This is a genomic window from Mesorhizobium sp. B3-1-9 (assembly GCF_006439595.1).
GTDB lineage: Bacteria > Pseudomonadota > Alphaproteobacteria > Rhizobiales > Rhizobiaceae > Mesorhizobium.
Genome location: NZ_VFTJ01000024.1, coordinates 1 through 54,886 on the forward strand (window position 1 = coordinate 1; position 54,886 = coordinate 54,886).

The window sequence follows — 54,886 nt, forward strand, 5'->3', positions numbered from 1 at the left end:
GGGTGGGGACTCGACCGGGCTTTCTCCTTGGGCACGCCGCCGCATCATGGGCGGCGTGCCCGATCGCTTTGGCGCCCTAGCGGACGCTGGCGACCGCGTCCTCGCGGCCGTCGTTGATCGTTACCCAAGCGCCCGAATTCTCCGTCGATTGACGTTTGAGATAGGTGTAGACCGTGTCGTTCCAGGCGAGCACTTTCGGCTCGAGATTGTCGAGGATGAATTCGCCGAGGCTGGTGCGCACCGTGAGCACCGCATGGCCGTCGCCATTCGGCTGGCGCACCACCGTCATCAGCAGATTGCCTGCCGGCACGCCGACGGCCATCAACTCGCGGCGCTTCTCCAGCGCGTAGTCCTCGCAGTCGCCATAGCCTTTATCGGGATAGGCCCAGTATTCCTCGACGCCGTAGATCTCCATGTCGGTGCGCGGCTTGACCCGGACGTTGACCGAATTGTTGACGTTGACGATCGTCGCCCACAGCTTGCGCGTCAGTTCGACCGGCGGACCCTTCGGCGTCCGTTGGTTGCATTCGACCGGAATGCGCTGGCAGAAATCGTAGTGGCCGACCGGCTGGGTGGTGCGGCCACCCGTATGCATGAAAGCCGGTCCTGCGCTTGCCGTGCCCCACGCGGAAAGCTGCATCGCCATTGCCAAGAGCAACAGCTTGCCCCTCGTCATTTTCATTGTTGTAGTCTCCCCGTTTGAGGAGACTGTGCCACGTTGGGATTTATTTGACGCAAAAACGCGAAGTAGACATTGAGTAAAACGCCGATAGAATAAACATAAAATTTGAACTATCGGAATTTCGGATTGTTCGGATTTTCATCCGGCCCGCGCAAGTCCTGATGCCACTGGCGGCCCGCGTCCGACCTCCCAAGACCGGACAACAAAAAACCGGCCGCTAAGGGCCGGTTTGCTTTGCTTGTGTCAGCTCGTCTCAGGAGCGGGCTTCAGCTCGTCTCAGGAGCGCGCGTCGCGCGTCTCAGGAGCGCGGTGCGTTGAATTCCTGATCGAGTGTTTCCGGCCGCTGGATGACCGCGAACTCGATGGCGACGCCGTCCTCGAAATGGCGCACCACCTGGCCGCGCATCGTGCCTAACGTGACCTGGACGCCGATCGCCGGCTTGACGTCGATCTCGACGGCAGCGCCCGAGAGCGACAGGTCGATGATGCGGCACTGATACTGGCGCCCGTCGGTAAGCTGCAGGACGCTCATCGGATTGCGCGGCGCCACGCGCTCGTGGCGGCGGTCCTCGGGCAGGTCGAGCTCATGCTTGTTGGCAAGCCAGGTGAGCTGCGCGGCAAGCTTGTCCTTCTTGCGGTCCGAGGCGATGACGGTCATGGCGAAACCGTCCTGCGACATGCGCGTCACGATGCCTTCGACACGGCCGATATGGTCGATATAGGCGATGACCTTCTCGCCCGGCATGCCGATCCGGTCCGTACGCAACGCAACATTGCCGGGCGACATATCGATCACCTGGCAAGGATGCTCGGTGCGGTCTTCCAGCATGAAGCGCCCGTAAATCTTGACGCGGACACGCTGAAAGTTGCGCCTCTCAGCTCGTGACGGCGCATATTCTACCGCCGCTGACCTCATGACTGCCTACACCCCGTTGGCATTCCGCGCGACGATGCGAGGAATTTCACCCGAAAAACTACAGCAAAGCAGGTTAACAAACGGGAAAGTCGGCCGCAAAAGCCTGGGCCTGGGGGCTCGCGCGACGCGGAAAAACTTACCGGGAGCGACGGGAAACCTTACACGGCCGGGCTCACTCGTGACGCCCGCCGTCGAGGACGACGAGATGGCGGATGCGGCGCACGCGGCCGAGCGCCGAAATGGTCTCCGGAGGATCGAATTCGGCCGGAACGAGCGAGGGGACGTCGATCGCCGGACGGTTCTTCAGGAACATCGGCTCCTTGTCGGGATCTATCACCCGGATCGTATCGATGAGCGCGTCGGCGAGCGGATCGGCGCCAAGCCAGAACGGCCTGTCGGCGGCGCTGACGATGCCGAGGCAGCGCGGGTTCTGGGCGCCCCCGTCCAGCGGCAGCGCCATGAGCTCGAATTTGTTGGAACGGCCGTTGCGGCTGAACCCCTCATAGGTCATGAGCAGAACCGATTTCTGGTCGAAAACGCCCTGCATGAGCCGCGACACAAGCCGCTGATCCTTCTCGCGCCAGAGCGAAGGGAAGGAGAATCCCTTGAGCTCCCGGCCATAATAGGCGCAGAGCCGCGTGCCGGCGAGCCGGAACACCGCCTCGCCGCGCGTGTCGCGCTCCAGGATGAAGGTGTCGGCCAGAAGCGACTTGATGTCGGCCGGCTCCACCTCCGATCGTTTCGGGGCGAGGCGACCATCACGCAGCTGGTTCCAATATTGGAACAGCGCGATTGATCCTTTTTCATTCATGTCCATTCCGCTCCGCACAATCTGTCTTTTGATGTCCCATCGGCGAACAGACAGGGCGCCCTCCGATGACCTTCATGCGGTGCGGAGCAGGATGCGTGCCAGTATCGTTAACGTTTGTTCACGCCTCGGGGTCGTTAAGGTTAACAAGTGGTTTACATTGCGTGCCGCCGAAGCCTGTGGCACATCAAAACCACTCCAAAACGGTCGTTCCTGCAGCGATCGGCAGCACTTCAGTCACGAGTTTATGGGGAGCAGGGGACTCGACCGGCCGTTCAGGGAAATCCTGGACGGCCTTCTTTTTGATTCGCTCCGTTCTGATTCGCTCCTTTTCTGATCTGGGCTGTGGCGATTAGCCGTTTGTGATTCGAAAGGGCGTGATCTACATGCTCGCCGAAAACCCCTAAGCCCCAGACCTGCAAAGGCGCATGAGCGAGCCTGTAAGCCCCACCGAAACCGAACCGACGCCGGACGAGGCTTCCGAGCCGCGCCGCCGCGAACCCGTGTTCAACCTGCCGCCGGTAGTGGTCGCCGTGATCGGCATATGCGTGGTCGTCTATCTGCTGCAGCAATATGTGCTGAACGAAGCGCAGCAAATGACGCTGCTCTACGACGGTGCCTTCATTCCGGTGCTGTACACCGGCCAGTACGGCTTCGACTGGTTCCTGTTCACGCGTCCGTTCACCTATGCGTTCATGCATGGGGGCATTGCCCATATCGCCATCAACATGATCTGGCTTGCAGCCTTCGGTTCGCCGCTCGCCAATCGTCTCGGCGCGCTGCGTTTCGCGATATTCTACGCCGTGACAGGGCTGGCTTCGGTTGTTCTGTTCTGGGCGCTGCATCCCTATGGCGAGGCGCCGCTCGTCGGTGCCTCGGGTGCGATCTCCGGCATGATGGGCGCGGCTGCGCGCTACGGGTTCCGCGTCGACCGCTCTTCAGGCAGCGCGGCCTTCGCCGGCGAGCCACTGCCGATCTCATCCGTGTTGCGCTCGCGCGGCGTCATGACCTTTCTTGGCGTTTGGATGGTGATCAATCTGGCCACGGGCCTGCTTGGCTTCGCGCCGGGCATCGACGGTCAGATCGCCTGGGAAGCCCATATCGGCGGCTTCGTCGCCGGCTTTTTCGGGCTGCGTTTTTTCGACCGTCCGATGGCTGCCGCCTAGAGCATGATCCCGAAAAGTGGGAACCGGTTTTCGGAGAAGATCATGCTCCAAAAAGAGATAGATCAGGATGGCGATTCAACGAAACGCCATCCTGATCTAGTCCTTAGGCGCACTTGAAATGCAATCAATCACGGCGCACGATGTTGCCCAAGCACCCAGTGTCTTTCTAAGGGCGCCGGGGCTCAAAAGCCGGTTAGGGCGGGAGCCGGCGTCAAAGGCAGTGGAGGACGCCATGACGGTTAAGGCAATTCTTGAAAGCAAGGGCCATGACGTGTTCACGCTCGGGCCCAATGAAAAACTCAGCGAGGCCATTCGCATGCTGGCCGAGCACAGGATCGGCGCGCTCGTCATCACCAATGGCGATCGCAAGATCGTCGGCATTCTCTCGGAACGCGATATCGTCAGGGTGGTGGCCAAGGAGGGCGCCGCCGCGCTCGACATCGCCGTGCGCTCGGCGATGACGCCGAAGGTCAAGATCTGCAACGAAAACCACACGGTCAACGAGGTCATGGAGATCATGACGCGTGGCCGCTTCCGTCATCTGCCGGTGGAAAAGGGCGGCCAGCTTGATGGCATCGTCTCCATCGGCGACGTGGTCAAGCGCCGCATCGAGGATGTCGAGCGCGAAGCCGAAGAGATGAAAGCCTACATCGCCACGGCCTGAAGCAAACGGAAAGGTGCCGCCGGCGTTTCGGCCGGCGGCATTGGGCGCTAGAGCAATTCCAGGAAAAGTGTGCGCGGTTTTCCGTCCGGAATTGCGTAAAACAAAGGCACTAATGGTTGTCGAGTTGGGCGCGCACGAGCTCAAGCCCGCGTCGGGTGATGCGGTAAAGACCGCCGATCGTTGAGGAAACCGCCTTCTTCCGCCCCAGCTTTCGGAAGAGCTCCAGGTCGAAGCCTGGATAGCGCCAGGCGTCGCGGGTCAGGCACAGGACCAGGCGATCCTCCTGCTCTCGTTCTTCTCTATTTCGATGCGCCCGCCCTGCGCGAGCAGGTGCAGGAGCACTGTTCCCCACAGCGCCGCGCGTCCTCTTGGACGCGCAAAGGACGCTGTGGCACCCTTATTTGGCGCATGATCCTTTCCGAAAATCGATTTCGATTTTCGGGGTCATGCGCTGCGCGAAATGTCCATTGGAGAATTCCCGGGAAAACAACAAAAACCAGCGCCGCGGGACGTCGCGGCACGGGGTTCCAGGTTTTTCCGCCCCGCCTCGCTTAGGAGGTCAGGGCTTCACCGGGACCGAGCGTAAGTGGACATCCACTCTCCATTGGGATGGACGTTTCTTAGGCGAAGGTGGCGGAAAAGGCCAGCGTACGGGCTTTGCGCTTGTCTCGCCGAGCTGTTTGCACTAGCGAGTGTTGCGATTTTCGCAACATGATATGCAAATCGAACCACCCCAAGCAAGCCATCCGACAGGCCTCCATGAGCATCATCGACACCCGCACCCCCGACGCAAAACGTCTGATCCCCGGCGCCACCGGCGACTGGGAGATCATCATCGGGCTCGAAGTGCATGCGCAAGTGATCTCGGAGGCAAAACTCTTTTCCGGCGCCTCGACGTCGTTCGGCGCAGCGCCCAACGCCAATGTCAGCCTTGTCGACGCGGCGATGCCCGGCATGCTGCCGGTCATCAACGAGGAATGCGTCAAGCAGGCGATCCGCACGGGGCTCGGCCTGAAGGCCGCGATCAATCACAAGTCGGTCTTCGATCGGAAGAACTATTTCTATCCGGACCTGCCGCAGGGCTACCAGATCTCGCAGTTCAAGCAGCCGATCGTCGGCGAGGGCAAGGTGATCGTCTCCGTCGGGCCCGACCGCCAGGGCGAGTTCGAGGACATCGAGGTCGGCATCGAGCGCCTGCATCTGGAACAGGATGCCGGCAAGTCGATGCATGATCAGCATGCGACCATGTCCTATGTCGATCTCAACCGCTCCGGCGTGGCGCTGATGGAGATCGTCTCGAAGCCCGATATCCGCTCCGCCGACGAGGCCAAGGCCTATGTCACCAAGCTGCGCTCGATCATGCGCTATCTCGGCACCTGCGACGGCAACATGGACGAAGGCTCGCTGCGCGCCGACGTCAACGTCTCGGTGCGCCGTCCGGGCGGCGAGTTCGGCACGCGCTGCGAGATCAAGAACATGAACTCGATCCGCTTCATCGGCCAGGCCATCGAATATGAGGCGCGTCGCCAGATCGCCATCCTGGAGGACGGCGGCAAGATCGACCAGGAGACGCGCCTGTTCGACGCCGTCAAGGGCGAGACGCGTTCGATGCGCTCCAAGGAAGAAGCGCATGACTACCGCTATTTCCCGGATCCCGACCTTTTGCCGCTGGAGTTCGACCAGGCCTATGTCGATGCGCTCGCCAGGAACCTGCCGGAGCTGCCCGACGACAAGAAGGCGCGGTTGGTCGATGCGCTCGGCCTCTCGGCCTATGACGCCTCGGTCCTGGTATCGGAAAAGCCGATCGCCGATTATTTCGAGAAGGTGGCGGCAGGGCGCGACGGCAAGCTCGCCGCCAACTGGGTCATCAACGATCTCCTTGGCCAGCTGAACAAAGCTGGCAAGGGCATTGAAAATGCTCCAGTTTCGCCCGAGCAGCTCGGCGCTGTTCTCGACCTGATCAAGGAAGGCACGATCTCCGGCAAGATCGCCAAGGACCTATTCGAGATCGTCTGGAACGAGGGCGGCGATCCGCGCCAGCATGTCGAGAGCCGCGGCATGAAGCAGGTCACCGACACCGGCGCCATCGAGAAGGCGGTCGATGAGGTCATCGCCGCCAATCCGGAAAAGGCCGAGCAGGCGCGCGCCAAGCCCACCATGGCCGGCTGGTTCGTCGGCCAGGTCATGAAGGCGACCGGCGGCAAGGCCAACCCGCAGACGGTCAACGATCTCGTCAAGGCCAAGCTCGGCATCGAATAACGGTGTTTGTCCGCACCGCCAGCGACCGTGACATTGCGGCTATCCGGGCACTGCTGGCCGAGACCTGGCACGCGGCCTGCGACGCCATCTATGGCGCCGAGCGGATCGATCGAACCATCGCGCTTTGGTGTTCGCCGGAAAAGTTGAAAGCGCGCATCGAGCGGCCGGATGCGGAGTTCCTGGTCGCCGACGATGGCAAGCGCATCGGCGGCGTCGCCTATGCGGAGAGCGCTGACCAGGGCGCTTCGATCGATCTGGAGCAGCTTCATGTTGCACCGGACCTGCAGGGCCGGGGGATTGGCGGCATGCTGCTGGACGAAGTGATGGAGAGCTTCCCCGAAGCGCGCGCGGTACGCGTCGAGGTGGCGGAAGCGAACAAGCGCGCCGTCGCCTTCTATATGGCGAACGGTTTCGTCCAGGTCGGCCGCGCCGACAATCGCGGGCCTGCGGAGTCCGGCATCGCGTCGCTGCTCCTTGAGCGGCCGCTGATCGCCTGATCGCTCGACGTCGCAATTGCTTCACGTTGTTGCGAGCGGCGCGCCCAGTGCCAGCTTTCATTTGACGGCCGAAGGCCCGGCGGCAATGCTGCGGCAGCCGACGCGCCGGCGACAGTCCGGTCGACCGGCAGCACGGTGACGAGGGGGATTGCCATGCCGAGCTTGCCTGAACTGATGCCGACCGAGGTGTCGGACGAAACCTTTGGCGGCGTGACCTATCACGTCGCCGGCGAACTGGTGCCCGTGCTGTCGGTCGATGTGACCAACATGCCGGTCTATTTCGAACACCACATCCTTTTGTGGAAGAACACCACGATCACCATCGGCCTGAAATCGCTGAAGGGCGCGCTGAAGCGCATGATCGCGGGCATGCAGATCTTCGTCACCGAGGCGTCCGGGCCGGGCGTCATCGCCTTCAGCCGCGACGGGCCGGGCCATATCGTGCCGATCCATCTTCGGCGCGGCGAGGAGATACAGGTGCGCGAGCATCAGTTCCTGGCCGCGACCGCCAGCGTCGACTACACGTTCGAGCGCGTCCGCGGCCTTGGAACGATGCTATTCGGCCAGAGTGGCTTCTTCATCGACCGTTTCCGCGGCGAGACAGGCGACGGCATCGTCTGGCTGCACGGCTACGGCAACGTCTTCGAGAAGGTGCTGGCGCCCGGCGAGACCATCGACATCGAGCCAGGCGGTTGGCTGTTCAAGGACGCTTCGGTCAAGATGGATACAAGGATCGACCGCCTTTCCAGCGGCTTCTTCGGCGCCGCCATGAATTTCGTCGTCAATCGCTTCACCGGTCCTGGGCGCGTCGGCATCCAGTCGATGTATCTGCACATGCCGTCGGAAGAGTAGGCGCCGAGCCTGATCGAACGAACGTCCGATCAGGCGGAGGGAATTTCCACATTGTCGATCAGCCGCGTCGTGCCGAGCCAGGCCGCCGCCAGCAGGCGGCCGTCACGATCCCGCTGCCAGGGCTCGAGCGTGACACTCGCGCGGGCGGCGACGTAGTCGACCTTTTGGAAACCCGCGGAGGCCAGGGCCTTCGCGGCGGCATCAATAGCGCCGGCTTCATCCGCGCCGGTTGAAAGTGCTGCCGCCGTGCGGCGCAGGATCAAATTGAGCTTGCGCGCGATGTTGAGCTCGGCTTCGCCCAGATAGGCGTTGCGCGACGACATGGCGAGGCCATGAGCATCGCGCACGGTCGGTGCGCCGACGATCTCGACGGGCAGGTCGAGATCGCGGCAGAGCTGCCTGACGACGCAGAGCTGCTGGTAATCCTTCTCGCCGAACACGGCGCAATCGGGCGCCGCCTGCAGGAAGAGCTTGGCCACCACGGTCGCGACGCCGTCGAAGAAACTCGGCCTGAAGTCGGTCTCCAGGCCGCGGGAGGGGCCGCCGACCGAGATTTTCGTAGCGAAGCCGGAGGGGTACATCTCGCTCACGTTTGGCGTGAAGGCGAGATGCGCGCCCGCATCCCGCAACCGGTCGAGATCCCGCGCCAGCTGGCGTGGGTATTTGTCGAGATCCTCCGTCGGCGCGAACTGGGCCGGGTTGACAAAGATCGAGACGACGCAGCGATCGGCCCGTTCGAGCGCGATCCTGACCAGTGAGATATGGCCGTCATGCAGCGCACCCATGGTCGGCACCATGGCGACCTTCAGGCCGGCCTGTCGCCAGTTCCTGACCTGTGTCCGAAGCGCGGCGACGCTGTCGACGACGATTGGCGCGTTCATGTGTCGTCCTTGCCGGATGCCGTCGTGAAGACGTGGTCGGGGCCGGGGAAGGCGCGGCTCCGCACCTCGGCTGCGTAGCGCGCCGCCGCATCCGCTATCGCGCTGCGCAAATCGGCGTATTCCTTGACGAATTTCGGTACGCGGTCGACGGTCAGGCCGACCATGTCGTCGATCACCAGGATCTGGCCGTCGCAGTCGGCGCTGGCGCCGATGCCGATGGTCGGTATCGAAATGTGATGGGTAAGCTTCGCGGCCACGGCCTCCATCGTGCCTTCGATGACGACCGAGAAGGCGCCGGCTTGTTCCACCGCCTCGGCATCGCTGAGCAGCGCGGCGATATTGTCCTCCGTCCGGCCCTTGATCTTGTAGCCGCCGTCCTTCTCCACCGATTGCGGTTGCAGCCCGATGTGGCCCATGACCGGTATTCCCTCGGCGGCGATCGCGGCGATCCGGGAGGCCATGTCGACGCCGCCTTCGAGCTTCACGGCCTGGCAGCCTGTTTCTCCGACGATCCGCCTTGCCGACGCCGCGGCCTGCGCCGGCGAGGCCTCATAGCTGCCCGCCGGCATGTCGACCACGACGCAGGCCTTGGCCGAGCCGCGCATCACGGCCTGGCCGTGCGCGATCATCATCTCCAGCGTGGCGCCGAGCGTTGTGGTGTGGCCATGCAGGACCATGGCGACGCTGTCGCCGACCAGCAGCAGATCGACATGGGGATCGAGCAGGCGGGCGACGGGATAGGTGTAGGCGGTAAGGCAGACGATCGGCACGCCGCCCTTGCGGCGGCGAATGTCTTCGGCGCTGATCCGGCTGTCGACGGACGGATCCCGGGTCAATCGTCACCTCCCTCAAGGCGCGCCCGAAACGGGCGGGCCGAGCTTTAGAAAGACAGGCGGCGCTTGGCAAGCCGCGTTGCCGCCGGCGGCACAACTGGATCGATTTAATGCCTGTTGCCCAGACGTGTGGAGCGGTTCTGGGACGACCGCATGCTTCAAGACAAGGACGCACGAAGCATTTACGTCGGGACATGGCAAAACCCTTGCCTTCGCGGTGGCGTGACGCCATAAGCAGGGGAAAGGCGCAGCCGCTGCCGCCGCGAGGATGTGGATGAAAACTTTCCTGCTGCAGTTTTTCACCTGGTGGAACAGCCAGACGCTCGGCACGCGCTTCCACACCTGGCGCTTCGGCAAGAGGGTCGGCGAGGACGAAGTCGGCAATGTCTACTATGAGGGCGGCATCGATTCGGAAGGCCGCACCCGCCGCTGGGTCATTTATCGCGATTATTCGGAAGCCTCGAAGATCCCGCCGGGCTGGCATGGCTGGATCCATCATCGCGTCGATACACCTCCATCGAGCGAGAGCTACAAGGCTCGCGACTGGCAGAAGGAGCATCGGCCGAATCTGACCGGAACGCCCGGCGCCTATCGTCCGCAGGGTTCCATCCTGACCAACCAGCATCGCCCGCAGGTGACTGGCGACTACGACGCCTGGACGCCGGGGTCGTAATCCCTCGGATCGTAATCCAAGACGCCGCTTCGGTCCTTTATCGCCACAATTGGCATTTAGCTGCTTGCTGACTGCGCAGCCATGACTAGCCTTGGGCGTTGAGAGAATCACCCGGGCGCAACCACCGGTATTTTGCATGAGCTCTTTCGGCCATACCTCAAAGGCGCTGATCGCGGCGGCGTCCATTCTGGTTGCCTCGACGGCGGCCTTCGCCGCCGCGCAGGCGCCGGCCGCGGCACCCGCGGCCTCCGACCGCGTCACCAATGCGGTGGCCGAGTTCGCCGGCATCGACAAGATCACCGGCCGCATCATCACCTTCGACGTCTATATCGACGAAACCGTGCAGTTCGGCGCTTTGCAGGTGACGCCGCGCGTCTGCTATTCGCGGCCGGACACGGAGCAGCCGAAGACCGATTCCTTCGTCGAGGTCGACGAGATCACGCTTGACCGCAAGATCCGCCGCATCTTCACCGGCTGGATGTTTGCCGAAAGCCCGGGCCTCAACGCCGTCGAGCACGCCGTCTATGACGTCTGGCTCAAGGGTTGCAAGCAGAAGTCGGACGTGCCGCCGCCGACCGCGGCCAAGGCCGACACGGCCAAGCCGAAGACCGAAGCCGCCAAGCCCAAGGCTCCGGCGCAACCGGCCGACGCCGCATCCGAGCCGGCTGACGCGGCGCCGGCTCCGGACGATACCACCGACACGAACTGATCTCGGAACCTGCCTGCCCTTTGGCCGTTCAAATCGGCAAGGCGAGGAGGATTCCGCGATGACTGTCACGAAAACAATCACCGCCAACAAGCAGGAGCTTCTCGATATCGAGAAGGGCTTTTGGTCAGGCGATTCCGCCTACTATGAAGCCAATGCCGATGTGGAGTGCCTGGTGGCGTTCCCGCAGATGGCGCAGGCAATGACCAATGCCGATCTCGCAAAGACCGCCACCAAGCCCAACAAATGGCGCGACCTGGACATCAAGTTGAAGGGCATGGTCGAGCCCGGCAGCGACATCGTCATGCTGACCTACGAGGCGCGCGCGACGCGCGAGAACGGCGAATCCTATGCCGCTTTGGTCAGCACCGGCTATGTCCATCGCGCCGACGGCTGGAAGATGATGTTCCATGCGCAGACGCCGATCGAGGCGGCAGAGCGAACTCAAGGATAAAAGACGGCCTCGCCCTTCAGCGCTTCGGCGAGCAGCTTCTCATACTGGCCGCGCGGCACGTCGACGGCGCCGAAGCGCTTCAAATGCTCGGTGGTGAACTGCGTGTCGAGCAGCGCGAAGCCGCGCGCCTTCAGCCGCTCGACGAGATGGTAGAGGCAGGTCTTTGAAGCGTCGGTCTCCCTGGCGAACATGCTTTCGCCGAAGAACACGCGTCCGAGCGAGACACCGTAGAGGCCGCCGACCAGGCGGTCCTCGCGCCACGCCTCGACCGAATGGCAGTGGCCCAATCGATAGAGATCGACATAGGCTTCGCGGATCGGCGCATTGATCCAGGTCGAGCGGCGCTCCTCGCGCCTTTCGGCGCAGCCGTCGATCGTCGCCTCGAAATCGAAGTCGTAGCGGATCTCGAACGGATGCTTGCGGATCGTCTTCTTCAGGCTGCGCGGCGTGTGGAACCGGTCCAGCGGAATGATGCCGCGCGTTTCCGGCCGCACCCAGAACACTTCGGGGTCGTTGGCGCTCTCGGCCATCGGGAAGACACCAGAGGCATAGGCCCTGAGCAGCAGGTCGGTCGGAATGCGATAGCCTGGCGCGTAGGGGCGGGTCATCGCATCCCCGTGCTATTCACCCTTGGCCAGGTATTTTTCCAGCCAGTGGATGTCGTAGTCGCCATTGGCGATGTCGGGATTGCCGACAAGGTCGCGGAACAGCGGCAGCGTCGTCTTGATGCCGTCGACGACGAATTCGTCGAGCGCTCGGCGCAGCCGCATCATGCATTCGACGCGGTTGCGGCCATGCACGATCAGCTTGCCGATCAGACTATCGTAATAGGGCGGGATTTTGTAGCCGGAATAAACGCCGGAATCGACGCGGATGCCGAGGCCGCCGGGCGTATGGAAATGCGTGATCGTGCCGGGCGAGGGCGTGAAGGTGCGCGGATCCTCGGCGTTGATGCGGCACTCGATGGCATGGCCGTTGAACTTGATGTCTTCCTGCCTGACCGACAGCCCGCCACCCGAGGCGACGCGGATCTGCTCGTGCACGAGGTCGATGCCGGTGATCGCTTCGGTGACCGGATGCTCGACCTGAAGACGCGTGTTCATCTCGATGAAATAGAACTCGCCATTTTCGTAGAGGAACTCGATCGTGCCGGCGCCCGAATAGCCGAGATCGGCAATCGCCTTGGCGCAGATGCCGCCGATGCGCGAACGCTCCTCGGCATTGAGCGCCGGTGAATTGGCTTCCTCCCAGACTTTCTGGTGGCGCCGCTGCAGCGAGCAGTCGCGCTCGCCGAAATGCACGCCGCGGCCAGCGCCGTCGCCGAACACCTGCACCTCGATATGGCGCGGCTTCTCCAGGTATTTCTCGATATAGACGGCGTCGTCGCCGAAGGCGGCACCCGCTTCAGACTTGGCCGTCTGCAGCGCGACTTCGAGGTCCGCTTCGCTATGCGCCACCTTCATGCCGCGGCCGCCGCCGCCGGCGGAGGCCTTGATGATCACCGGATAGCCGATCTCGGCGGCGACGCGCTTGGCTTCCTTCTCGTCGCTGATCGCGCCGTCGGATCCAGGCACGACCGGGATGCCGAGACGCTTTGCCGTGCGCTTGGCCTCGATCTTGTCGCCCATGATGCGGATATGGTCGCCCGACGGGCCGATGAAGGTGATGTTGTGGGCCGCCAGGATGTCGGCGAACTTGGCATTCTCCGACAGGAAGCCGTAGCCCGGATGCACGGCGTCGGCGCCGGTGATCTCGCAGGCGGCGACGATCTGGTGGATGTTGAGATAGCTTTCGCGCGAGGGCGGCGGGCCGATGCAGACGCTCTCGTCGGCAAGCCGAACATGCATGGCGTCGGAATCCGCGGTCGAGTGGACCACCACCGTCTGGATGCCGAGCTCCTTGCAGGCGCGCAGCACCCGGAGCGCGATTTCGCCGCGATTGGCGATGAGGATCTTCTGGAACATCTCTTGGTTGTTCCCGGCTCTACTCAAGGACCACCAGCGGCATGCCGTATTCGACCGGCTGGGCATCCTCGATGAGGATCGCCGTCACCGTGCCGGCCCGCGGCGAGGGGATCTGGTTCATCGTCTTCATCGCTTCGATGATGAGCAGCGTCTGGCCTTCCTTGACCTTCTGGCCGACCTCGATGAACGCCTTGGCGTCGGGCGAGGGTGCCAGGTAGGCGGTGCCGACCATCGGCGAGGGCACTGCGTTCTTGGACACATCGGCGGCTGCGGCTGCCGTTGCGGGCTGAGCCGCTGCCGCGGCAACAGGAGCAACCGCGGCAAGCGGCGCGGCGACGGCGTGGACGGCCTGCGTTTGGCGCGAGACGCGCACCTTGAGGTCGCCGAGTTCGACCTCGATCTCGGTCAGATTGGTGTCGTTCAGAATGCCCGCCAGATCGCGGATCAGCTGCTGGTCAACACCGGTCTTTTTAATCGACATTTTCGAGCCTTCTGTTTGGGGGCCGGTCACAGGCGTGCCGCCAGTGCCTGCAGCGCGAGGGTGTAGCCAAGCGGCCCGAACCCACAGATCATGCCGACAGCGACCGGCGCGACCATGGAGACGTGGCGGAAGGGCTCCCGCGCGTGGATGTTGGAAAGATGGACTTCCGCGACGGGCAGCGGTGCTGCGGCGCGGATGGCGTCGTGGATGGCGATCGATGTGTGGCCGTAGGCGCCGGGATTGATGACGATGCCTGCCGCCTTCTCGCTGGCTTCCTGGATCCAGTCGACCAGATCGCCCTCATGGTTGGATTGGCGAAAATCGATCTCGAGCCCGAGCGCGGCGCCGGCCGCCTTGCAGTCCTCGGCGATGGCCGCAAGCGTCTTGCCGCCATAGATCCCCGGTTCGCGCTTGCCGAGCGCATTGAGATTGGGACCGTTGAGGACGAAAATCGTTTTCAATATGCCGACCTTGTTCTACGCCGACCCCAAGCCGGCGCACTGCGCCTCTATAATGGGCATAGCCGCCCGCGAAAAGAGCGCAAGTGCGTTCTTTCGCTGTCCACAGCGGCCGGCTTTTGCACCGCGGGCGTCTAGAGCGCGCTCTTTGCCTCTTCGATCTTTTCCGCCAGAACCTGCTGGCCGAGCGCTCCGAAGATCACCTCGTTGCCAACCACATAGGACGGCGTGCCGGTGATCGACAGTTTCGTCGCAAGGTCATAGGTGCGCGAAAGCGTTTCGGCGATGCGCGGATCCTTCATCTTCTCGCGCAGCGCTGCCTCGTCGGCGCCGAGCGAAAGCGCAACCTTGATGGCGGTCGCTTCGGTGGCGCGACCCTGGCCGCCAAGCAGCGCGGTGTGGAATTCGCCGTATTTTTCCGGATGCATCAGGTGGAACGCCATGGAGACGACGCTGGCCTTCTGCGAATCCGGGCTGAGGATCGGGAATTCCTTGAGCACGAAGCGCAGGTCCGGGTCGGACTTGGTCAGCACCTGCATGTCCTCGATGGCGCGTTTGCAAAAGCCGCAATTGTAATCGTAGAACTCGACGATCGTGACCTTGCCCTTCGGATTGCCGACGACGCCGTCGAAGGTGGAGTTGAAGATCTCGTCCTTGGAGTCCTTGATCACGCCAAGTGCTGCGAGCCGCTGCTCTTCCTTCTGCTTGGCCTCGAGCGCGTCCTGCACCTCGAGCAGAACCTCCGGGTTCTTCAAGAGGTAGTCGCGGATGATGCCTTCGACCTCCTTGCGATCGACCTTGGTGTCGGCGGAGGCTTTGGTATCGGTGGAGGACGTGACCTGCGCGATTTGCACGGTGTCGGCCCTCGCGGCCTGCGGGTTTCCCGCCACGAAGCCGAAGGCCAACATCCCGAGCGCCACAGCCAGACCGCCAGCGCTGCCAAGCAGGATTGCCTTGTTCATGATTGTCGATCCTTTTGCCTTTTCCGGTCCGCCTTGGTCGCCGCCAATGTCCGGGAGGTTCATTTGAGTTTGTTCGATGGCGTGTAGTTTATAATATCCTGCGCGCGGACCCAGCGGGGTTCGCCGCGCTTCAATTTCTGTTGAGCGCGCATGGCGAAGATCTTAGCGTTTTTGTAGTCGCCCGCATAATAGTGGCCCTCGGCGGTGGCGAGATCGGCAGCCGGAATCTCGCCGAGTTCGCCATATGCCTGCGCCAGAAAGCGATAAGCGTCGGCATTTTCCTTGTCCCGCCCAACGCCATTGTTGAGCTGGACCACTGCCTTCTGAGTCGAATCGGGCGTTCCCACTGCCATCAGCGCCTGGCCGAGCGAGACCAGCAGCAGGCCGGAGCGCGCTGGATCGAGGCTGACCGCCTTGGCATAGGCGTCCGCCGCATCCTTCGACTTGTTGGCCTTCATCAGGATATCGCCGCGCAATTCATGGAAATAGGGGTTCTTCGGTTGTTCCTTGATCAGCGCCGCCGTCTTGGTGAGCGCCGCGCCCGGACTGCCGAAGAGATAGGTCTGCTGCGCATCGCCATAGCGCGAGGCAAGGCTGGCCGGGTTCCTGCGCATCAGCCGCGCGACGGCTGCCTGGCCCTGCATATAGGCGGCGATCTTGATGCGCATCATGTCGTGCCGCTGCTGCAGCGACGGCGGGTCGGCAACGTTGACGAACGGGCTCTGCTTGACGAGCACTTCCAGGTTGGCGATGCGCTCCTGCGGCATCGGATGGCTGATCCGATAGGGGTCGACATGGGTGCCGGCGAGCGAGAGCGCGCTCTGGAAGCGGCCGAAGGTCTTCAGCATGCCCATGCCGGATTGGCCGGTGGCGTTGAGATAGGTGATCGCCGAACGGTCGGCGGTGATTTCTTCGGTACGCCGATAGGCGAGGATCGACCGTTGCGCCATCTCGCCGCCGCCGGCGGCGACCCCCATGCCGGCGCCGGCAAGGCCGCGGCTGTTGGTGGTGGCGCCGGCCACCATGGCGCCGGCGCCGAGCAGCGTGGCCATGATGGCCATGGTCTTGGCTCGGTCGAGCTGGTCGCGCAATTTCTGCTGGTGGCCGCCGGCGATATGGCCGGCCTCGTGGGCGATGACGCCAATGATCTCGTTCGGCGTTTCGGCGGTCACCAGCGCGCCGGTGTTGATGAACAGTCGCCGCCCGGTGACGAAGGCGTTGAAACTCTGGTCGTTGACCAGAACGATATCGATGCCGTCATTGGCAAACCCCGCAGCCTCGAAGATCGGCCGGGCATAGTCGCGCACCAAGGCCTCGATCTCGGCGTCGCGCACCACCGGCACGCCTTGCGCGAAGGCGCTGACCGAGCTCGACACGGCGACCGCGGCGGCAAGCAGAAGCGTCGCGAAGTCGCGCGCAGTTCGGCTGAGGGAGGTCGATTCGCCAAGCGATGGTCGGGGTCGGCTCAACATAAGGTCCACTGGTAGACGAGCGGGCGAAAGATGAAAAGTCGGCGCCGGTAACTTCCTGCGCGCTTGTGATCCCCACATCAATCGGGCATTTGTGCGGCGCTGCCCTCGAACCGGGGCGGTTCAAGGGCGATCCAGGACGGCTTCCGCCCAGGAATTTCGCCGGATAATGGCAGTTGGAAGAGGTCAAATGGTCGTTTCGCTTTCACGCCGAGGGGAAGTCGAGCCCTTCCACGCCATGGACATCCTGGCCGAAGCCAACCGGCTGAAGGCCGCCGGAGTGCCCGTGGTGTCGATGGCCGTCGGCCAGCCATCGGATCCCGCGCCGGTCGGCGTCCGCGAGGCAGCGGCCGCGGCCCTGCGGCATGGCCGCATCGGCTACACCGACGCCTTGGGTCTCGCCGATCTGCGCAAGGCGATCGTGGCGCATTATGGCGAGCACTATGGGATCGACGTCGCGCCGTCGCGCATTGCCGTCACGACCGGCTCGTCCGCCGCCTTCAACCTCGCTTTCCTGGCCATGTTCGATCCGGGCGACCGCGTCGCCATCGCCGCGCCCGGCTATCCGGCCTACCGCAACATCATGGCCGCGCTCGGCATCGAGATCGTCGAAATCGAGCTCGGCGCGGATGCCTATCTGCATGCCGAGCACCTCAAGGCCGCGCATCGCGACAAGCCGCTGAAGGGCGTGCTGTTCGCCAGCCCCGCCAATCCGACCGGCGCGGTCATTCCGGCGGATGAACTTGCGGCGCTGGTGAAGACGGCCGAGGAACTCGGCATCGCCGTGATCTCGGACGAAATCTATCACCGGCTGGCCTACGCGGCGCCCGATGTCACCGCGCTGGCGCACGGCGCCGGCGTCACCGTGATCAATTCCTTCTCGAAATATTATTGCATGACCGGCTGGCGCATCGGCTGGATGGTGCTGCCGGAAGAGCTGGTGCGGCCGATCGAGCGTGTCGCCCAGAGCCTCTACATCTCGCCGCCTGAACTGTCGCAGGTCGCGGCGATCGAAGCCTTCAAGGCGACCGAAGAGCTGGAAATGGTGAAGGCGCGCTATGCCTGGAACCGCGACCTTCTGATGAAGCGCCTGCCGGAACTCGGCTTCGCGCTCGCCGCGCCGATGGACGGCGCCTTCTATGCGTTCTGCGATGTCACCTGCCACACCAACGACAGCATGGCTTTTGCGTGCAAGATGCTGGCCGAGGCGCATGTCGCGGCAACGCCCGGCCGTGATTTCGACCCGCAGCAGGGCCACCGCACCATGCGCTTTTCCTATGCCGGCAGCCATGACGAGATGGTCGAGGCGCTGGCGCGCATCGAACGCTGGCTGAAATAGAAGCCATGCCGGAACTCGAGCAGGCACTGGCCGAAGTGGCCGCCGAAATGGCGCAGCGTACCGATCGCGGCGAGGTGGCGACCTACATCCCGCAGCTCGGCAAGGTCGATCCGAAGAAATTCGGCATCGCCGCCGTGACCAATGACGGCCGCGTCATGCTTGCCGGCGATGCCGATCAGCCCTTTTCGATCCAGAGCGTCTCGAAAGTCTTCACGCTCACGCTGGCGCTTGGCAAGGTCGGCGATGCGCTGTGGCATCGCGTCGGCCGCGAGCCGTCCGGTAATCCGTTCAACTCGATCGTCCAGCTCGAACACGAGAACGGCATCCCGCGCAATCCGTTCATCAATGCCGGCGCCATCGTCGTCTCCGACGTCCTGCTCGCCGGCCATCAGCCGCGCGAGGCGATAGGCGAAATCCTGCGCTTCATCCAGTTCCTCGCCGATGACGAGACGATCATCATCGACCGCGAGGTCGCGGCATCCGAGCGCGCCACCGGCTACCGCAATTTCGCCCTGGCCAACTACATGAAATCCTTCGGCAATCTCCATCACGAACCGGAGCTGGCGCTGGGTGTCTATTTCCACCATTGCGCGATTGCGGTGAGTTGCCGCCAGCTTGCCATGGCCGGCCGGTTTCTGGCCAATAGCGGCAGGAACCCGGCGACCGGGCATTCGGTCGTCTCGGCCGAACGGGCACGCCGCATCGGCGCGCTGATGCTGACCTGCGGCCACTATGACGGTTCCGGCGACTTTGCCTTCCGCGTCGGTATCCCCGGCAAAAGCGGGGTCGGCGGCGGCATTCTCGGCATCGTGCCAGGGGTTGCTTCGCTGGCGGTGTGGTCGCCCGGACTCAACGAGAACGGCAACTCCAAACTCGGCTCAATCGCCATGGAGAAGCTCGCCCGGATGATGAACTGGTCGATCTTCGCGCCGTAAAGCAGCAAAGTGCTGGCGGTTTTCCACCCGGAACTGCGCTAAAAGGGCTGTGGCGAAATGAAAAATCCCGCGCCGGGTGCGGCGCGGGATTCTTTCGAAAGATCAGCCTAACAACCTGAAAGGCTTAGAAAAAGCCTTTGCGCTGCCACCAGCCGCCGCGCTTCGGCTTGTCCTCGGCCTTGGCTTCGTCGCTTACATTCGACGACACGACGGGAACAACCGGTGCGTCGACTGACTGTGGCTTGCGCCGCGTCGGGTGGGCGCCGGCGGCAGGCTCCGCCTCGGATGCCGCAGCTGCCACGGGCTCCGGCTCGGCAGCCACGGGCGCGACCTGGGCCTCGGCCACAGGTTCGGACACCGTCTCGGCCGCGGCTTCCTCGGCCACCTTCTTAGCCCTCGAACGGCGGGGCTTCTTCGGCTTTTCGATCGCCTCGGCATCGTCATTAGCCGCCGCCGGAGCGGCAGGTTCTTCCGCAGGAGCGGCTATTGCCGGCTCGCTTACGGCGTCCTGGCCTTCAACCGACTCACCCTCGATATCGCCAACAGTTTCGCCGGCAACGGCGTCTGAAGCTTCGTCCTCACGGCGGTTGCGCTTGCCGCCGCGCTTCCCGCGCCGGCGCTTCTTTCCGGAACCGTCGTCGGCAGCGGCCGCCACGGCCTCGTCGCCGGCGGTCACCTCCTCGGTGGTCTCTTCCGTTGCATCATCATCGGCTTCGCCGGCTTCCATCGGCGCCGCCGCGGCGTCCCCGTTGTGCTCGCGGTCGCGATCCCTGCCGCCGCGCCGCCGCCGACGCTTGCGACGCTTGCGATCACGGCCTTCGCCATCCTCGGATCGCTGCTGATGCTGGCCCTGCTGCGCGTGGCGCGGCTGTTCAGCCTGGACCGAGACTTCCTCTTCATCTTCCTCGACGACGATCTCGTCCTCGGGCTCTTCCGGCTCGACATAGGCCGGCAGGCTACGCACCTCGACAAAGCCTTCCGGCTTCTCGGCAACAGCGCCGCGGAAGATCGCGTAGTGTTGGGTGCCGAGCGTCTCGTCAGCCTCGATCGTGATCGTCAGGCCGAAGCGGGCTTCGAGCTCCAGCAGGTTGGCGCGCTTGTGGTTGAGCACATAGAGCGCGGTCGCCGCCGGTGTGCGCACGATGATGTGGCTGCGCGAATCCTTGAGCAGGAATTCCTCGATCGCCCGCACGACCATCAGCGCCACGGAGGAATCGGAGCGCACATGGCCCGTGCCGCCGCAATGCGGGCAAGGCTTCATGGTCGATTCCAGCACGCTGGCGCGAATGCGCTGGCGCGACATTTCCATCAGGCCGAAGTGTGAGATGCGGCCGACCTGTATACGGGCGCGGTCATTCTTGAGGTGATCCTTCAGCCGCTTCTCGACGGAGCGGTTGTTGCGGTTCTCCTCCATGTCGATGAAGTCGATGACGATCAGGCCGGCAAGGTCGCGCAATCGCAACTGCCGCGCGACTTCCTCTGCCGCTTCCAGATTGGTGTGGAGCGCGGTCTCCTCGATCGAATGCTCCTTGGTGGAGCGGCCGGAGTTGACGTCGATCGAAACCAGCGCCTCGGTCTGGTTGATGATGATGTAGCCACCGCTCTTCAGCGTCACCTGCGGCTGCAGCATGCGATCGAGCTGCGCCTCGATGCCGTTGCGCACGAAGATCGGCGTGGTGTCGCGGAATGGCTGAACCACCTTGGCGTGGCTCGGCATCAGCATGCGCATGAAATCCTTGGCCTCGCGGTAGCCGTCTTCGCCGGAGACAAGGATCTCGTCGATGTCCTTGTTGTAGAGGTCGCGCACCGAACGCTTGATCAGGCTGCCTTCCTCATAGACCAGGGCAGGGGCCGAGGACTGCAGCGTCAGGTTGCGGACGTTTTCCCAAAGCCGCATCAGATATTCGTAGTCGCGCTTGATCTCCGCCTTGGTGCGGCTTTCGCCGGCGGTGCGCAGGATGACGCCCATGCCCTGCGGCACGTCGAGATCGGTCACGACCTCCTTCAGCCGCTTGCGGTCCTGGGCGTTGGTGATCTTGCGCGAGATGCCGCCGCCGCGCGCCGTGTTCGGCATCAGCACCGAATAGCGGCCGGCAAGCGACAGATAGGTGGTGAGCGCCGCGCCCTTGTTGCCGCGCTCTTCCTTGACCACCTGCACCAAAAGGATCTGGCGGCGCTTGATGACTTCCTGGATCTTGTACTGGCGACGCACCGGCTTGCGGCGGTTGCGGATTTCCTCGAGCGCGTCCTCGGCGCCGACCGATTCGACCTCGTGCTCGTCCGAGTGCGAGGCCGAGACGTCCTCCAGCATGCCGCGATCATTGTCGCTGGCGGCGGCTTCGCCGCTCTGCTCGGGCTGATCCGCCTGCGGCACCGCCTCGGAAATCACATCTGCTTCGATGCTGGCGGCAATCGAGGTCGGGCCACCTTCGGATGGCTTGCCATCCTCATCGTCCGTGGCCTCATCTCCGCCAGCTTCGCCGGCGGGTTCTTCAGCCGCTTCCGATACGGCCTCGACGGCCTCGGAGACTGCTCCGGCACTTTCTGCCGGGGTATCGGCGGTCTCGCCGCCGGCTTCCTCGCCCCCGGCAACCTCGGCGGCGGTTTCGTCAGCTATAGCCTCGACCGTGCTTTCCTCGTTCTCCGAGGAAGCGTGCTTGTGCTCGCCGCGGTCGCGGTTCTTGCCGCCGCGCCGACGGTTGCGCCGGCCGCCGCGATCGCGCGCCTGCTGTTCTTCGCCGTTCTCGGCCTCCTCGTCGTCTTCGTCCGCGGCCTCCTGCGCCTCGGCGCGCAGCAGGGCCTGACGGTCGGCGACCGGGATTTGGTAATAATCGGGATGAATTTCACTGAAGGCGAGAAAACCGTGACGGTTGCCGCCATATTCGACAAAGGCTGCCTGGAGGGAAGGTTCGACGCGGGTTACGCGGGCGAGGTAGATGTTTCCTTTGAGCTGCTTTTTGTCCTGGGATTCAAAGTCGAATTCTTCGATGCGGTTACCGCGAACGACAACAACGCGTGTTTCCTCCGGGTGGGAGGCGTCTATCAGCATCTTGTTGGGCATTATTTTGTTTCCTGCCGGCAGCCGACAGCCGCAGCTGGCGTGGCAATGCCCGCCGCTGTGCGCCTGTATCTGTGTGCATGCCGGATAATTGAACGTCCGCCGGCCGCCGCTTGAGCGCAATGGCGGTGCCGCCCGCAGCCATTATGGCGCGGTTCGATGCGGACCTTTCCATGATTGCGCTTGAAGCCATCGGCACCCAGCAGAACCTTTTGAACCAAAGCCCGGGCTGAGCCGGACCAGCTTGTTTGCTCATAAAGAGCCGGCGCGGGACCAACCCGGCCGTTTTCCTCACGCAAGCGATTCCCCGCCACGAGGGCACGCCTGCGAAAATCGTCGCGACCACCCGAGCCTGGAAGGGTAAAGGAGCCGCCTTTGCATCCAACCTTTGGCAGGAAACTGCTGAGGCGAGCGGTTCCAGGATTGCAGTGATCCAACGTCGCTTTTATGATTTGGCGGGATGGAAGGCAACCCCGATTTCGGATGCCGGCAAAAAGCGCTTCCCCCCGGGAAGGTGCCTTCTTCCGCTCCATGAAAGGCTTGGTTAACCTTCTCTGAATACCAATCGTTAATCGAGTTGGCGGCCTGACAGGCACTCTGCGAGAAAACCGGGCGCAATGCGTCAAACCGGGAGCGACGGATAAGAGATGGGACCGGCGGGCGCCGCAGACAAGAGGGTTGGGGCCGCTGGGCATTTCCTGCGCGTGGCCTGGACTGCCTTGCTGCTGGCACTGTTGTTCTGCCTTACAGCCGCCGCGCGTGCCGACACCCTGCTTGGCGCGACCGGCTACAAGATGGCCGGCGACGCCACAAAGATGCGCATCGTCGTGAATTTCGACCGCGAGCCGGACGTCAAATGGTTCCTGCTGCGCGGCCCCAATCGCCTCGTCGTCGATCTGCCGCGCACGCGATTCGCGCTCGACGCCAAGGATGTGAAGCCGCGCGGCCTTGTACGGGCCGTTCGCTACGGCGATCAGGGACATGGCTCGCGCCTGATCCTCACCGGCAAGGGCCCTTTCGCTGTCGACAAGCTCGACGTGCTCAAGAACGACGACGGTAGCGGCTATCGCATCGCCATCGATATGTCGGCTGCCTCCGAGCGGGAGTTCGACGAAGCTCTCGCCAACCAGTCGCTGACGACCGGTTCGACGGTTTCGACCGAAAAGGGCGAGCGGGTCGGCACCGGACCGGTCTCGGCGCCCGGCCATCGCTTCACGGTGGTTATCGATCCCGGTCATGGCGGCGTCGATGGCGGCGCCGAAAGCTCCGCCGGCACGGTCGAGAAGGATGTCACGCTCGCTTTTGCCAAGGAACTGCGCGACAAGCTGGCCGCGGTCGGCAAATACGATGTCTACATGACACGCGACAACGACGTGTACCTGGCGCTGGACGAGCGCGTGCGCATCGCGCGCCAGCACGAGGCCGACCTCCTGATCTCCATCCATGCCGATACGATCGCCGTCAAAGGCCTTCGCGGCGCCACGGTCTACACGCTCTCGGACAAGGCTTCCGATCCGGAGGCCCAGGCGCTCGCGGATCGAGAGAACCTGTCCGACCAGTTCGCCGGAATGAAGATCGAGGACGACAACAAGGAAGTCACCGACATCCTGATTGACCTGATCCGCCGTGAAACGCATGGTTTCTCGATGAGCTTCGCCCATACGCTGGTCGGTCAGCTGTCGACCAGCGTCGGCCTGATCAACAATCCGCAGCGCTCGGCCGGCTTCAGGGTGCTCAGGGCCCCAGACGTGCCGTCCGTCCTGGTCGAGCTCGGCTACCTCTCCAACGTCAAGGACGAGGCGCAGCTGCTCAACGCCGACTGGCGCGGCAAGGCGGCGCAAAGCATAACCAACGCGGTTGCCCTGTTTGCCGCCGCCAAGACCGGAACCGCGACGGGTGGCTGACCCCGCCGCCCACGACCGCCGGACGTCTACAACCACAAGCAGCGTTGCATGACGACAACACCCGGCGTTATTATTCGCCAACCGAGTCCTCAAATTTCGCGCTGCCGTATTTTGTCCACATGGTCGCGACATGGGTTTTTCGATTGCGGATTGGGACCGCCCCTGGAAGCTTGCGCGACTGTCGGCTTCGTCTAGGAAATTCCCGAACCTCGGACTGGAGCGGGCATGATTCGTCTCATCGGCTATTTCTTTGGCATCGGCACGACGCTGGCGCTGCTGGTGGCGGCCGGTCTTGCCATCTACATCAGCCATCTGACGAAGGACCTGCCCGACTACGAGGTTCTGGCTAAATACGAACCGCCGGTGACGACGCGCATCCACGCCTCCGACGGCGCGCTGATGGCTGAATATGCGCGCGAGCGCCGTCTCTATCTGCCGATCCAGGCCATCCCGGATCGCGTCAAGGCCGCCTTCATGTCGGCCGAGGACAAGAACTTCTACAGCCATCCGGGCATCGACATCACCGGTCTTGGCCGCGCCATCATCGTCAATCTGCAGAATTTCGGTTCCGGCCGGCGGCAGGTCGGCGCCTCGACGATCACCCAGCAGGTGGCCAAGAACTTCCTGCTCTCTTCCGATCAGACCTATGAGCGCAAGATCAAGGAGATGATCCTGGCCTTCCGCATCGAGCAGGCCTATTCGAAGGACCGCATCCTCGAGCTCTATCTCAACGAAATCTTCTTCGGCTTCGGCGCCTATGGCGTCGCGGGCGCCGCGCTCACCTACTTCGACAAATCGGTCAACGAGCTGACGGTCGCCGAGGCGGCTTATCTCGCCTCGTTGCCGAAGGGCCCGAACAACTATCACCCCTTCAAGCACGCCGACCGTGCCCTGGAGCGCCGCAACTGGGTCATCGACCAGATGGTCGAGAACGGCTACGTCACCCGCGAGGAGGGCGACAAGGCCAAGGCCGAACCGCTCGGCGTGACGCCGCGCCGCAACGGCTCCTATCTGTTTGCCGGCGAGTACTTCACCGAGGAAGTCCGCCGCCAGATCATCGCGCGCTACGGCGAGAATGCGCTTTACGAGGGCGGCCTGTCGGTGCGCACCACGCTCGATCCCAAAATCCAGCTTATCGCCCGCAAGGCGATGCAGAACGGCCTGCTCAAATACGACATGCTGCGCGGCTATCGCGGTCCGGTGACGCATATCGACGTTTCCGGCGACTGGGGCGTGCCGCTCGGCAATGTGAAGGGCCTCGAGGACGTGCCGGAATGGACGCTGGCCGTCGTGCTCGACAGCTCGGCAACCGGCCTGACCATCGGCATCCAGCCGACGCGGCAGATTTCCGGCGATCTGGTCAAGGAACGCGTCCAGGGCACCGTCAGCAAGGAGGACATGGGCTTCGCCATGCGCCACTTCGTCAACGGCAAGTCCGTCAGGGCAAAGTCTCCGGCGGAAGTGCTGGAGCCCGGTGATGTGGTTTTCGTGCAGAAGAATGACGGCTCCGACAACACCTACATGCTGCGCCAGGTGCCGGAGGTCGAGGGCGGCCTCGTCGCCATGGATCCGCACACCGGCCGCGTGCTCGCCATGGTCGGCGGCTTCTCCTACGCGCAGTCGGAATTCAACCGCGCCACCCAGGCGATGCGCCAGCCCGGTTCCTCGTTCAAGCCGATCGTTTATTCGGCGGCGCTCGACAATGGCTACACGCCGGCCTCGGTGATCATGGACGGCCCGATCACCATCCAGAGCGGCAACACCACCTGGACGCCGAAGAACTATGACGGCACGGTCGCCGGCCCGGCCACCTTGCGCTCCGGCATTGAGAAGTCGCGCAATCTGATGACCGTGCGGCTCGCCAACGACATGGGCATGAAACTGGTCGTGGAATATGCCGAGCGCTTTGGCGTCTACGATCATCTGGCGCCCTATCTGCCGATGGCGCTGGGCTCCGGCGAGACGACCGTCATGCGCATGGTCTCGGCCTATTCGATCATGGCCAATGGCGGCAAATCGATCAAACCGTCGCTGATCGACCGCATCCAGGACCGCTACGGCAAGACGGTGTTCAAGCAGGACGAGCGCGGCTGCGAAGGCTGCAACGCCACCGAATGGAAGAACCAGCCGGAGCCGGAGCTGGTCGACAATTCCGAGCAGGTGCTCGACCCGATGACCGCCTATCAGATCACCTCGATGATGGAGGGCGTCGTGCAGCGCGGCACCGGCGCCACCGTCGGTGAGCTCGGCCGCCACATCGCCGGCAAGACCGGCACGACCAATGACGAGAAGGACGCCTGGTTCATCGGCTTCACCCCGAACCTCGTCGTCGGCCTCTATATGGGCTACGACACGCCGCGCGGCCTTGGCCATGGCGCCACTGGCGGCGGCTTGGCAGCCCCGATCTTCAAGGACTTCATGCGCGTTGCGCTCGACGGCAAGCCGAACACCGACTTCCAGGTTCCCGATGGCATGAAGCTGATCGCAATCAACCGCAAGACCGGCATGCGTGCTGCCGAAGGCGATCCGAACACCATCATCGAGGCTTTCAAGCCCGGCACCGGTCCGGCCGACAGCTACTGGGTGATCGGCATGGGCGCCGATGGCTCCAACGGTTCCGGCGCGGGGCTGTCGCCGCAGGCCAACCAGGCCATCCAGGACGGCGGCGGCGGCCTCTACTGACGTTGCCGGATTTCGCAATGGGCCGGCAGGTTGGTGCCGGCCCATTTCGCTTTACAGGCGGCGATGCCGTGCCTATGTATCGCGCCTATTCCGAAAAGACCGAAAAGAACAGGACCGAACGAAGAGCCATGCGCGCGGAAACGCTCAACATTGTCGACGAGATCAGGCAGGCGATAACCCTGCTGAGGAGGCATCTTTGACTGGGAGCAGGCTGTAAAGCGGCTTGAATACCTGAATTCGCGCGCCGAGGATTCCAGCCTCTGGAATGATCCGATCGAAGCGCAGAAGCTGATGCGGGAGCGCCAGGAGCTCGAGGACGGCATCGCCGCCGTCAAGGGGATGACGCAGGCGCTGGAAGACAATATCGGCCTGATCGAACTCGGCGAGGAAGAGGGCGACGACGGCATTATCGCGGAAGCGGAGGCGGCGCTGCGTTCGATGCAGGGCGAGGCGAAGGCCCGCCAGGTCGAGACGCTGCTCTCGGGCGAGGCCGACGCCAACGACAGCTATCTCGAAATCCATGCCGGCGCTGGCGGCACCGAGAGCCAGGACTGGGCCTCGATGCTCCTGCGCATGTACACGCGCTGGGCCGAGCGCCGCCGCTTCAAGGTCGAGGTGCTGGAAATCCATGACGGCGAAGAGGCGGGCATCAAGTCCGCCACCGTGCTGATCAAGGGCCACAACGCCTATGGCTGGCTGAAGACAGAGTCCGGCGTCCATCGCCTGGTGCGCATTTCGCCTTACGACAGCAACGCGCGGCGCCACACCTCCTTCGCCAGCGTCTGGGTCTATCCGGTCATCGATGACTCGATCGAGATCAATGTTTCCGAATCCGATGTGCGCATCGACACCTATCGTTCCTCGGGTTCGGGCGGCCAGCACGTCAACACCACCGACTCGGCGGTGCGCATCACCCATCTCGCGACCGGCATCGCGGTCGCCTGCCAGGCCGAGCGCTCGCAGCACAAGAACCGCGCCAAGGCCTGGGAAATGCTGCGCTCGCGGCTTTACGAGGAAGAGCTGAAGAAGCGCGAGGCGGTCGCCAATGCCACCGAGGCGTCCAAGAGCGACATCGGCTGGGGCCACCAGATCCGCTCCTACGTGCTGCAGCCCTATCAGCTCGTGAAGGATCTGCGCACCGGCGTCGAAAGCACTTCGCCGTCGAGCGTGCTCGACGGCGATCTCGACGAGTTCATGGAAGCCTCGCTCTCGCATCGCATCGAGGGCGGCGCGGGCGAAGCAGTGGCGGACCTCGACTAGGCGTCCCCGCGTCGCACGAGGGAGGAGCCGGTGACGCGCAAACTTACCGGAAAATGCTTCTGCGGCGCAGTCCACTATGAGGTTGCGGACGAATTCGTTTATGCCGCCAACTGCCATTGCTCGAATTGCCGGCGCACCACGGGGTCGGCGTTCAAACCCTTCGCCGGCATCGAGCGCGAAAAGTTTCGCCTGACCGCCGGCGACGACCCGCTGCTGATCTACGGTGACGAAACTGGCCACGACGCGCATTGCGGGCGATGCGGCTCGCTCATCTATTCGTTGGTCCGCGACGGCGCCTATGTGCATATCGCCATGGGGACGCTGGTCGACGATCCGACCATACGGCCGACCGCGCACATCTTTGTCGGGTCCAAGGCGAAGTGGTTCACAATCGCCGACGACCTGCCGCAGTATGATGGGCATGTTCCTGGCTGAACGCTTGGAACCAGCTTGAGCCGAATCCCGTTGTCCGGCACCAGTTCCGTGCGGCTAACCGGTCGTTAACCAAGCCGGCACACGATTCTGGATAGCAGGGGTTGGCGTGAAGCGCGGCTTTGCCGATGCAAGCGGATGCTTGCGCCAACCGAGGAATCAGCCCAGCCTTTGCGCTGGGAGTAAAAGCATTTATGGCCGGGTGCGGCATATCTGCGACCGACGATCCGGCCACTGGGAAGATACGTTCCGGGAACGGGCAAGCGAAAACGCTTGATGCTCGAAAGGAACGTTTCGATGTCTGCTGCCATATCAAGATCGGCCCAAGCCGTTCGACCGGCTGGCCGACTTTTGTTCTCCCTGTTCGCTGTTGGAGCCATCTCGGTGCTGGCGCCGCCGGCCATCGCGCACGACGCCCAGCCTACGGCCGTTATGCCGCAAGGCTGGAAATACCCCTTTGCCTGTTGTGCCAACTTCGATTGCAAGGAGGTGCCGCAGTCATCGATCAGCGAGCGGCCCGAAGGCTATGTCATAAAAGGCACGGGCGAGGTGGTGGCCTATAGCGACAAGCGGGTCAAGAATTCGCCCGACGGCGAATATCACTGGTGCGCGCATCAGGCCGGGCTCGACGCCGGCAAGACGATCTGCCTGTTCGTGCCGCCACCCTCTTACTAGGGCTTTGGACCTGCCGCGGGAGGCAAGACGCGGGCCTCGATCCACGGCAGCAGAAGGCTGCATACCCTGCTGACAGACGGTTGTCAGGACGGCTTCTTTATGTTGCCTTGCCACGGAGCAATTCCAGGTTTTCCGTTCGGAATTGCGTGAAAGAAGCGCGTGGCGGACAATGGGAGAGGTGAGTTCATGACCATCAAGGGAAGCTGCCATTGCAAGGCGACAACCTTCGAGGTTGCCGAGGCGCCGCGGACGGTGACGCAATGCACATGCTCGTTCTGCTCGAAGCGCGGGTCGCTATGGGCGTATTATGTGCCGTCGCAATTCAAGCTCACGAGCCCGCCGCAGAACGTCTCCTTCTACCGCTGGGGCTCGAAGACCGTAAAGCACGGGTTCTGCGCCACCTGCGGTTGCGGCACCTTCACCGAAACCCCTGATTGGTCGACCGGAAAGCCGGACTTCGACAACTCGAAGATCAGCGTCAATTCGCGCCTGTTCGACGATTTCGACCTGGATAAGGTCGAGGTGGTGGTCATCGACGGCAAGAATTTGTGGTAGACGCGAAGCGGGAACGACCGCCGGACTTTGCCGGCCGCATTCCCGTTCCGTTTTTCGCCGCATTTCATGCTACAAGGCTGCGGAAGGGCTGATTTGGCGCGGCCGCAAAGGCCGCGAATTGGAGAGGGACCAATCTCATGAAGAAGACTGTGCTCGTCGCCGTGGCGACGGCTCTATTGGTGAGCGCCTGCACCACCACCGATCCGTATACCGGCGACCAGAAGATCTCCAATACGGCAGCCGGCGCCGGCCTCGGCGCGCTGGCTGGTGCCAGCCTCGGTCTGCTGGCCGGCGGCAATGACCGCCGCAACGCGTTGATCGGTGCCGGCATCGGCGCGCTCGCCGGCGGTGCGATCGGCGCGACGATGGACCAGAACGAGGCGGAACTTCGCCGTCAGCTGCAGGGCACCGGCGTCAGCGTCACCCGCAGCGGCGACCAGATCATCCTCAACATGCCGTCCGACATCACCTTCAATGTCGACCAGGATGCGGTGAAGCCGGGCTTCTATCCGGTGCTGAATTCGGTCGCGCTGGTGCTGAAGAAATTCCGCCAGACCACGGTGGACGTTTTCGGCCACACCGATTCGACCGGCGGCGACCAGCACAATTTCGATCTTTCGCAGCGTCGCGCGCTTGCCGTCGCAAATTACCTGTCCGGCCAGGGCGTCGATCAGCGCCGCTTCGCCGTCACCGGCTTCGGCAAGACCCGCCCGATCGCATCCAATGCGACCGCCGCCGGCCGCGAGCAGAACCGCCGCGTCGAAATCCAGCTGTCGCCGCTCACCTGAGAGAAAACGGAGCGTAGAGGCGCAAAACTCCATCAAGGCAAACGGCCTTGTACGGGGCCGTTTTTGTTTGAAATGGTCCAAAGATGGGATCGGAGGTCTTATGGCATTAGCTTTTTCTAATTGATGCTTTTCCGGAACCCGTGAAAGGATTACCATCCTGCTGTTCCAGAGGGGATGGGGCGGTCAATCGGCCGCGCAATCAACACCTGCCGCCCCGGTCTTGCACGGCCAGATCAAGGAATCTGGGAGGAATGCATGACAAGAACAGCTCGCTTGGGGCGCTGCGGCGTCCTCGCTTTGGCGTATCTTTTCGGCACATCGTTCGGGGTCGCGACGGCCCGCGCCGAGGACGCCAACAAGGCCGACATCGAAGCCTTGAAGAAATCGCTGGCCAAGTATGAAGATTACACGGCCGCTGTCCGCGACCTCTATTTGTCGACCGTCGGCTGCGTCCACTATAGCGGCGAGAAGATAGATGGCGCGATGTACTATCCGAAGGGCGCGATGGGCATCCATTTCGTCAACGTCCCGAGCGTCGGCAAGCCGCTCGACCCGATGAAGCCCAACGTCCTGATCTACGAGCCGACGAAGAAGGGCTTGAAGCTGGTCGGCGTGGAATGGCTGGTGCCGCTGACACCGGACACCAAGGCGGCCCCGACATTATTCGGCCAAAAATTCATGGGGCCGATGGAAGGCCACTATCCGCTCATTCCGAGGGAGTTCGTCCACTACGACCTGCATGCATGGCTGTTCAAAGACAATCCGAACGGCATGTTCAGTCCAACGAACCCGAACGTGAAATGCAGCAAGGCCGAGTTCCCGATGCTTGAGAAGCCGACCAAGATGATGCCGGGACCGATGTAGCATCGCCTTTGGCCGGCTTGCTTCGGGCGAAGCAGAAAAAGAAATGCGGCCCCGTTTAGGGGGCCGCTTTCATTCCAGGCTATGCTGGGATCGACTTCAGACCTTCGCGACGATCCGCATGAAGGCCGGCACGTCGTCGCCGAAGCCGACGGTTGCATCGTCTTCTTCCTGACGGTGGCGGCCGGGGCGGTCGCGCTGCGGGCGGGCGTCGCCGCGCTGCTCGTGACGGTTGCCCGGGCCCTTGCGCTCGTTCTCGGAACGGATCGCGTCCTTGCGGGCGCGGCGTTCGGCGATATCGGCCACTTCGGCGACGGGCTGTTCCTCGCGCGCGGTATCGGGCGTCTCGTCGCGCTTGGCGTGACGGTCCTTCTTGCGCTCGCCGCGTTCTTTGCGATCGTCCTTGCGGTCCTCGTCCTTGCGGCCGGCGCGACGCGGGGCGCCGCGGCCGCGGCGCGGCTGCTCCTCGCCCTCGCTCTCGGTCACGGTCGACAGGTCGCCGTCATGCCACTCGATCTTGGTGCCGATCAGCCTCTCGATCGCGTCGACATATTTGGTGTCGGAGCGGGTGGCGATGGTGAAGGACTTGCCGGCGCGGCCGGCGCGGCCGGTGCGGCCGATGCGATGGACATAGTCCTCGGCATGGATCGGCACATCGTAGTTGAAGACGTGGCTGACGTCGGGAATGTCGAGACCGCGCGCGGCGACGTCCGAGGCTACGAGGTAGCGCAGCTTGCCGTCGCGGAAATTGGCGAGCATCTGCATGCGGGCGCGCTGGTCCATGTCGCCATGCAGCGCGCCGGCATCGAAATCATGCTTCAGCAGCGAGCGGAACAGCTCCGATACTTCGATCTTGCGGTTGCAGAAGATGATCGCGTTCTTCAGTTCCGCGTCTTCGGCCTTGATCAGGTTGCGCAGGGTCTCGCGCTTGTCCCATGGCTTCGCGCCGGATTTCACCAGCCGCTGCGTGATGCTGGTTGCGGTGGAGGCCGCCTTGGAAACCTCGACGCGGACCGGCGCATGCAGGAATTTCTCGGTGAGCTTGGTGATCTCCGGCGGCATCGTCGCCGAGAAGAACAGCGTCTGGCGCGTGAACGGGATCATCTCGCAGATGCGCTCGATGTCGGGAATGAAGCCCATGTCGAGCATCCGGTCGGCCTCGTCGATGACGAGAATCTCGACGCCGTTGAGAAGGAGCTTGCCGCGCTCACGGTGGTCGAGCAGGCGGCCGGGCGTAGCTATCAGCACGTCGGCGCCGCGCTCGAGCTTCTTGTCCTGCTCGTCGAATGAGACGCCGCCGATCAGAAGCGCGATGTTGAGCTTGTGGTTCTTGCCGTATTTGATGAAGTTTTCCTCGACCTGCGCGGCCAGCTCACGGGTCGGTTCGAGGATCAGCGTGCGCGGCATGCGGGCTCGCGCCCGGCCCTTTTCCAGGCGCGTCAGCATCGGCAGCACGAAGGAAGCGGTCTTGCCGGTGCCGGTCTGGGCGATACCCAGCACGTCCTTGCCGAGCAGCGCATGCGGGATGGCGCCGGCCTGGATCGGCGTCGGCTTGGTGTAGCCGGCATCGGTGACTGCGGAGAGCACCTTCGGCGACAGGCCGAGGTCTGAGAATGTCAACGCTTCTTGAGCGATCGTGGTGTCTGAGGACAAGTGTTTGTTGTCTTTGTTGGTTGGGAAAATCGCGACACAGTAGCCGCGGCAGGCGCCGCGCGCCTGCAAGATCGGTGTTGCAGTTAGGCGCAAGTCCTCGATTTGTCAACAGAAACGGACCGAAATACAGCGATTGTGAAGACGTAACCTTAATCGCGACGCTTAATCGAAACAGTATCGTTGCGCCGGCTCAGTAGCGGAACTGCTCGGCAAGGATGCGTTCGTTCCATGAATGGTTCGGATCGAACAGCAAAGTTGCCGTCGCCGTCGGCGATTCCCGCACGGTGATGGAGGCCACCGCCTTGACCTCGGTATGATCGGCCGCGGCATTCACCGGGCGCTTTTCGGCTTCCAGGATGTCGAAGCGTATGGTCGCCTTGTTGGAGAGCAGCGCCCCACGCCAGCGGCGCGGTCGGAAAGGACTCACTGGCGTCAGCGCCAGAAGCGGCGCGTCGAGCGGCAGGATCGGCCCATGCGCCGACAGATTGTAGGCGGTGGAGCCGGCGGGCGTCGCGATCATCACGCCGTCGCAGTTGAGCTCCTCCAGCCGCACCTGGCCATCGACGGTGATGCGGATCTTCGCCGTCTGGTAGGACTGGCGCCACAGCGCCACCTCGTTGATGGCCGGCGCCGAAACGGTTTCGCCGTCATGCGTCACCGCGACCATTTCGAGCGGCCGGATCGTCTCGGCGACCGCGGCGGCGATGCGTTCCTCGAGGCCGCCGGCGCGATATTCGTTCATCAGGAAGCCGATGGTGCCACGGTTCATGCCGTAGACCTTCTTGCCCGTGCTCATCGTGTCGCGCAACGTCTGCAGGAGAAAGCCGTCGCCGCCGAGCGCAATGATGATCTCGGCCTCCGCGACAGGCACCTGCCCATAGCGCGCCGACAGGCTTTCCAGCGCCGCGCGGGCGTCGTCGGTGTCGGAAGAGACGAAGGCGAAACGGCTGGCGGCTTTGCTCATGGCTCCCGGAGGGCGACCGTCTGCGGGGCCGCGCCGGCGACGGCGTAGCATGCGCCGCCCATATCTGTGAAGGGCGCTGCGCGGGCCGGCGGGTCACATCCGACAATCGCGCTTCGTGACAGCCGCGACACGAATGTGATGGCTGCTATGGTTAAGGCGAAGCTTAAACACTCGTAAAGCCGGATCGATCATGTTAGCCGACAGTGGATGGGTTGGCGGGGGCTGGCCAGTCGAGAGACCTGTCTATTGCCGGTAACGCGTCTGATCATAGTCTTCCTGATGATGGGAAGTTTCGCGCTCATGTTCGCTGAACTGGTGCGCCATTCCGAAGAAATGAGCCAGCGGCCGCAGCCGACGGCCTCCCGCTGCGGCGACGCTACGGGAACTCCTTGTCCGCAAAGGGCGCTCTAGCCCGCCCGGGATGATATTCGCCGAATGCGCGCATGAACGGCGCGCGGTCGCGATGACCGCGGTTAGTCGATCTTCGGTGAGGTCTCGTGGGATTTTCCATCAGTCTCGGTTCTGCGCGCATATGCCAGATCCAGCAGGTCGCGAAAACGACGCTCGCTACATTGCCCTGTAATTCGCAAGGTTCTATGTGTCTTTTCGACAGAATCTTGGAGCGTGCGCGCTTCGAAAACAAATCGGCGCGATAATGCATGGAATAACCCGGAAAGATCGTCGCGCCGTGCTGGTCGCCGGTGGCAGCGGCTTCATCGGTTCGCATCTGGTCGATCGTCTCTTGCAGCGCACGGATCTCGAACGCCTGGTTGTGGTTGACAACCTATGGACCGGCTCGCGCCAGAATCTTGCACACTTTGACGATCCCCGATTGAGCCTTGAGGTGGAGAGTGCGGAGATATTTGCCACCTCACAACGGTTCGATGAAATCATTCACTTGGCATCGCCCGCTTCGCCTCGCTGGTACATGAGCGATCCGGCTCGCACTATTCGTGCCAATATCAGTGGGGCTTTCAACCTTCTGGGTTTGCTCAAGCCCGGCGGCCGCTTCTGTTTTTCATCTACCTCAGAGGTGTACGGCGATCCGCTGGTCTCTCCGCAACCGGAGAGTTATCGAGGTTCAGTGGACTGCACGGGCCCCAGATCCTCCTATGACGAAAGCAAGCGTTGCACGGAAGCGCTGTTGTTTGAGACCCAACGCACACAAGGACTCGACGTGAGAGTGGTGAGGCTCTTCAACGTATATGGGCCCCGCACGCGTATAGATGACGGGCGCGCGATTTCGAACTTCATAAGCCAAGCGCTCACGACTGGAGTGCTGACCGTCTACGGCGACGGTCTGCAATCGCGCAGTTGGGGTTATGTCGATGACATTGTCGATGGATTGGAGCGTTTCTTCTGGCGCGATAACATTTCATATCGTGGCCCGCTCAACATCGGTAACAATTACGAGGTTCCGGTCCTTGAGATCGCAAAATTCATCTGCTCCCTGGTTCCGGGCAGCTCAATCGTCCATCATGAACCGGTTCCTCAAGATCCGACGAATCGTTGCCCGGACCTGACCTTAGCCAAACGTATTCTTCCAGGTTGGGAAGCTGCTACAGGCTATCGGGAAGGTATTCGACAGACCCTTGAGTGGTTCCGGAGCCAGCTCGCCGCTCCTGCCGCGGCCCAGGCCTAAGATTGCCTAAAGTGTCGCCGGCATCCGTCAGGAAGGCCGGCTTCTCATCGATACCGTTTCCAATCGACCTTCGAAATACGGCATGAAGACCGTCTCGAATGCCTTGAGCGCCGCGCCGATTGCCTGGTGCATGTCGAGATAGCGGTACGTCCCGAGCCGGCCGCCGAAATGAGTGTTTTCTTCCCGGTGCGCGCGCGCCTGGTAGCGCTCGTAGATCTGTTGGTCGGTGCGGGTATCGATTGGATAGTAGGGCTCGTCGCCGCGACGAGCGAAATGTGAGAATTCGCGACCGATCAACGTTCTGCCACTGTTGAATTCCCGCTCAGGGTTGAAATGCCTGAACTCAACGATGCGCGTGTAAGGCACGGCTTCGTCGGCGAAATTCATGATAGCGGTGCCCTGATAGTCCGGCGTATCCATATGTTCGAATTCGATGTCGATCGTTCGCCATCCGAGGTCCCCTTCGGCGTAGTCGAAATACCGGTCGATGGCGCCTGTATAGGCAACGGGAATATTTTTGGGTAGCGATCCTTTGATCTCGAAGAAGTCGACGCCTAGCCTGGTCTCGATCTGCGGATGCGCAAGCATCTTCTTGAAGATCGCGGTGTAGCCGTCGAGCGGCTGTCCCTGGTATCGGTCGTTGAAATAACCGTCCTCGAATGTATAGCGCACCGGCAAACGAGCGATGATCTGCGGCGGGAGTTCGCGCGGATCGGTCTGCCACTGCTTGGCGGTGTAGCCTTTGATGAACGCTTCGTAGAGCGGGCGCCCGATAAGGGAGATGGCTTTCTCCTCGAGATTGGCCGGCTGCCGGTCGCCGAGTTCGGATGATTGCTCGGCAATCAGCGCCCGCGCTTGATCGGGGCTGAACCGTTTGCCGAAGAACTGGCAGATCGTCGCCAGATTGATCGGCAGGGAATAGACCTGGTCGCGATATGACGAGTATGCCCGGTGCCTATAGGAGCTGAATCGCGTGAAGGCGTGCAGGTATTCCCAGACCTCTTTGTTCGGCGTGTGGAAGAGGTGAGGCCCATAGCGATGGATTTCGGCACCCGTTGCCGGGTCGATCTCGGTGTAGGCGTTGCCGCCGACGTGGGCGCGTCGGTCGATCACCAGCACGCGACGCCCCAGCTTCGTCGCAATACGCTCGGCAAGTGTTGCGCCGTAGAACCCGGCCCCTACGATAAGAAGATCGACGCCGTTCAACATGCCTTTGCCTGGTCGGCGGCGTGAACCGGACGCAAGTCGAGCGCGACGGTCGAAAGTTCGGTTGCCTTGAAGTGTTGTCGGCGGACATGGCGCCACAGCGTTTTCTTCAATCGATACACCTGTCTGAATGTCTTCAGCCGGAGGGCGTAATCCAGCATCATGCGCAGGCCGATGGCGGTCTTTGATCGCCAACGGCGACCCTTTCGGTCCACAGCCTCATAGGAGATCGGATAAAATTCATCCAGGCCAAATCTGGCCTGCAACTGCGCGTATTCCGCTTCGCGCGTAAGGCCGTTTTCCAACATCACTTGGGCAAGCGCGGTTCCGACAGGGCGTGTGTGACGGATCGACAAATTATCGAACACGGCGGACTTGCGTCGATTGTCGGCGCGCAGCCGCGTCCAAAGCGAATCCAGGCCGAATCCACTCATTGAACGTTCGAAGAGCGGCAACACCTTGAGCAGTATGTCGGCCCGGAGGCAGGGAGCCATAATCTCGATCTTGTCCACGAAGCGGAACTCGAAACTGTCGCAGCGCATGAATGACAAATGCGAAAAGTAGCTGTCGAGCGTCAGGGAGGGCTGGCCGACATCGAGGTCGAGCCGGCGCATATTCGCAAATATGGCCTCGATGGTCTTTCGATCGGCCTCGAGATCGTCATCCGGAAGCCAGAAATACTGATAGCGCTGAAGCAGGTCAGGCTGCTGACGGAACAGTGCGAAAAGGCCGTCCCACTTGCCGCCTTTCTGATCCGCCCGTCTTTCGTAAGGCAAGCCGAAGGCCGAAGGATCGGACCCGTAATAACTAACAATCAGGTCGAAATTACATTCAGGCTCGTCCGCGCCCCAGCCACGGTGCAGGGACCTGTCGCCGGCTCTGACGATCACGAGATCGCGGTGGTCGGCCGGCATCTGAGATTTGCTGACGATGTTCATGCTGCGATGGGCTGCCTAGCTGCTTGGCTGCGCTTACGCCAACGTTGCTCGGTTAAGTAGGTTGAACGCTAGGACCGCTTGCCGCAAGACCGGCGGCCAGTTATCGACTGAGGGCTAATTCGGCATTCGCGAAAATGCCCCGTGTCAGGATGACTATCCATGAAGCTGATCGTTGTTACCCCGGCCGGGCGCGAGAAATACCTTGGCGTGCTCAGCCATCATGTTCTGAAGAGCTCTCGTGTCCACGAATGGCATCTGTGGGACAACTGCCGCAACGAGCAGGATCGCGCCTATCTTAGGCAACTAGCGAGCGCCGATTCGCGGATCAAAATCAAGACGTTGCCCCAGGCCAATGGAAGTTTCGACGTCATCGGACGATTTTTCCGTTTCTGCGACGATCCCGATGCTTTCTATCTGAGGCTGGACGATGACATTGTGTTCCTTGAGGATGGTTTTTTCGAAAAGTACATGGAACGGGTGTTGCCAGAACGGGGCTCGGCCCTGTGGTATGCGCCGCTTATCATCAACAACGCCATCTGCAACACATTCATTAAATACCTCTCTGCGGTTCAGATCGAAGGGCCGCTGACCTGCCAGGCGATGTGCCCGTTCTCTTGGTCCCATCCGACTTTCCCGCTTGCGATGCATCCGGTTCTGATCGAAGCGGTGCGCACCGGCCGCCTGGGCGATTTCCGGGTGCCCGACCGCGAAGTCAGGGCATCGCGGTTCTCCATCAACGCGATCGGCTTTTTCGGATCGGAAATAGTTGAGCTGGGAGACATTTTTCATCCTCAGGGAGACGAAGAAGAGTGGCTGTCGGCTGTGCTGCCCGTAAAGCTTGGGCGGCCGGGCAAGGTTTTCGGCGATCTGATTGCGGCGCACTTTTCCTTCTACACGCAAGAGAAGGCGCTTTTGGGCACCACGATCCTCGAAGATTATTATGATCTGGCCGGACTGCCGGCGCCTGTCTACAAGAAGACTGTGGTTCGGCTGAAGGACCGGTTGAGGCCCTGGAAGAAAAACCGCAATGGAACTCCGCCGAAATATACGATCACGCTCTCGAAAGATCGGGCGGATCCAATGCGGTAGGATGGCAGCATCGAAAGCCGCTGGTTTCGCCATTCGGAAGCGCCGGACCGTATCGTCCGCCGTCGGTCTCCTTCACCTCCGCAGGTGGCAGCCGGTCTTGCGCTTGCCCGCAACATACTCGTCGATGAGCTGCCGGTAGCGTACCTTGCCGAAGCTCGGAAAATGGCCGCCATGCACGACCGAGACGTCGAGGTCGCGGATAGCAAGCAGCGTCCCGACATAATCCTGAATATCGGAGTGATAGACGTCGTCGATCAGCGGCCCGTCATAGACGATGTCGCCCGACAGCAGGATGCCGGTCCTTCTCTCGTAAAGCGCGATGCCGCCGGGCGAATGTCCAGGCGTGTGGATGACCTCGAAGGCGCGGTCACCGAGATCGACGACATCGCCGTGCTCGAGCAGCCGGCCCGCCGGTGCCGGCAGGATCAGGTAGCGCGCCGTATCCCAGCCTGCCGGCGCGCCATCGAACATCTCCTCATTGGCGTAACGGTCGGCGACCGTCCATTCATTGCGCGGATCGGCAAGGATTTGGGCTTCGGCCGAATGCACGCAGCGATCGGGGAATTCGTGATGGCAGCCGATGTGGTCGAAATGCGTGTGGCTGGCGACGCAGGTCAGCTTGCGCTCGCTCACCAGCGGAACATGGTGCCGTAGGCTGAAATGGCCGAGGCCGGTATCGAACAGCAGGTCTCGGTCGCGCCCGCGCACATGCCAGATGTTGCAGCGGAAGAACGGCTTTATCCACGGCTCATGGATGAGCGTGACGCCGTCGCCCATGCGGATGGTTTCGTACCAGTCCGGAGCCTCGATGACCGGAAGCATACCCATGGATCAGTCCGCCAGCAGGATGATGTCTTGAGCGTTGCATGAAACCGGGATCGTGTCGCCTGCCTGAACGGTGGCGGAAGCGGGAGCCTTGGCGACGAACTGCAATGCCGGGTCCAGCATCGAGGTGGCCAGCACGCGCTTGAAGCTGCCCTGGAAGACGACATCGCCGACCTTGGCCGTGCCCAGCGCGACATCGCTTTTTACTTCGCCGAGAACCAGGTGCTCGGGCCGAATGGCGAGCGCGACCGGGGCGCCGGCAGACGACGCGCCGGGCAGTGAAATCGGCCCCACCGCCGTCGAGGCCCTGACGATCCCGTTCCTCGCCTCGGTGACTGTGCCGGCAAGGATCGTGCTCTCGCCCATGAAGGTAGCGGAAAAACGCGTCGCCGGCCGCGCATAGACCTGCTCGGGCGGGCCTTCGTCCTCGATGCGTCCGTCATTCATCACCACGCAATGGTCGGCCAGCGCCATCGCTTCTTCCTGGTCGTGGGTGACATGGATGAAGGCGGTGCCGACGCGCTTCTGGATCGCCTTCAACTCGTCCTGCATCTGCCGACGCAGCTTCAGGTCCAGCGCGCCGAGCGGCTCGTCGAGCAGAAGCACCGCAGGCTCGATGACCAGCGCGCGGGCGAGCGCCACGCGCTGGCGCTGGCCACCCGAAAGCTGATGCGGCTTCTTGTCGAAGGCGGCCGCCAGCCCGACAAGCGCAAGTGCCTCGCGCGCCTTCGCCGCTCGGGTCGCGCCGTCGACGCCTTGCATGCGCAGCCCGAAGCCGACATTGCCGCCGACGCTCATATGCGGAAACAGCGCATAGTCCTGGAACACGGTGGTCGTCGGGCGCTTGGCCGGCGGCACCGCGGTGCAATCCTGGCCACGAATGAAGACCTTGCCCTCGCTTGGATTGACGAAGCCGCCGAGGATCGAAAGCAGCGTCGTCTTGCCGGAACCGGACGGGCCGAGCAGGATCGTATAGCTGCCGGGCTCGATCGCCAGCGAGACGTTCTTCAGCACCGGGAGCTGGCCGAAGCGGTGCGAGACGTTGCGGATGTCGACCAAGGGCGCGCTCATGCCGGCTTTCTCCGCAACAGCGTCAGTTCGAAAAACACCACCAGGACGATGGAGACGGCAAAGACCAGCGAGCCGACGGCATTGGTCTTGGGATTGAGGCCGGAGCGCAGGAGGTTCCAGATTTCCACGGGCAGCGTCGTCTCGAAACGGGTGAGCAGGAAGGAGATGACGAACTCGTCCCAAGAGAAGGTCATCGACAGGAAGAAGCCTGCGAAGATCGCCGGCGCCATGACCGGTACGGTGATCATGAGCAGCACCTTCCACTCGGCGGCGCCGAGGTCGCGCGCGGCGCGCTCGATGTTGATCTGGTGATCGCCCATCTGGCTGTAGATGATGGCGAAGCAGAGCGGCAGGTTGATCACGACATGGCCGATGCCGGCCGCAAGCAGCGATTTCGGCACGCCGGCCCAGTTGAACAGCACCAGCAGGCCCATGCCGATGATGAGGTAGCTGACGGTGAGCGGCAGCGTGATCAACCCGCGCAGGATGGCCGAGCCCGGCAGCACGAAACGGGCAAAACCCCAGGCCGACAGAAAGCCGAGCGTGACCGAAGCAAGCGAGGAGAGCACCGCCACCAGCAGCGAATTGACCAATGCCGAGGTGAGCCGCGCATCGGACAGCACCGCCTGGTACCAGCGCAGTGACGGGCCGGTGAAGGGCGGGATGGGGAAGGAGGTCGCCTGCAGCGAAAACAGCACAAGCACGACCACCGGCAGGAAGATGAAGCCATAGACGGCGATGGCGTAGACCCAGGCGGCGAGGCGGACGGCAGCGCGCATGATCAGGCCCGCTCGATCTTCAGCCAGCGCGCGCAGGCGAGATAGGCGATGGTGACGACGGCCATCAGGATGATCGACAGCGCGGAGGCCAGCGGGAAATCGCCGCGGCGGCCGATCTGCATCATGACGAGCTGCGGCATGAGCAGCTCGTTGTTGCCGCCGAGTATCTGCGGCGTGATGTAGTCGCCGATGCAGAGCACGAAAGTCAGGAAGGCGCCGACCATGATGCCCGGCAAGGTCAGCGGCAGCACGACATGCAGGAAGGTGCGCGCCGGCCCGGCGCCGAGATCGGCGGCAGCCTTGCGGTAGCTCGGGCTGAGCTGCTTGAGATTGGCGAAGATCGTCAGCGTCAGAAGCATGACGAAGAAATGCACGAAGCCGGTGACGGTAGCGAAGCGCGTGTTGGCGAGCTGGAGCGGTTCGCCGATCAGGCCGATGCCGGTCAGCGCCCGGTTGATGACGCCGTTCTGCGCCAGCACCAGCAGCCAGGAATAGGAGCGCACGACATAGGAGGTCCAGAATGGCAGCACGGCCAGCATCAGCGCCAGCCGCTGCCACCGTTCCGGCACCATCTCGGCAAGGATCCAGGCAAAGGGATAGGCGAGCAGGATCGAGATCACGGTGACGGTTGCCGTGACCTCCAGCGAGTTGACCATCGCCCGCCAGTAGGACGGGTCGGTGAAGAACTGGCTGTAATTGGCTAAAGTGAAGCCGCCGCCTTCATGCGCCGTGAGGCTGGAAAACCCCATGGCGATGAAGGGCAGCACGAAGAATGCACATGTCCATGCCAGCGCCGGCGTGACCAGCGCCCAGGGCAGGGCACGCGAATTGTTTCCCGCGGATGCCATCGGCCGATTTACTGCGCCTGCAGCATCTCGGTCCACATGTCCTGCATCTTCTTGTCGAGATCGGCGTTCGGCGCCGGATAGGCCTGGGCGCGGGCGAGGAAGCCGGGCTGCTCGTCGAAGCGCAGGATCTTCTTCTGATCGTCGCTCAGCGCCGCCTTCTTGTTCGACGGCATGCCCCAGTAGCAGGAGGAGGTCGCAAGCCGCGCCTGGCCCCCCGGGCTCATGATGTACTGGATGAATTTCAGCGCCATGTCCTTGTTCTTGGAATCCTTGAACATGGCGAGCGACTGCGACCACAGCACAGCGCCTTCTTTCGGGATAGAGAAGTCGAGCGCCGGGTTCTCCTTGGCAAGGCCGGCCGTCACCCATTCGCCGCCGCCGACCAGGATGTCGACCTCGCCGGTTGCAAGGGCGGTCTGGCTGGCGGTGACTTCGCCGACGAGCTTGGCATTGGCCTTCATCTTGAGAAGCTCGGCCTTGAGCGCCGGCAGGTCGGCTTCGGTGAGCTCGGCGGTCTTCTTGCCGATGGCCAAAGCGGCCATGCCGATCACCGGCAGGTAATAGTCGTAGATCGCGACCTTGCCCTTGTATTTGTCGCTGGTGAGCGAGGCCAGCGACTGCATGTCGGCCGGATCGACCTTGGTCTTGTTGAAGCCGATCGTGTTGTAGCCGAACTTTTCGGTGATGCCGTAACGCTTGCCGTCGACGACGGTGGACTTGTCCATCCTCACTTCCGGGAAGAGGTCGGCGAAGGGCAATTCGTCCTCAGGCAGCGGCTCGAACAGGCCCTTTTCGACACCGCGCGGCACGTCGATAGAATCGATCACCATCACGTCCCAGTCACCCGGCTGCGACTGCTCGACGATTGCGAGACCTGCACCGGTGCCCTCGAACTCCTTGACGTTGACCTTGACGTTGTTGGCCTCCTCGAAGGGCTGCAGCAGCGCCGGATCGGAATGATCGCACCAGATCAGCGCGTTGAGATCGGCGGCCTCAGCGCCGCCGGCCGCGACGAGCAGCGCCGCGGCCGCGCAGGCGGCTGCTAGACGGGACTTCAGAATGGAAAGCGGAGTCCGGGCATTGACGGTCATCGAGTGTTCTCCCTGCCTTTGCTGGCTTGTTGGAAGAAAAGTTGAACCAATTCTAAAATTGAGTCAATTATGATTTGTAGCAGAGAGGCTGGTATGAGCGGATTGCGCGAACGGCAGAAGGCGGACCGGCACCGCCGCATCATCGATGCGGCGACGGCGCTTTTCCGCGAGGCCGGCTATGAAGGCGCCAAGATCGAAGCGATCGCCGCACAGGCTGAAGTCTCGATCGGCACCATCTACAACTACTACCAGAACAAGGGCGACATCCTCGGCGCCATCGTGTCGATGGAAGTCAACGAGGTGCTGAATGCCGGGCGAGGGGTGGTCGCCAGCCCCCCGGCCAATGTCGGCGACGCGCTGGACACGCTGATCGGCATCTATATCGAGCACTCGCTGAATTATCTGAGCAAGGAGATGTGGCGTCAGGCGATGGCGATCTCGACCCAATTGCCCGACAGCCCCTTCGGCCAGGCCTACACGGCGCTCGACCGCGCGCTAACCGAGCAGATAAGCGCCCTGATGGCGCGGCTGCAGGAGATCGGCCTAGTGCGGCCGGACATCGACGGGCCGGCGGTGGGAGAGCTGATCTTCAACAACATGAACATGATGTTCATCGAGTTCGTCAAGCGCGACGAAGCGAGGATACCGGAGTTGCGCGCGGCGGTGCGAAGGCAAAACCGGATTTTGGTGTCGGCGATTGGGATGTGAGCCCTCAGGAAAGGTCCCAGCATGCAAGGTTCGCTTGATGAGCGGGCGCTAATCGAGTTTCAGGATGCGCCCCTTGTCGAGACGGAATATTCCGTCATTGCCCCCCTGGGACTCAAAATCGGTCTGCAAATCGTCCCATGTGCCGAGATATTGCCCGCAATCAGCGCATCTGATTGGCGTTGAAGGCTGGGCGTCGGCCGGGATCTGGAGGCGGATCGTCCCGCAAAAGGGGCACTCCAAAAGGTGATCCAGATATGCGCCCGCCATTGTCTTCATTCAGGGAACCTCGGCGTCGAATTCAACCGCAAATCCTGCGTCGATCGCGGCTCGTGCGATGTGATCGCCAAGTTGCCAATCCGTCAGCTCGCAGAGTGGGAACATCTCTCTCACGGCATGGACAGAGTCGGCGATCGAAATGCTCGTGTCGTCGACCTTATCGATCAGGTAACGGACAATCGCCTGCCGAACGTCCGACGAAATGGCTGTCTGGGCGATCGTGAGCATCTCCGACCCTACGAATGGAGCCGCATTTCCTCGCCCTCGGCCATCGTTGCGTCGAAGGCCACGGGGATGCCGTGAACGATGCAGGCCGCCGCCAACATACCCTCCAACTCGTGGTCGCTGGTTCTGCAGGCAGGCATAAGTGTCCGGATGGCGCGGATTGCCTGTGAGATGGAAAGGAACCGGGCTCGACCCCTGGAAAGGACATAGGCCTCGGTCGCCTTTTCAACCGTGACGCTGTGAAAAGCGTTGGTCATTGCGAGTTCCTCCCTGAACCCAAACCAACGTGATTTACGCCCTATTTTCAGCGGCCATCAAGCATATGTACGCTTCCGGACAATCAGCCGGAGACAACGTCGAAATGGCGTTGCTCTTCCTCGCCATAGGCACCGTGTGTGAGCTTAATCAGTCCGCTGCGATCGACGATCGTGATCTCGCCGCGTCTGGCTTGGACCAGCCCCCGATATTCAAGCATTTGCAGGGCCGTTGTGACCCCTGGGCGCCGGGCGCCAAGCATGGTCGCCAGAAATTCGTGCGTCAGGTAAATCTTGCTTCCTGAAGAGCGATCGTGGACCATGAGCAGCCACCGAGCCAGTCGCTCCTCGATCTTCGAGTGGCCGTTGACCAGCGCGGTCCGGGAGGCCTGGATGAGGAAGGCGTTGGCATAGCGAAGCAACGATCGGCCAAGGGTCGGGCTTTTTGCGAGGGCCGCGCGAAGATTTTCAACCGGCAGGCACCAGCCCTGGCCAGCGATCTGAATATAGGTCTCGTTGGGAGAGCTCTCCTGGCCGAGAATGACCGTAACACCCGTCATACCATCGTGGCCGATGATGCCGACTTCGCTTTGGCGCCCCCTAGTCATGGTAGCGACTACCGAAGCGATCCCCGTCTCGGGAAAATACACCTGCTCTATCGGCTGATAGGCGACCTCTAGCTGTTCTCTGATGCCCAGTTCGACGTGATGCATCGACGGCTGCAAGAGGGCGAAATCGTCACGGGCGAGGGATTTCAGTACGTGGTTGCGAAAAGTGGATTGAGGCATGGCTCTTCTCCCGTTGCGGGCAAGAGCACTTTCCTCTCACTGTCGGCTGCATCCGTACGTGCCTGGCGACCGATATCGAAAGCATAGGCTTCGGACGGCCGATTAGCAACGACGCTCGCTTGCATGCCAAACTTTGCATGCCGGATTTCGCATCGTTTCGCTTGATGATTTGCGCGAGTGTCACAAGCCTTGGCTAGGGCGGCACGTTACCCCTGCGTATACCCCTTAACCCCCGGCGTTGAAAAAGATAGCGGCTTTGCAAAGTGTTAGGCGATTGAACGAGCCCGCCAGCTCAAGTGCCGCGTTTAGATTTGCGGGGAAGACTGACTTTCTGGTGCCCCCGGCAGGGATCGAACCCGCGACCTTCGGTTTACAAAACCGCTGCTCTACCAGCTGAGCTACAAGGGCATGGCGCTCCGGTAGCATATTTCGTGCGCCAGTAAAGACAAAACTCCGTTTCGGCTTGCTAATGGATCCGGCGCTAAGCCGGCATGCTGAAAAGCGTCGCGCCGCTTCCTACATCTTGCTCAGGTGCAATCGCATCGAACGGGGTGCCGCATGATCAGATTCGTCATCATCCTGCCGCTCATCGTCGTGACCTGGCTTCTGCTGGTGAAGGTCGTCAGCGATCTGAAGAAGGCCAATATCGACTGGACCGGCGTCGCCACCTTCGTCGGCTTTATCGTGCTGGCCTTCTGGCTGAGGCATGTCACGGGGATGGGATAGAGTGAGTAGTCAGTAGTCGATAGTGAGTAGTGAGTATTTGTCGCCAGCCCTGCAGGCTCCTACCGACTACTGACTACTCACTCGATCCTTCGAACCTTTTGCCGCTTCGCCACGACTGATCTCCCGAGAGGCGAATGGTCGCCTCGATCAAGGATCCAGGAGATCATCATGTTGAAGCGTACCCTTACGTCCGGCCTCGTCGCCGTTTTCGTTGCCACCGGCGCGCTCGCCGCCACGGTCGAAACGTCCTCGGCCCATGGCAATCATCATCATCACCACCATAACCATCATCACCACAATCATCACGGCAAGCCCTGGTGGTGGTGGCACCACAATCATCATCACCACCACCACGGCAAGGTGATCATCTTCCTTTGACGAGAAGACCATTTGTCTTCGAAGGGCGGCCTCGGGCCGCCCTTTTTTGCATTTCGGGCGATCGGCAGTCGGAGGCGGGAGAAAGGCCGCGAAAATCGTCGGCGAAAAAATCTCGAAAAATCTTCGAACCTTTTTTCGGCTTGCTGCGACCCATGATCAAGAGGCGGATGGTTCGCCTCTCCACCGAAACCCAGGAGATCGTCATGTTCAAGCGCACCATCGTTTCCGGCCTCATCGCCACCTCCGTCGCCGCCGGCTCGCTCGTCGGCACCGTCCAGCCTTCGGCCGCCCACGACCATCATCACCGCCGCGAGCTCGGCATCGGCATCGCCGCCGGCGTCGGCGGTTTCGTGCTCGGCAGCCTGCTCGCCCAGCAGCCCCGCACCGTCTATGTCGAAGACGACGGCTACGACTCGATCCACGTCCGCCGCTGCTACGCCCGCTACGCCAGCTACGACGAGCGCACCGACACCTATATGAGCTACGACGGCCCGCGTTATTGCAGGCTCTAAGGGAGCCAAATCAACGACAGCAAAAGGGGCAGTACGCGCCCCTTTTCTTGCGTTCGAGCGCTATGCGTCCGCCCGATTGGTTTGAGGCGGACAGCGTTCTTAGGAATTGGGTTTCTGCTCGGGCAACGCCAATCCCGCCATGCGGCAGGCGCCGCTGACTGAAGCGTCGTTTATCGCGACGAGTTCAAAGCTGTTTCCGGCATCGGGATAAATCTTGCCGATGAACGGTTCGCTGCCGCCGGGAGAGCCCTTGTCGTCGACATAGCCGCACACCACGGTCTCGTCGCGGCCGTTCAGCGTGCGCTCTCCGGCAAGCATCGTTCCGAACTTTGCGGCGAGAGGGCTTTTCAGGTGCTGGCGGACGCCGGCGGTGATGATCTCCTCCAGGGCCAGCGAAATCGGAATAGGATCGACCTGTTGGTTGCTGCTGGGGCTGCCGACGGGTGCTGTCGGCGGCGGTGTCGTCGCCACGCATCCGCAAAGCGAGGCGGCGGATAGGAGATAAGCTGTTTTCCGCATCCATGCCCTTTCGCATGCATTCAAACGCCGCGGCAAGACAGCCCTGCGTCCGGCCCGGCAGTGGCCGGCCGGCTCTTGCGCAGCAACCACCGATGTACAGCGATTTTGCAAGCGTCTAGTCTGGCTTGGACGCCAATCGAGGGGAGGGTGGCTTGGACAATCAGGATCCCAAGGAAGAACGGGTCGAACCGGTTTTCCGCAACGGCACCATCACCATCGTCGGCATTCTGCTGGCGTTCTCGCTAGGCTTCATCACCCATTGGGCGGCCAACCCGATCCCATGGCAGACCTACCATCTGATTGCCGTCCTGCCGATCCTGGTCGGCATTGCGCTGCAGATCCGGGCTCTGGCCATTCTGCTCGACATCAAATCCCTGCAGCGAAGCATTCATGACCGCGCCAGTCGCATATTCATCGCCGGCCTCATCTTGGCGGCCTGTGGCGTCGGCCTGGCCATCCTGCTCGATTTCTTCGACATATCGGCCAAGAGCGCTTTGCCGGGCGCTTCCTAGTCAGAACGCTTTGCCGCCGCCGATCATCTTCGTCACTTCGACCGCGGCGTCGCGCACCAGCGGACCGATCTCGGCCAGTCGCTCGGGCGTGACCCGCACCGTTGGCCCGGACACCGAAACGCCGCCGATCGGCTCGCCATACTCGTTGAAGATGGCGGCGGCCACGCAGCGCATGCCAGGATGGCGCTCCTCGTCGTCGACAGACCAGCCGCGGCGCTTGATGGTCGCGAGGTCGTGTGCCAGCGCCGAGATGTCGGACAGCGTCTTGTCGGTATAGCGCTGTAGGCCCGCCTTGCGCAGGATGATCGCGACCCGTTCCGGTTCGAGATGCGCCAGCACCGCCTTGCCGATTCCGGAAGCATGGAAGGGGCTGCGCGTGCCCGGCCGGAAGAAGGCGCGGATCGCCTGGTGCGTCTCGACCTGGCTTACGAAGACGACGCAATCGTCCTCGGCGACGCCGAGATTGGCCGTTTCGCCGGTCTCTTCCATGAGTTCCTGCATGACGATGCGGGCGCGGTCGACGAGCTTGCGCCGGCGCAGGAAGGCCGCGCCCATGCGGTAGGTCTCAACGCCGATCGACCAGAGCTGGTCGGTCGTATCGAACTCGACCATGCCGTGGTTTTCCAGCGTCGTCAGCATGCGATAGGCGGTGGAGGCGGCAATGCCGCTTTGCGCCGCGATTTCGCTGAGCGACAGCCCGCTGGCCTCGGCGACGATTGCGAGGATCCGCAGCGCCCGGTCGAGCGACTGCACCGACGCCGCTTCGGACGGGCCGTTGAAGGCGCGCGGCCGGCCGCGCTGGCGTTTTTCCGTCGTTTCCATGCCTGTCATTCTCGCCGAGTTGACGCCGGATGCAATGAAAAAGTTTTTCAGTGATCGTCGCGGTGGATTTTCTGGAAAACGAAAAACAAAATAAAATCAGCTAACAAGAGGGGTTTTCTAGAAATGAAAAAATATTCTGAAAAAATTGAAAAATCAAAGGCGCACTGGCATTGTCGAGCCAACCAACGAAATGGAGGCTTGTCATGGCCAGGATGCGTGCTGTCGACGCAGCGGTTCTCGTTCTCGAAAAGGAAGGCATCACCAATGCCTTCGGCGTGCCCGGCGCGGCGATCAATCCGCTCTATTCGGCACTGAAGGCGCGCGGTACCATACGCCACGTGCTCGCCCGCCATGTCGAGGGCGCCTCGCACATGGCCGAGGGCTATACCAGGGCCAAGGCCGGCAATATCGGGCTGTGCATCGGTACCTCCGGTCCGGCCGGCACCGACATGATCACCGGTCTCTATTCGGCCTCGGCGGACTCGATCCCGATCCTCTGCATCACCGGCCAGGCGCCGCGCGCCCGTCTCAACAAGGAGGATTTCCAGGCCGTCGACATCGCTTCGATCGCCGCACCCGTCGCCAAATGGGCGGTCACCGTCATGGAGCCTTATCTGGTGCCGATGGCGTTGCAGAAGGCGTTCCACCTGATGCGCTCGTCGCGGCCCGGGCCGGTGCTGGTCGACCTGCCGGTCGACGTGCAGCTTGCCGAAATCGAATTCGACATCGACGCCTATGAGCCGCTCGCTCCGTTCAAGCCGGCGATGACGCGCGCCCAGGCCGAAAAGGCGCTTTCGATGCTCAACGAAGCGGAAAAGCCGCTGATCGTCGCTGGCGGCGGTATCATCAACGCCGACGCTTCCGATCTTTTGATCGAGTTCGCCGAAGTCACCGGCGTGCCGGTCATCCCGACGCTGATGGGCTGGGGCGCGATCCCCGACGACCATCGGCTGATGGCCGGCATGTGCGGCCTGCAGACCTCGCACCGCTACGGCAATGCCACGATGCTGGCATCTGACTTCGTCTTCGGCATCGGCAACCGCTGGGCCAACCGCCACACCGGCTCGGTCGATGTGTACACGAAGGGGAAGAAATTCATCCATGTCGACATCGAACCCACCCAGATCGGCCGCGTCTTCGCGCCGGATCTCGGCCTCGTCTCGGATGCGGGCGCCGCGCTGAAGATCCTGCTCGACGTCGCCACCGAATGGCGCACCGCCGGCAAGCTGCGCGACTGGTCGGGCTGGGCGAAGGAATGCCAGCAGCGCAAGAAGACGATGAAGCGCAAGACGCATTTCGAGCAGGTGCCGCTGAAGCCGCAGCGCGTCTATGAGGAGATGAACAAGGCATTCGCCCGCGACACCACCTATGTCACCACGATCGGCCTGTCGCAGATCGCCGGCGCGCAGTTCCTGCACGTCTACAAGCCGCGCAACTGGATCAATTGCGGCCAGGCCGGCCCGCTCGGCTGGACGCTGCCGGCGGCGCTCGGCGTGCGCGCCGCCGATCCGGACCGCGATATCGTCGCGCTCTCCGGCGATTACGACTTCCAGTTCATGATCGAGGAACTGGCCGTCGGCGCGCAGCACAAGCTGCCCTACATCCACGTCGTCGTGAACAACGCCTATCTCGGCCTGATCCGCCAGGCGCAGCGGGGTTTTTCGATGGACTACGAGGTGAGCCTCGCCTTCGAGAACGTCAACCGTGCAGGCGATCCGGAGGCGGGCTACGGCGTCGACCATATCGCGGTCGCCGAAGCGATGGGCTGCAAGGCGGTCCGCGTGAAGAAGCCCGAGGAATTCGCCGCCGCCTTCAAGGAAGCGCAGCGGCTGATGAAGGAGCACCAGGTTCCGGTCGTCCTCGAATTCATCCTCGAGCGCGTCACCAACATTTCCATGGGCACGGAAATCGACAAGATCACCGAGTTCGAGGAACTTGCCGAACGCAACGAGGATGCGCCGACGGCCATCATGATGTTGGATTGAGTTCAGGCGGGCGAAGGAGAAAAAGCATGCCGCGTTTTTCAGCCAATCTTTCGATGCTCTTCGGCGAGCATGAGTTCCTCGATCGCTTCGACGCCGCGGCCCGCGCCGGCTTCAAGGGCGTCGAATATATCGGCCCCTATGATCATGCGCCGGACGTCGTCGCGGCTTGCCTGAAGAAGAACGGCCTCAGCCAGGTTCTCTTCAACCTGCCGGCCGGCGACTGGGCGAAGGGCGAGCGCGGCATTGCCGTGCTGCCGGACCGCGTGCCGGAATTCCGCCAGGGCGTCGCCAAGGCGATCAGCTACGCCCATGCGCTGGGCTGCGAGCAGATCAACTGCCTGGCCGGCATCGCGCCGCAAGGGGCTGACCGCACGGTGTTCGAGAATGTCTTTGCCGACAATCTCGCCTTCGCGGCCGAGAAGCTGGAGCAGGCCGGGATCAGGCTGCTGATCGAGCCGATCAACACCCGCGACATACCGGGCTTCTTCCTCAACTTCAGCGACCAAGCGCTGGCGCTGATGGACCGCATCGGCTCGAAGAATATCTATTTGCAATACGACATCTATCACATGCAGATCATGGAGGGGGATCTCGCCCGTACCATCGAGGCGAACCTCGGCCGCATCGCGCATATCCAGCTTGCGGACAATCCCGGCCGTCACGAGCCGGGGACGGGCGAGATCAACTATCCTTTCCTCTACGACCACATCGACCGCCTCGGCTATTCCGGCTGGATCGGCGCCGAGTACAAGCCGAAGGCCGGCACGGAAGCCGGGCTCGGCTGGTTCAGCAGATTCGCCGGGCAGGGAAGCGCCGCGGCTTAAGAGCCGGCGCCGAAGCTGCCAATCTCCCCCCTCGTGGGGGAGATGTCCGGCAGGACAGAGAGGGGCGCGAAGGAACGCGACCTCGACAATTGCGACGGGAGAACATCAATGGAAACCATCGGTTTCATCGGACTGGGCATCATGGGCGCGCCGATGGCGGGACATCTTCTCGACGCCGGCTACAGGGTCATCGCCAGCGACCATCGCTCGAAACCGCCGGCCGATCTCGTCGCCAAGGGGCTGAAGACCGTTTCCGGCCACAACGCGGTGGCCAAGGCCGCCGACATTATCATCACCATGGTGCCTGACACCCCGCAGGTCGCCGATGTGCTGTTCGGCGGGAACAGCGTTGCCTCCGGTCTGTCGAAGGGCAAGCTCGTCATCGACATGAGCTCGATCTCGCCGATCGCGACCAAGGAATTCGCGAAAAAGATCAACCAGCTCGGCTGCGATTACCTCGACGCGCCGGTGTCTGGCGGCGAGGTCGGCGCCAAGGCGGCGTCGCTGACCATCATGGTCGGCGGCGAGGAAGAGCCATTCGAACGCGCCAGGCCGGTGTTCGAGAAGATGGGCAAGAACATCACGCTGGTCGGCCCGAACGGCGTCGGCCAGACCACCAAGGTCGCCAACCAGATCGTCGTGGCATTGACTATCGAAGCGGTCGGCGAAGCTCTCGTCTTTGCCTCGAAGGCCGGCGCCGATCCGGCCAAGGTCAGGCAGGCGCTGATGGGCGGGCTCGCCGCTTCGCGCATCCTCGAAGTGCATGGCGAACGCATGATCAAGCGCACCTTCGCGCCGGGCTTCCGCATCGAACTGCACCAGAAGGACCTCAATCTGGCGTTGGAAGGCGCCAAGGCGCTGGGCGTGTCGCTGCCCAACACTTCAACGACACAGCAGCTGTTCAATTCCTGCGCCGCCAATGGCGGGTCCAGCGAAGATCACTCGGCGCTGGTCAGGGCGCTGGAGCGGATGGCGGCGCATGAGGTTGGCGCGGAAGCAACGCAAGCCAAGGGCAAGGCGGCTTAGGTGAGGGGACGGCGGCTCAACGTTCCCACGCCGCCTGCTCTTTTCCTGTCAGAGAACGGGTTCCTGCGTTGCTCGCCGGAACCCGTTTTCGCTTCGATGCCCAGGGACCGATCCGGGTTCAGCGCCTCAGGAATGCGTTCGCCGCGTAGAGGCTCACCGCTGCCGCGTTCGACACGTTGAGCGAGTGGATGGCGCCCGGCATGTCGAGGCGAGCGAGCGCGGCGACCGTCTCGCGGGTCTTCTGGCGCAGGCCCTTGCCTTCGGCGCCCAGCACCAACGCGATTTTCTCGCCGTCGAAGGTCTTCTCGAGCTCTGCCGGCCCCTCGGAATCGAGTCCGATGGTCTGGAAGCCGGCCTCGTGCAATTGACCCAGCGCATCGGCGAGGTTCTTCACCTCGATCTGGTCGATATGCTCCAGCGCGCCGGAGGCGGATTTGGCCAGCACGCCGGATTCCTGCGGGCTGTGGCGGGCGGTTGTGATCAGCGCGCCGGCGCCGAAGGCGACGGCGGAGCGCAGGATCGCGCCGACATTGTGCGGGTCCGTCACCTGGTCCAGCACCAGCACCAGCTTTGTGTCGCCGAGAGCGTCGAGGCGCTTGGCCTTGAGCGGCTCCGCCTCGATCAGCACACCCTGGTGCACGGCGTCGGACCCAGTGATCCTGTCGATGTCCTTCGGTTCGACCAGTTCGGCCTTGAAGGGCAGGGCGGCAAGGTCGCCGATCGAAAGCCGCTCGGCTGCGTTGCGGGTCACCAGCATCTTCCTGATCCTGCGGCGCGGATTGTCGAGCGCGGCCCGCACCGTGTGCAGGCCGTAAAGCCGCACCAGTCCGTCGGCGGGCGCGTCGCCCGGCTGCATCGGCTGGCGCGGCCGGAATGCCGGCGGCCCGCCCGCTTTCTGGTCGCGGTGCGCGCGCCTCAGCTTGGCGTAGTGGGTGTCCTTGCGCGTGCCGGGCTTGTTGCTTTTATCGTCGCTCATGGCGGCTTCTATAGCCGTCCCGTCCGGCTAAGGATATGGGCTGAAGACATGAATGCCGGACATCCTCGAAAAACCCTCGCCGCGCCGGTTGACACCCACCGGCCTTGCCGCCATAAGGCGCTTCGCTGATTTCGGAGAAGATCTTACTCGGGCTTCGGATCGGCGAAAATGCCTCGTTGCATGGCTCCGGCGGCAGACTGGAGAGGTGCCCGAGTGGTTAAAGGGGACGGACTGTAAATCCGTTGGCTTAGCCTACGTTGGTTCGAATCCAACCCTCTCCACCACTGCCGGCCCGGAAGCCCTGAAACGAAAAGTCTCGGACCGAAAGTGCATGGCGCTTTTCGGGTGAATCCGGTACCTCAGTGCAGGGCGCGGGTATAGCTCAGTGGTAGAGCAGCAGCCTTCCAAGCTGAATATGCGGGTTCGATTCCCGCTACCCGCTCCAGATTTCCTCTTCGCATCCCCCAAAGAAAACGCCGCGCGCCGTGGCACGCAGCGTTTCCATCTTATCCAGACGTTTAGCTGTTGAAGGCCGAGGCGACCTGATGGTTCTGCGGCACTTGGCCGTTCGGCGTCAGCTTGTCGACGATGCCGGGCAGCGCCGTGGAGAGCTGCTGCAGCAGTTCCTGCTCGTTCATACCGGTGCGCTGCGCGATTTCGCGGATCACCGCTGGGCCGAGCGCCGAGCCGAGATCGCCCGGGTTGATCGACTGGTTCTGGCCGGTGCCGACCCATGAGTCGGCGACGTTGCCATGGCCGGCATTCTTCAGCTTGTCGAGCAGGCCGCCGAGACCGCCGAGCAGGCCGCCATCGGCGGACGCGTCGGTTCCCGCGGGCGTCGGCGCCGGCGCTTGCGGCATGGCCGCCTCTTCGCTTCTGCCGCTCAGCATCTTGCCGACCAAAAGCGCGCCGAGCGCGATCATCAGGGGTTTGGTGATATTGCCGCCCGGAACGGCGTTGTCGAAAAGGCCCATAGTGGATCTCCTTGTCCAGCCAAGTCCGCCCGGCCCCACAATGGCGCAAACGGACGGAATT

General features: G+C 62.7%; 57 protein-coding genes, 3 tRNA genes and 1 pseudogene. 29 read left to right on the forward strand and 32 right to left on the reverse strand.

Annotated elements, in window-relative coordinates; all coding sequences use genetic code 11:
• Positions 1-76: 76 nt before the first annotated feature.
• The 3 genes from FJW07_RS27915 to FJW07_RS27925 all read right to left on the reverse strand — a co-directional run bounded on the left by FJW07_RS27915 (position 77) and on the right by FJW07_RS27925 (position 2,409).
• The gene (locus tag FJW07_RS27915; protein WP_140646920.1) at positions 77-682 is read right to left on the reverse strand and encodes a transglutaminase-like cysteine peptidase; all 606 of its coding nucleotides are present in this window, start codon (positions 680-682) and stop codon (positions 77-79) included.
• A 298-nt stretch (positions 683-980) separates the two neighbouring features.
• Entirely contained in the window at positions 981-1,598 is a 618-nt protein-coding gene (locus tag FJW07_RS27920; protein WP_140859496.1) for a PilZ domain-containing protein, read from the reverse strand.
• A 172-nt stretch (positions 1,599-1,770) separates the two neighbouring features.
• Complete coding sequence (locus FJW07_RS27925; RefSeq protein ID WP_140859497.1) at positions 1,771-2,409, reverse strand: PAS domain-containing protein; 639 nt, start codon at positions 2,407-2,409, stop codon at positions 1,771-1,773.
• Positions 2,410-2,834: 425 nt separating this feature from the next.
• Here FJW07_RS27925 and FJW07_RS27930 point away from each other — a divergent pair, with 425 nt between their 5' ends.
• Positions 2,835-3,572, forward strand: coding sequence for a rhomboid family intramembrane serine protease (locus tag FJW07_RS27930; protein ID WP_140859498.1), 738 nt, complete (start codon positions 2,835-2,837; stop codon positions 3,570-3,572).
• 232 nt (positions 3,573-3,804) lie between these two features.
• Positions 3,805-4,236: a CBS domain-containing protein gene (locus tag FJW07_RS27935; RefSeq protein WP_140646924.1), complete on the forward strand. Its 432-nt coding sequence runs from the start codon at positions 3,805-3,807 to the stop codon at positions 4,234-4,236.
• A gap of 109 nt (positions 4,237-4,345) precedes the next feature.
• On the opposite strand, the pseudogene FJW07_RS27940 reads toward FJW07_RS27935, so the two are convergent.
• A pseudogene (locus FJW07_RS27940) lies at positions 4,346-4,590 on the reverse strand (YjhX family toxin).
• A 405-nt stretch (positions 4,591-4,995) separates the two neighbouring features.
• Between FJW07_RS27940 and gatB the strand changes: the two are divergent.
• The 3 genes from gatB to FJW07_RS27960 all read left to right on the forward strand — a co-directional run bounded on the left by gatB (position 4,996) and on the right by FJW07_RS27960 (position 7,844).
• Positions 4,996-6,495, forward strand: coding sequence for an Asp-tRNA(Asn)/Glu-tRNA(Gln) amidotransferase subunit GatB (gene gatB, locus FJW07_RS27950; RefSeq protein WP_140859499.1), 1,500 nt, complete (start codon positions 4,996-4,998; stop codon positions 6,493-6,495).
• A 2-nt stretch (positions 6,496-6,497) separates the two neighbouring features.
• Positions 6,498-6,992, forward strand: coding sequence for a GNAT family N-acetyltransferase (locus tag FJW07_RS27955; RefSeq protein ID WP_140646927.1), 495 nt, complete (start codon positions 6,498-6,500; stop codon positions 6,990-6,992).
• A 153-nt stretch (positions 6,993-7,145) separates the two neighbouring features.
• Complete coding sequence (locus tag FJW07_RS27960; protein WP_140646928.1) at positions 7,146-7,844, forward strand: AIM24 family protein; 699 nt, start codon at positions 7,146-7,148, stop codon at positions 7,842-7,844.
• Positions 7,845-7,873: 29 nt separating this feature from the next.
• On the opposite strand, the gene panC is transcribed toward FJW07_RS27960, so the two are convergent.
• Both panC and panB read right to left on the reverse strand, forming a co-directional pair.
• Positions 7,874-8,725: a pantoate--beta-alanine ligase gene (panC, locus tag FJW07_RS27965; RefSeq protein WP_140859500.1), complete on the reverse strand. Its 852-nt coding sequence runs from the start codon at positions 8,723-8,725 to the stop codon at positions 7,874-7,876.
• The gene (gene panB, locus FJW07_RS27970) at positions 8,722-9,561 is read right to left on the reverse strand and encodes a 3-methyl-2-oxobutanoate hydroxymethyltransferase (protein WP_140859501.1); all 840 of its coding nucleotides are present in this window, start codon (positions 9,559-9,561) and stop codon (positions 8,722-8,724) included. Before panB ends, panC begins: the two co-directional genes overlap by 4 nt.
• Before the next feature lie 271 nt (positions 9,562-9,832).
• Between panB and FJW07_RS27975 the strand changes: the two genes are divergently transcribed.
• The 3 genes from FJW07_RS27975 to FJW07_RS27985 all read left to right on the forward strand — a co-directional run bounded on the left by FJW07_RS27975 (position 9,833) and on the right by FJW07_RS27985 (position 11,391).
• The gene (locus FJW07_RS27975; protein ID WP_140859502.1) at positions 9,833-10,231 is read left to right on the forward strand and encodes an NADH:ubiquinone oxidoreductase subunit NDUFA12; all 399 of its coding nucleotides are present in this window, start codon (positions 9,833-9,835) and stop codon (positions 10,229-10,231) included.
• A gap of 136 nt (positions 10,232-10,367) precedes the next feature.
• Positions 10,368-10,940: a DUF2155 domain-containing protein gene (locus FJW07_RS27980; RefSeq protein WP_140646932.1), complete on the forward strand. Its 573-nt coding sequence runs from the start codon at positions 10,368-10,370 to the stop codon at positions 10,938-10,940.
• A gap of 58 nt (positions 10,941-10,998) precedes the next feature.
• Positions 10,999-11,391, forward strand: a complete 393-nt coding sequence (locus FJW07_RS27985) for a hypothetical protein (RefSeq protein WP_140707603.1) — start codon at positions 10,999-11,001, stop codon at positions 11,389-11,391.
• Here FJW07_RS27985 and aat read toward each other — a convergent pair.
• From aat to FJW07_RS28015, 6 genes are all read right to left on the reverse strand, one after another.
• Complete coding sequence (gene aat / locus FJW07_RS27990) at positions 11,382-11,999, reverse strand: leucyl/phenylalanyl-tRNA--protein transferase (RefSeq protein WP_140646934.1); 618 nt, start codon at positions 11,997-11,999, stop codon at positions 11,382-11,384. The genes FJW07_RS27985 and aat overlap by 10 nt on opposite strands.
• 12 nt (positions 12,000-12,011) lie before the next feature.
• Positions 12,012-13,355 carry an acetyl-CoA carboxylase biotin carboxylase subunit gene (gene accC, locus FJW07_RS27995; RefSeq protein WP_140646935.1) on the reverse strand — a complete coding sequence of 448 codons (1,344 nt, stop codon included), beginning with the start codon at positions 13,353-13,355 and terminating at the stop codon, positions 12,012-12,014.
• Between the two features lie 19 nt (positions 13,356-13,374).
• Positions 13,375-13,836 (reverse strand): acetyl-CoA carboxylase biotin carboxyl carrier protein, encoded by a 462-nt coding sequence (gene accB / locus FJW07_RS28000; RefSeq protein ID WP_140646936.1) that lies wholly within the window; start codon positions 13,834-13,836, stop codon positions 13,375-13,377.
• Between the two features lie 26 nt (positions 13,837-13,862).
• A complete protein-coding gene (aroQ, locus tag FJW07_RS28005) occupies positions 13,863-14,297 on the reverse strand; it encodes a type II 3-dehydroquinate dehydratase (RefSeq protein ID WP_140785896.1) in 435 nt (144 codons plus the stop codon).
• Positions 14,298-14,428: 131 nt separating this feature from the next.
• Positions 14,429-15,256, reverse strand: a complete 828-nt coding sequence (locus FJW07_RS28010) for a DsbA family protein (RefSeq protein WP_140859503.1) — start codon at positions 15,254-15,256, stop codon at positions 14,429-14,431.
• Between the two features lie 59 nt (positions 15,257-15,315).
• On the reverse strand, positions 15,316-16,728 hold the full coding sequence (locus tag FJW07_RS28015) for a M48 family metalloprotease (RefSeq protein ID WP_140859504.1): 1,413 nt from the start codon (positions 16,726-16,728) through the stop codon (positions 15,316-15,318).
• Between the two features lie 187 nt (positions 16,729-16,915).
• On the opposite strand from FJW07_RS28015, the gene FJW07_RS28020 reads away from it, so the two are divergent.
• Positions 16,916-18,064 (forward strand): aminotransferase class I/II-fold pyridoxal phosphate-dependent enzyme, encoded by a 1,149-nt coding sequence (locus tag FJW07_RS28020; RefSeq protein WP_140859505.1) that lies wholly within the window; start codon positions 16,916-16,918, stop codon positions 18,062-18,064.
• Between the two features lie 5 nt (positions 18,065-18,069).
• A complete protein-coding gene (locus tag FJW07_RS28025; RefSeq protein WP_181182124.1) occupies positions 18,070-18,999 on the forward strand; it encodes a glutaminase in 930 nt (309 codons plus the stop codon).
• Positions 19,000-19,123: 124 nt separating this feature from the next.
• Here the strand turns inward: FJW07_RS28025 and FJW07_RS28030 are convergent, their stop codons facing one another.
• On the reverse strand, positions 19,124-22,060 hold the full coding sequence (locus FJW07_RS28030; protein ID WP_140859506.1) for a ribonuclease E/G: 2,937 nt from the start codon (positions 22,058-22,060) through the stop codon (positions 19,124-19,126).
• Between the two features lie 701 nt (positions 22,061-22,761).
• On the opposite strand from FJW07_RS28030, the gene FJW07_RS28035 reads away from it, so the two are divergent.
• The 8 genes from FJW07_RS28035 (at position 22,762) to FJW07_RS28070 (ending at position 31,217) form a co-directional block, all read left to right on the forward strand.
• Positions 22,762-23,961 carry an N-acetylmuramoyl-L-alanine amidase gene (locus FJW07_RS28035; RefSeq protein ID WP_226891822.1) on the forward strand — a complete coding sequence of 400 codons (1,200 nt, stop codon included), beginning with the start codon at positions 22,762-22,764 and terminating at the stop codon, positions 23,959-23,961.
• Between the two features lie 225 nt (positions 23,962-24,186).
• Positions 24,187-26,643, forward strand: coding sequence for a penicillin-binding protein 1A (locus FJW07_RS28040; protein WP_140859508.1), 2,457 nt, complete (start codon positions 24,187-24,189; stop codon positions 26,641-26,643).
• A 128-nt stretch (positions 26,644-26,771) separates the two neighbouring features.
• Positions 26,772-27,903, forward strand: a protein-coding gene (prfB, locus tag FJW07_RS28045; protein ID WP_140859509.1) for a peptide chain release factor 2 whose coding sequence is annotated in 2 segments (ribosomal slippage) — positions 26,772-26,837 and positions 26,839-27,903 — 1,131 coding nt in all. Because the reading frame shifts where the segments join, the coding sequence is not laid out codon by codon here.
• 30 nt (positions 27,904-27,933) lie between these two features.
• Positions 27,934-28,338: a GFA family protein gene (locus FJW07_RS28050; protein WP_140646945.1), complete on the forward strand. Its 405-nt coding sequence runs from the start codon at positions 27,934-27,936 to the stop codon at positions 28,336-28,338.
• Positions 28,339-28,632: 294 nt separating this feature from the next.
• Positions 28,633-29,010 (forward strand): hypothetical protein, encoded by a 378-nt coding sequence (locus tag FJW07_RS28055; protein WP_140646946.1) that lies wholly within the window; start codon positions 28,633-28,635, stop codon positions 29,008-29,010.
• Positions 29,011-29,196: 186 nt separating this feature from the next.
• Positions 29,197-29,565 (forward strand): GFA family protein, encoded by a 369-nt coding sequence (locus FJW07_RS28060; RefSeq protein WP_140859510.1) that lies wholly within the window; start codon positions 29,197-29,199, stop codon positions 29,563-29,565.
• A gap of 137 nt (positions 29,566-29,702) precedes the next feature.
• The gene (locus FJW07_RS28065) at positions 29,703-30,353 is read left to right on the forward strand and encodes an OmpA family protein (protein ID WP_112099652.1); all 651 of its coding nucleotides are present in this window, start codon (positions 29,703-29,705) and stop codon (positions 30,351-30,353) included.
• Between the two features lie 255 nt (positions 30,354-30,608).
• Entirely contained in the window at positions 30,609-31,217 is a 609-nt protein-coding gene (locus FJW07_RS28070) for a hypothetical protein (RefSeq protein ID WP_140859511.1), read from the forward strand.
• Positions 31,218-31,313: 96 nt separating this feature from the next.
• Here the strand turns inward: FJW07_RS28070 and FJW07_RS28075 are convergent, their stop codons facing one another.
• Positions 31,314-32,867, reverse strand: a complete 1,554-nt coding sequence (locus tag FJW07_RS28075) for a DEAD/DEAH box helicase (protein ID WP_181181703.1) — start codon at positions 32,865-32,867, stop codon at positions 31,314-31,316.
• A 190-nt stretch (positions 32,868-33,057) separates the two neighbouring features.
• Complete coding sequence (locus FJW07_RS28080; RefSeq protein WP_140646950.1) at positions 33,058-33,831, reverse strand: NAD kinase; 774 nt, start codon at positions 33,829-33,831, stop codon at positions 33,058-33,060.
• Positions 33,832-34,486: 655 nt separating this feature from the next.
• Here FJW07_RS28080 and FJW07_RS28090 point away from each other — a divergent pair.
• A complete protein-coding gene (locus tag FJW07_RS28090) occupies positions 34,487-35,473 on the forward strand; it encodes an NAD-dependent epimerase/dehydratase family protein (protein ID WP_140859512.1) in 987 nt (328 codons plus the stop codon).
• Positions 35,474-35,500: 27 nt separating this feature from the next.
• Here FJW07_RS28090 and glf read toward each other — a convergent pair whose 3' ends face one another.
• Positions 35,501-36,682 (reverse strand): UDP-galactopyranose mutase, encoded by a 1,182-nt coding sequence (gene glf, locus FJW07_RS28095; RefSeq protein ID WP_140859513.1) that lies wholly within the window; start codon positions 36,680-36,682, stop codon positions 35,501-35,503.
• Entirely contained in the window at positions 36,676-37,617 is a 942-nt protein-coding gene (locus tag FJW07_RS28100) for a hypothetical protein (protein WP_140859514.1), read from the reverse strand. The genes glf and FJW07_RS28100 overlap by 7 nt, the downstream gene beginning before the upstream one ends.
• Positions 37,618-37,776: 159 nt before the next feature.
• Between FJW07_RS28100 and FJW07_RS28105 the strand changes: the two genes are divergently transcribed.
• Positions 37,777-38,706, forward strand: coding sequence for a hypothetical protein (locus FJW07_RS28105; RefSeq protein ID WP_140646955.1), 930 nt, complete (start codon positions 37,777-37,779; stop codon positions 38,704-38,706).
• A gap of 72 nt (positions 38,707-38,778) precedes the next feature.
• On the opposite strand, the gene FJW07_RS28110 is transcribed toward FJW07_RS28105, so the two are convergent.
• Genes FJW07_RS28110 through FJW07_RS28130 form a run of 5 tightly spaced genes read right to left on the reverse strand, consistent with a single transcriptional unit; the run spans position 38,779 to position 43,320 of the window.
• The gene (locus FJW07_RS28110; protein ID WP_140859515.1) at positions 38,779-39,534 is read right to left on the reverse strand and encodes an MBL fold metallo-hydrolase; all 756 of its coding nucleotides are present in this window, start codon (positions 39,532-39,534) and stop codon (positions 38,779-38,781) included.
• A gap of 3 nt (positions 39,535-39,537) precedes the next feature.
• Positions 39,538-40,602 (reverse strand): ABC transporter ATP-binding protein, encoded by a 1,065-nt coding sequence (locus FJW07_RS28115; RefSeq protein WP_140859516.1) that lies wholly within the window; start codon positions 40,600-40,602, stop codon positions 39,538-39,540.
• Positions 40,599-41,381, reverse strand: a complete 783-nt coding sequence (locus FJW07_RS28120) for an ABC transporter permease (protein WP_140829687.1) — start codon at positions 41,379-41,381, stop codon at positions 40,599-40,601. Before FJW07_RS28120 ends, FJW07_RS28115 begins: the two co-directional genes overlap by 4 nt.
• A 2-nt stretch (positions 41,382-41,383) precedes the next feature.
• The gene (locus tag FJW07_RS28125; RefSeq protein ID WP_140859517.1) at positions 41,384-42,229 is read right to left on the reverse strand and encodes an ABC transporter permease; all 846 of its coding nucleotides are present in this window, start codon (positions 42,227-42,229) and stop codon (positions 41,384-41,386) included.
• An 8-nt stretch (positions 42,230-42,237) separates the two neighbouring features.
• Positions 42,238-43,320 carry a spermidine/putrescine ABC transporter substrate-binding protein gene (locus FJW07_RS28130; RefSeq protein ID WP_140859518.1) on the reverse strand — a complete coding sequence of 361 codons (1,083 nt, stop codon included), beginning with the start codon at positions 43,318-43,320 and terminating at the stop codon, positions 42,238-42,240.
• 93 nt (positions 43,321-43,413) lie between these two features.
• Here FJW07_RS28130 and FJW07_RS28135 point away from each other — a divergent pair, with 93 nt between their 5' ends.
• The gene (locus FJW07_RS28135) at positions 43,414-44,028 is read left to right on the forward strand and encodes a TetR/AcrR family transcriptional regulator (RefSeq protein ID WP_140859519.1); all 615 of its coding nucleotides are present in this window, start codon (positions 43,414-43,416) and stop codon (positions 44,026-44,028) included.
• 48 nt (positions 44,029-44,076) lie between these two features.
• On the opposite strand, the gene FJW07_RS28140 is transcribed toward FJW07_RS28135, so the two are convergent.
• From FJW07_RS28140 to FJW07_RS28160, 5 genes are all read right to left on the reverse strand, one after another.
• On the reverse strand, positions 44,077-44,304 hold the full coding sequence (locus FJW07_RS28140; protein WP_246672495.1) for a hypothetical protein: 228 nt from the start codon (positions 44,302-44,304) through the stop codon (positions 44,077-44,079).
• Entirely contained in the window at positions 44,305-44,532 is a 228-nt protein-coding gene (locus tag FJW07_RS28145) for a hypothetical protein (RefSeq protein WP_140707641.1), read from the reverse strand.
• 8 nt (positions 44,533-44,540) lie between these two features.
• Entirely contained in the window at positions 44,541-44,786 is a 246-nt protein-coding gene (locus FJW07_RS28150) for a hypothetical protein (protein ID WP_140657593.1), read from the reverse strand.
• Between the two features lie 83 nt (positions 44,787-44,869).
• Positions 44,870-45,571, reverse strand: a complete 702-nt coding sequence (locus FJW07_RS28155; RefSeq protein WP_140707643.1) for a Crp/Fnr family transcriptional regulator — start codon at positions 45,569-45,571, stop codon at positions 44,870-44,872.
• A 332-nt stretch (positions 45,572-45,903) separates the two neighbouring features.
• Positions 45,904-45,979 (reverse strand) — tRNA-Thr (locus FJW07_RS28160).
• Between the two features lie 150 nt (positions 45,980-46,129).
• On the opposite strand from FJW07_RS28160, the gene FJW07_RS28165 reads away from it, so the two are divergent.
• Positions 46,130-46,297: a hypothetical protein gene (locus tag FJW07_RS28165; RefSeq protein WP_095767587.1), complete on the forward strand. Its 168-nt coding sequence runs from the start codon at positions 46,130-46,132 to the stop codon at positions 46,295-46,297.
• 147 nt (positions 46,298-46,444) lie between these two features.
• Here FJW07_RS28165 and FJW07_RS31830 read toward each other — a convergent pair whose 3' ends face one another.
• Positions 46,445-46,687 (reverse strand): hypothetical protein, encoded by a 243-nt coding sequence (locus FJW07_RS31830; RefSeq protein ID WP_181182741.1) that lies wholly within the window; start codon positions 46,685-46,687, stop codon positions 46,445-46,447.
• Between the two features lie 191 nt (positions 46,688-46,878).
• Here FJW07_RS31830 and FJW07_RS28175 point away from each other — a divergent pair, with 191 nt between their 5' ends.
• Positions 46,879-47,187: a BA14K family protein gene (locus FJW07_RS28175; protein ID WP_140859521.1), complete on the forward strand. Its 309-nt coding sequence runs from the start codon at positions 46,879-46,881 to the stop codon at positions 47,185-47,187.
• A 99-nt stretch (positions 47,188-47,286) separates the two neighbouring features.
• Here the strand turns inward: FJW07_RS28175 and FJW07_RS28180 are convergent, their stop codons facing one another.
• Complete coding sequence (locus FJW07_RS28180) at positions 47,287-47,658, reverse strand: hypothetical protein (RefSeq protein ID WP_246680887.1); 372 nt, start codon at positions 47,656-47,658, stop codon at positions 47,287-47,289.
• A 200-nt stretch (positions 47,659-47,858) separates the two neighbouring features.
• Between FJW07_RS28180 and FJW07_RS28185 the strand changes: the two genes are divergently transcribed.
• Positions 47,859-48,218, forward strand: coding sequence for a hypothetical protein (locus tag FJW07_RS28185; RefSeq protein WP_140646967.1), 360 nt, complete (start codon positions 47,859-47,861; stop codon positions 48,216-48,218).
• On the opposite strand, the gene bhcR is transcribed toward FJW07_RS28185, so the two are convergent.
• Entirely contained in the window at positions 48,219-49,040 is an 822-nt protein-coding gene (gene bhcR, locus FJW07_RS28190) for an HTH-type transcriptional regulator BhcR (RefSeq protein WP_140859522.1), read from the reverse strand.
• A gap of 203 nt (positions 49,041-49,243) precedes the next feature.
• Between bhcR and gcl the strand changes: the two genes are divergently transcribed.
• The 3 genes from gcl to FJW07_RS28205 all read left to right on the forward strand — a co-directional run bounded on the left by gcl (position 49,244) and on the right by FJW07_RS28205 (position 52,875).
• Positions 49,244-51,025 (forward strand): glyoxylate carboligase, encoded by a 1,782-nt coding sequence (gcl, locus tag FJW07_RS28195; protein ID WP_140859523.1) that lies wholly within the window; start codon positions 49,244-49,246, stop codon positions 51,023-51,025.
• A 26-nt stretch (positions 51,026-51,051) separates the two neighbouring features.
• Positions 51,052-51,849 carry a 2-oxo-tetronate isomerase gene (otnI, locus tag FJW07_RS28200; RefSeq protein ID WP_140859524.1) on the forward strand — a complete coding sequence of 266 codons (798 nt, stop codon included), beginning with the start codon at positions 51,052-51,054 and terminating at the stop codon, positions 51,847-51,849.
• A 108-nt stretch (positions 51,850-51,957) separates the two neighbouring features.
• Positions 51,958-52,875, forward strand: coding sequence for a 2-hydroxy-3-oxopropionate reductase (locus FJW07_RS28205; protein ID WP_140859525.1), 918 nt, complete (start codon positions 51,958-51,960; stop codon positions 52,873-52,875).
• A gap of 118 nt (positions 52,876-52,993) precedes the next feature.
• On the opposite strand, the gene FJW07_RS28210 is transcribed toward FJW07_RS28205, so the two are convergent.
• A complete protein-coding gene (locus FJW07_RS28210; protein WP_140859526.1) occupies positions 52,994-53,851 on the reverse strand; it encodes an RNA methyltransferase in 858 nt (285 codons plus the stop codon).
• 199 nt (positions 53,852-54,050) lie between these two features.
• Here FJW07_RS28210 and FJW07_RS28215 point away from each other — a divergent pair.
• Both FJW07_RS28215 and FJW07_RS28220 read left to right on the forward strand, forming a co-directional pair.
• Positions 54,051-54,135: transfer RNA gene (locus tag FJW07_RS28215), tRNA-Tyr, on the forward strand.
• 87 nt (positions 54,136-54,222) lie between these two features.
• Positions 54,223-54,296: transfer RNA gene (locus tag FJW07_RS28220), tRNA-Gly, on the forward strand.
• A gap of 73 nt (positions 54,297-54,369) precedes the next feature.
• On the opposite strand, the gene FJW07_RS28225 is transcribed toward FJW07_RS28220, so the two are convergent.
• Entirely contained in the window at positions 54,370-54,825 is a 456-nt protein-coding gene (locus FJW07_RS28225) for a YidB family protein (RefSeq protein WP_140859527.1), read from the reverse strand.
• Positions 54,826-54,886 lie beyond the last annotated feature (61 nt).

Bases quoted from the DNA above. Each gene is read 5' to 3' on its own strand.
- FJW07_RS27915 (WP_140646920.1), bottom strand. From the start codon at position 682: ATGAAAATGACGAGGGGCAAGCTGTTGCTCTTGGCAATGGCGATGCAG.
- FJW07_RS27920 (WP_140859496.1), bottom strand. From the start codon at position 1,598: ATGAGGTCAGCGGCGGTAGAATATGCGCCGTCACGAGCTGAGAGGCGC.
- FJW07_RS27925 (WP_140859497.1), bottom strand. From the start codon at position 2,409: ATGAATGAAAAAGGATCAATCGCGCTGTTCCAATATTGGAACCAGCTG.
- FJW07_RS27930 (WP_140859498.1), top strand. From the start codon at position 2,835: ATGAGCGAGCCTGTAAGCCCCACCGAAACCGAACCGACGCCGGACGAG.
- FJW07_RS27935 (WP_140646924.1), top strand. From the start codon at position 3,805: ATGACGGTTAAGGCAATTCTTGAAAGCAAGGGCCATGACGTGTTCACG.
- gatB (WP_140859499.1), top strand. From the start codon at position 4,996: ATGAGCATCATCGACACCCGCACCCCCGACGCAAAACGTCTGATCCCC.
- FJW07_RS27960 (WP_140646928.1), top strand. From the start codon at position 7,146: ATGCCGAGCTTGCCTGAACTGATGCCGACCGAGGTGTCGGACGAAACC.
- panC (WP_140859500.1), bottom strand. From the start codon at position 8,725: ATGAACGCGCCAATCGTCGTCGACAGCGTCGCCGCGCTTCGGACACAG.
- FJW07_RS27975 (WP_140859502.1), top strand. From the start codon at position 9,833: ATGAAAACTTTCCTGCTGCAGTTTTTCACCTGGTGGAACAGCCAGACG.
- FJW07_RS27980 (WP_140646932.1), top strand. From the start codon at position 10,368: ATGAGCTCTTTCGGCCATACCTCAAAGGCGCTGATCGCGGCGGCGTCC.
- FJW07_RS27985 (WP_140707603.1), top strand. From the start codon at position 10,999: ATGACTGTCACGAAAACAATCACCGCCAACAAGCAGGAGCTTCTCGAT.
- aat (WP_140646934.1), bottom strand. From the start codon at position 11,999: ATGACCCGCCCCTACGCGCCAGGCTATCGCATTCCGACCGACCTGCTG.
- accC (WP_140646935.1), bottom strand. From the start codon at position 13,355: ATGTTCCAGAAGATCCTCATCGCCAATCGCGGCGAAATCGCGCTCCGG.
- accB (WP_140646936.1), bottom strand. From the start codon at position 13,836: ATGTCGATTAAAAAGACCGGTGTTGACCAGCAGCTGATCCGCGATCTG.
- FJW07_RS28010 (WP_140859503.1), bottom strand. From the start codon at position 15,256: ATGAACAAGGCAATCCTGCTTGGCAGCGCTGGCGGTCTGGCTGTGGCG.
- FJW07_RS28015 (WP_140859504.1), bottom strand. From the start codon at position 16,728: ATGTTGAGCCGACCCCGACCATCGCTTGGCGAATCGACCTCCCTCAGC.
- FJW07_RS28020 (WP_140859505.1), top strand. From the start codon at position 16,916: ATGGTCGTTTCGCTTTCACGCCGAGGGGAAGTCGAGCCCTTCCACGCC.
- FJW07_RS28025 (WP_181182124.1), top strand. From the start codon at position 18,070: ATGCCGGAACTCGAGCAGGCACTGGCCGAAGTGGCCGCCGAAATGGCG.
- FJW07_RS28030 (WP_140859506.1), bottom strand. From the start codon at position 22,060: ATGCCCAACAAGATGCTGATAGACGCCTCCCACCCGGAGGAAACACGC.
- FJW07_RS28040 (WP_140859508.1), top strand. From the start codon at position 24,187: ATGATTCGTCTCATCGGCTATTTCTTTGGCATCGGCACGACGCTGGCG.
- FJW07_RS28055 (WP_140646946.1), top strand. From the start codon at position 28,633: ATGTCTGCTGCCATATCAAGATCGGCCCAAGCCGTTCGACCGGCTGGC.
- FJW07_RS28060 (WP_140859510.1), top strand. From the start codon at position 29,197: ATGACCATCAAGGGAAGCTGCCATTGCAAGGCGACAACCTTCGAGGTT.
- FJW07_RS28065 (WP_112099652.1), top strand. From the start codon at position 29,703: ATGAAGAAGACTGTGCTCGTCGCCGTGGCGACGGCTCTATTGGTGAGC.
- FJW07_RS28070 (WP_140859511.1), top strand. From the start codon at position 30,609: ATGACAAGAACAGCTCGCTTGGGGCGCTGCGGCGTCCTCGCTTTGGCG.
- FJW07_RS28080 (WP_140646950.1), bottom strand. From the start codon at position 33,831: ATGAGCAAAGCCGCCAGCCGTTTCGCCTTCGTCTCTTCCGACACCGAC.
- FJW07_RS28090 (WP_140859512.1), top strand. From the start codon at position 34,487: ATGCATGGAATAACCCGGAAAGATCGTCGCGCCGTGCTGGTCGCCGGT.
- glf (WP_140859513.1), bottom strand. From the start codon at position 36,682: ATGTTGAACGGCGTCGATCTTCTTATCGTAGGGGCCGGGTTCTACGGC.
- FJW07_RS28100 (WP_140859514.1), bottom strand. From the start codon at position 37,617: ATGAACATCGTCAGCAAATCTCAGATGCCGGCCGACCACCGCGATCTC.
- FJW07_RS28105 (WP_140646955.1), top strand. From the start codon at position 37,777: ATGAAGCTGATCGTTGTTACCCCGGCCGGGCGCGAGAAATACCTTGGC.
- FJW07_RS28110 (WP_140859515.1), bottom strand. From the start codon at position 39,534: ATGGGTATGCTTCCGGTCATCGAGGCTCCGGACTGGTACGAAACCATC.
- FJW07_RS28115 (WP_140859516.1), bottom strand. From the start codon at position 40,602: ATGAGCGCGCCCTTGGTCGACATCCGCAACGTCTCGCACCGCTTCGGC.
- FJW07_RS28120 (WP_140829687.1), bottom strand. From the start codon at position 41,381: ATGCGCGCTGCCGTCCGCCTCGCCGCCTGGGTCTACGCCATCGCCGTC.
- FJW07_RS28125 (WP_140859517.1), bottom strand. From the start codon at position 42,229: ATGGCATCCGCGGGAAACAATTCGCGTGCCCTGCCCTGGGCGCTGGTC.
- FJW07_RS28130 (WP_140859518.1), bottom strand. From the start codon at position 43,320: ATGACCGTCAATGCCCGGACTCCGCTTTCCATTCTGAAGTCCCGTCTA.
- FJW07_RS28135 (WP_140859519.1), top strand. From the start codon at position 43,414: ATGAGCGGATTGCGCGAACGGCAGAAGGCGGACCGGCACCGCCGCATC.
- FJW07_RS28140 (WP_246672495.1), bottom strand. From the start codon at position 44,304: ATGAAGACAATGGCGGGCGCATATCTGGATCACCTTTTGGAGTGCCCC.
- FJW07_RS28145 (WP_140707641.1), bottom strand. From the start codon at position 44,532: ATGCTCACGATCGCCCAGACAGCCATTTCGTCGGACGTTCGGCAGGCG.
- FJW07_RS28150 (WP_140657593.1), bottom strand. From the start codon at position 44,786: ATGACCAACGCTTTTCACAGCGTCACGGTTGAAAAGGCGACCGAGGCC.
- FJW07_RS28155 (WP_140707643.1), bottom strand. From the start codon at position 45,571: ATGCCTCAATCCACTTTTCGCAACCACGTACTGAAATCCCTCGCCCGT.
- FJW07_RS28165 (WP_095767587.1), top strand. From the start codon at position 46,130: ATGATCAGATTCGTCATCATCCTGCCGCTCATCGTCGTGACCTGGCTT.
- FJW07_RS31830 (WP_181182741.1), bottom strand. From the start codon at position 46,687: ATGGTCTTCTCGTCAAAGGAAGATGATCACCTTGCCGTGGTGGTGGTG.
- FJW07_RS28175 (WP_140859521.1), top strand. From the start codon at position 46,879: ATGTTCAAGCGCACCATCGTTTCCGGCCTCATCGCCACCTCCGTCGCC.
- bhcR (WP_140859522.1), bottom strand. From the start codon at position 49,040: ATGGAAACGACGGAAAAACGCCAGCGCGGCCGGCCGCGCGCCTTCAAC.
- gcl (WP_140859523.1), top strand. From the start codon at position 49,244: ATGGCCAGGATGCGTGCTGTCGACGCAGCGGTTCTCGTTCTCGAAAAG.
- otnI (WP_140859524.1), top strand. From the start codon at position 51,052: ATGCCGCGTTTTTCAGCCAATCTTTCGATGCTCTTCGGCGAGCATGAG.
- FJW07_RS28205 (WP_140859525.1), top strand. From the start codon at position 51,958: ATGGAAACCATCGGTTTCATCGGACTGGGCATCATGGGCGCGCCGATG.
- FJW07_RS28210 (WP_140859526.1), bottom strand. From the start codon at position 53,851: ATGAGCGACGATAAAAGCAACAAGCCCGGCACGCGCAAGGACACCCAC.
- FJW07_RS28225 (WP_140859527.1), bottom strand. From the start codon at position 54,825: ATGGGCCTTTTCGACAACGCCGTTCCGGGCGGCAATATCACCAAACCC.